The sequence below is a fragment of the Kitasatospora sp. NPDC001175 genome (assembly GCF_053598215.1).
This window is the reverse complement of sequence record NZ_JBSFJU010000008.1, coordinates 1-55,349: the sequence shown is the minus strand read 5'-3', so window position 1 is coordinate 55,349 and position 55,349 is coordinate 1. Positions and strand designations below refer to the sequence as shown.

Below are 55,349 nucleotides of genomic sequence, written 5' to 3'. Positions count from 1 at the left end.
GTGGTGCTGCTCCGCGACGCCCACCGCGACGCGACACCGGACCACCAGCGGCTGCCCGCGAGCGTGCGCCTGACCGCGCTCAAGGGAGCCGCCGACCCGAACGCCGCACGCGGTCAGGACCTGCGGACCAGGATCGGCCGGGTGAACGGCCTGTTCAACTTCGTGCACACCGCCGACGACCCCGCCGATCTGGTGCGCGAACTGCGGCTCTTCTGCTATCGCACCGGCTCCCAGTGGCTCGCCGAGGGACTGGGGCGGCCGCTGCCCGACGCCGCGGCCCCCGACAACCCCGCCAAGGAGCTGCTGCCGCAGCTGGAGGAGCAGATCCCCGCGCACGACCTCGACCTGGCCGCCGCACTGCGCCGGCTGGCCGAACGCGCCGACGGGTGGGGACGGCTGGCCACCGGGCACGCCGACCGCGCACAGGTCGCCGCCTGGCTCGACGCGCTGCGCGAGCTGGAGCTTCCGGACGGGACCGCCCGCTGGGACGTCCTCACCGTGGTCACCGGCTGGATCGACTGCAACGCCCCCGACGTCACCCCGATTCTCGCCACCGCCCGCCCGGCGGACTGGCTGCCCGCAACCGCCCCGGAAGTGGCTCTCGCATGACCGACTCCAGCACCACCACCGTTGACGGCGTCCCCTCCTTCGCCGGGGCGGGGAACCTGATCTACCGCGAGCCCTCGGTACCGCGCTTCGTGGCCGGCTCCGGCTGCTACCTGACCGCGGACGACGGCCGCCGCTACCTGGACGCCGAGGCGGCCAACGGCACCGTGGCCTGGGGCTACGACCGCGACCTGCTGCACGAGGCGCTGGTGCGGTGCATGGAGCTGCCCGCCCTGCCCTCGTTCTGCGAGTCCACGGTGCGGCTGCGCGTGCTGGAGCGGCTGGAACGCCTGGTCTCCGAGGTGGTGGGGACACCTGGGCGGGTGGAGCTCGACCTGGGCGGTGCCCAGGCGATGGAGACCGCCCTGCGGATCGCCTTCAGCAACAACGGCCCCGGCACCGTCGTGGTCTTCGAGGGCGCCTTCCACGGGCGTTCCGGCGTCACCAGCATGCTCAGCTCCAGCCCGCGCTACCGCGAACTGCTCGCCGCCTGGGGGCTGGAGGTGGTCCGGCTGCCCAGTCCGGACAGCCTGCGCTGCCCGCACGCCGACGAGAACGGCACCTGCCCGCCCGGCTGCGTCGAGGCGGTCTCCCGCTGGGGCTCGGAGCTGACCGGTGTGGGTGGCCGTGACTTCGGCCGCAAGGTCTCGGCCTTCATCTTCGAACCGGTGCAGAACGTCGGCGGCATGGTTGAGCCCGACCACGCCCTGCTGCGGGCCGCCGTCGACCACGCGCGCCGCCAGGGCGCCCTGGTGATCGCCGACGAGATCTTCACCGGAATGCATCGGGTCGGCCCCCGGTGGGGCTTCCAGCGCTCCGGTGTCGTCCCGGACATCGTGGTCACCAGCAAGGGGCTGACCAACGGCGGCGCCGCGCTCAGCATGGTGTGGGCCCGCGAACCGCTGGCCCACCCGTCGCGCTACCGGCCGGGCAGCCACTCCTCAACGTACATCGGCATCCCGCACGCCCTGGCCGTCGTCGACACCGTGCTGGACCGCTGGCAGGCCTGGACCGAGGTGGACGCCGACATCGACCGGCTGGAGCGGGAAATGGACGTCCGGCTACGGGAACTGGCGGCCCGTCACCCGGCCCTCGTCCGGCGGGTGGACGCGATGGGCGGCACCGCCCGGATCGTCCTGACCGGCCCGCACGCCGCGCGGCTACGCCACCACTGCCGCAGCGTCCACCCGGACGTGGGCGTCCTGGTGGCCACCACCGGCATGGCGCCGGACGTCATCAACCTGCATCCGCCCCTGGTGATCGGCCCGTCGGACCTCGATGTCCTCGCCGAGGTGCTGGATCTGGCACTACAAGCAACGGCCGCTCCCGAAAAGGACAACTCATGACCGGGCACGCTCACCGTGCATCCAGCGCCGCACCGATCCCGACCGGGATCCAGGCCGTCGTCTTCGACTGCGACGGGCTGCTGGTCGACACCGAGGGCTGCTGGACCCTTGCCGAGACGGCGCTGTTCGCGGAGCACGGCCATGAGTTCGGCCCGGAGCAGAAGGCCCTGGTGATCGGCAAGTCGCTGCCGGACGTCGGCACCGTGATGGCCGAGTACTTCGGCCGTCCCGGTGACGGCGACCGGCTCGCCGCCCAGCTGCTCGAGGGTGTCCGCCGGGAGCTGGCCGGCGGCGCGAAGGCGCTGCCGGGCGCCCTTGAGCTGGTCAGGGCGTGCGCCGCACGGGTGCCCGTCGCCGTGGCGAGCAACAGCCCCCGAGTGCTGCTCGACACCGCCCTGTCCACCTCCGGCCTGGCCGAGCTGTTCCCGGTCTCCTTCGCCGCCGACGAGGTGTCCACCCCCAAGCCGGCCCCCGACCTCTACCTCACGGCCTGCGCGGCCCTGGGCGCCGATCCCACCGCGTCGGTGGCCTTCGAGGACTCCGGCACCGGCGTCGCCGCGGCCCGGGCCGCCGGACTGCACCTGGTCGTCGTCCCGTCGCTGCCCGGCCAGGGCCTGGACCACGACTGGCTCCTCGACTCACTCGCCGACCCGGCTCTGCAGGCCTGGTCCCAGGCCGTCACCGCGAGGAGCACCGGTGTTCTGGACTGACGATCCGGTGGTCTGCCTGTGCGGCGGCATCACCGAGCGCGCCATCCTGGCGGCCCTGAACGAGGGCATCACCGATCTGCCCTCGGTGCGCGAGGCCACCGGCGCCAACCAGGGCTGCGGCGACTGCCTGCGGGACATCGAGGAACTGCTGGGAGAGCAGGGCTGATGGGCGTGGAAACGGAACGCAAGTTCCTGGTCGGACCGGGCTGGCGGGCCGCGACGGTGCGCACCCAGGAGATCCGGCAGGGCTACCTCTCGGGGGACCCGGCGCGGGTGGTGCGGGTCAGGGTGGAGGACCGCCGCTCGGCGACCCTGACCGTGAAGGGCCGCCGCACCGGCGCCCACCGGCCGGAGTTCGAGTACCCGCTGCCGCTGGCCGACGCACAGGAGCTGCTGGACTCGCTCTGCATGCGGCCGCTGGTGGAGAAGCGGCGGCACACCCTGGACACACCTGACGGCCCGTGGATCGTGGACGAGTTCTTCGGCGAGAACGCCGGGCTCGTCCTCGCGGAGCTGGAGACGGACCGGGCCGAGGAGATCACCGAGCTGCCCACCTGGGTGCTCCAGGAGGTCACCACCGACCCGCGCTTCGACAACGCCTACCTCCAGGAGCACCCCTACCCGCTCTGGGCGGACCAGGACGGCCGGCGCGCCCCGGCGGCCGTCACGCCGGCGACCGCCGAGCTGGTGATCTTCGACTGCGACGGGGTCCTGGTGGACTCCGAACCGATCGCCAACGCGGAGCTGGCCACGCTGCTCACCGAGGCGGGGATACCGACCGGCTACCAGGAGTGCGTCGACCGCTACATGGGCGGCAGCCTGGAACGGGTCCGGGAGATCGTCCGGGCCCGGAGCGGCCGGGAGCTGCCGGAGGACTTCGCCGAGCAACTGCGGGCTCGGCTGCTCGCCGCGTTCCGCGACCAACTGAGGCCGGTTGCCGGGATGGTGGACGTCCTTGCGGCACTGGCCGAACGGGGCACCGCATTCTGTGTCGCCTCCAGTTCTCCCCGGGATCGGCTCGCGCTCAGCCTGGAGGTCACCGGGCTCGCACCGCTCTTCGAGGACCGGGTGTACAGCGCCGCCGACGTCGCCCGTGGCAAGCCCGCCCCGGACGTCTTCCTGCACGCCGCCGCCCGGATGGGCGTGGACCCCGCCAACGCCGTGGTGGTCGAGGACAGCGGCCCCGGCGTCGCGGCGGCCCTGGCCGCCGGCATGGCCTGCGTCGGCTACGCCGCGCTGACCCCCACCGAGCGGCTGACCGGCGCCGATCCCGTGGTACGCACCGCCGCCCAGCTCGGCGCCGCGCTGGGCCTGCTCGGCGTCACCGACATTCCGTTCAAGGAGTAGCGATGATCACCGATGTGACCGCCGGTCATGCACAGCAGATCCACCAGCGGGGATACACCCACGGCCGACTGAGCGCCGTGCTCGACCCGGAGCTGCTGCAGGGCGCCGACTGGAAGCAGTTCGCCGACAGTTGGAACAACCTGCGGCAGGACGCCTACATGGCGGACGGCGGCACCTACCGCCGGCGCCGGTACTCCGAGTTCCGCTACGACACCGCGGCGGACGCCCTGACGCTGCTGCCGCACGTGCCGTACCGCCAGTCACGCGACGTCAACTACCTGAACGGCGGCATCGACCGGCACTTCGAGGCCTTCGAGAGCCAGGTGTCGGCCAGCCCGGTACTGCGCGCGATCTTCCAGTGGTGTGCCACCGTCCTGCTCGACCCTGCGGGGACCGCCGGCACCGACGTGTGGAAGATCCAGACCTTCCAGAACCGGATCCTGGCGCGCAGCACGGAGCACGGGCAGCCGACGCCGGAGGGTATCCACCGCGACGGCGTCGACTACGTACTGACGCTGCTGATCGAGCGCAACTCCATCGACGGCGGGCTCAGCCGGATCTACGACGCCCCCACCCGGGAGTGCCTGGACGAGGTCACGCTCAGCGAACCGGGCGAGTTCCTCTATGCCGACGACGAGCGGATGCTGCACAGCGTCACCCCTCTCACGCCCGCCGCCAAGGGCGTCCAGGGCCACCGCGACGTACTCATCGCCATGTTCAGCCGCACTCCGAAAGAGACCCGATGACGCAAGGTCAGCTCATCCGCTCGTTCCGACAGCTCACCACCGAGGCGCTGGACCCCGACGAGCCCGTCGTCACGCTCTTCAGTGGTGGCCTCGACAGCACCTACCTGCTGCTGCGGCTGCGCGACGCGGGCTTGCGAAACATCCATGCGGTGAGCGTTGACCTCGGCGAGGACGAGACCAGCGAGCACAAACAGCGAATAGCCGACGAACTGGGCGTCCGCCTGCACGTCCTCGACGGGCGCGCGGCCTTCGTCGAAGGGTTCGTCCGCCCGGCGATCCAGGCCCAGGCGGTCTACCTCGACACCCATCCCGTCAGCTCGACGCTGAGCCGGCCGCTGATCGCCAAGCTGGCGGTGGAACTGGCCGGTGAGCTCGGCGCCACCGCGGTGCTGCACACCGCGAACCGCTCCCAGAACACCCTGCGCAGGCTCAACGGAGCCCTGGCCCTGCTCGGCTACCCGGGCCGGTACGGCAGTCCCTACGACCTCGACCCGGTCGACCGGGACCAGAAGATCCAGGAGCTCAAGGCGGTCGGCCTGGACCAGATGAGCACACGGGTGGTCAGCGGCGACTCCAACCTGTGGTGCCGCGAGTTCGAGTCCGGGATCCTCGACGACCCCGAGGACCACGCCGTGCCGGAACACATGTACCAGTGGAGCGCCCTGCGCCCCGAGGCCCGGGGCGAGTTCATCGAGATCCGCTTCGAGCGGGGCATCCCCACCGCGGTGGACGGCGTGGAGCTGGCGCTGACCGACATCATCGCCGCGCTGAACACCCGGGTCGGGGCGTACGGGCTGGGCCGCTACAGCGGCCTCGAGCACCTCGACAACGGCGAGAAGGTGCTGGAGATCCGCGAGATGCCGGCGGCCTGGCTGCTGCTGCGCACCTATCGGCACCTGGAGACCGCCACCCTGGATGCGGAGCTGCTCCGGGAGAAGATGCACGTCGAGCAGCTCTGGGTGCGCGAGTCGCTGGAGGGGCGCTGGTACGGCCGACTGCACCTGGCACTGGAGTCGTTCGTCGAGGTCTGCGCGGCACAGGTGACCGGATCGGTGCGCTGGAAGCTCGCTCCCGGCGGCGCCGAGACCCGCGCCATCCTGGCCGACGACCCGCGCTATCTGCGGGACCGGGAGGCCTGGGAGAAGTACTCGATCCACCGGGAGAACGCTCCCTACGCCACCGTCTGACCCCGACCGCCGGCCCGAACCAGAGAGGGTGATCGTGCCCGGATTCGCCTCCCGCACGGCGCTGATCGACATACTGCTCCTGCTCGTGGCCGCGGTCTGGGGCTCCACCTACCTGGCGGCCAAGGAGCTGGTCAGTCCGTCAACCGTGGTGGCGGTCCTGGCACTCAGATTCCTGGTCACCACGGCGGCCATGCTGCCGGCCGGCATCGCCAGGCTGCGCCGGGCCGGTCGCCAGGAGTGGTTGACCGGAGTGCTGCTCGGCACCATCCTGGCCGTGATCTTCACGTTCGAGACCTACGGCATCGCCCACACCAGCGCGACCAACGCGGGGCTCATCATCAGTCTCACCATCGTGATGACGCCCGTGCTGGACAGCGTGGTGGGGCGATCCTGGCTGCCCCGGCGGTTCTTCCTCGCCGCGGTGCTCGCGGTGGTCGGGGTGGGCCTGCTCGCCTCCGGCTCAGGGCTGCGCGCCCCGTCGCAGGGAGACCTGCTGATTCTGGCGGCGGCCGCGGTGCGCGCGGTGCACGTCACCGTGATGCACCGCAGGGCGGCTCGCCGGCAGTACGACTCCTACAACCTCACCCTGCTGCAGATGGCCACGGCATCGGTGCTCTTCTGTGCGCTGAGCCCGCTGGTCGGGACCTCCTTCCTGGCTCTGGTCCCCCGGCTGCACCCCGGCCAGTGGTCGGACCTGCTCTACCTCGCGCTGATCGGCACGGTGTTCGCGTTCTTCGTGCAGATGCGAGCCGTACGCACCACCTCGCCGACCCGGGTCAGCCTGCTGCTGGGAACCGAACCGGTCTGGGCGCTGCTCATCGGCATCGCGGTCGGCGGTGACCGCCTGGGCCTGATCGGCGTGCTCGGCGCCGTCCTGATCCTGCTGGGCGCGGGCTGGGGACAACGCATCGAACGGGTGCACCGGGAACGGAAGACAGCCGCGGTCCGGACCGCCCGTCCCGAGCTCGAATCCGTCCCGAGCATGTAGCGGCGTGGTCAGGCGACGGATGGTGGCGAAGCCCCCGGCGAGCAGGACGGCAACCGCGGCGGCGAGGACGCCGGTGACTCCGGTGGCCGCGAGGGGGTGGGGAAGCGGCCGATGCGACTCCAGTCGTGCACCACCTCGGGCGGCCTCCGCCGCGACTCCTGGAGTACGGCCGGGTCTGAGGCGTTACGACAAACGCCAGTCCACAGGCTGGCTGCCCTGCTTGACCAGCAGCTCGTTCGCCCGGCTGAACGGCCGCGACCCGAAGAACCCCCGGTCCGCCGACATCGGGCTCGGGTGCGCCGACTCGATCGCCGGGACCTGCCCCAGCAGCGGGCGCAGGTTCCGGGCGTCACGCCCCCACAGGATCGCCACCAGCGGGCCACCCCGGGCCACCAGGGCGCGGATCGCCTGCTCGGTGACCTCCTCCCAGCCCTTGCCCCGGTGCGCCGCCGGCTTACCGGGCGCCGTGGTCAGCGCCCGGTTCAGCAGCAGTACACCCTGCTCGGTCCACGGGGTCAGGTCGCCGTTGCTGGGCGGCGGGCAACCCAGGTCCTGGCCCATCTCCCGGTAGATGTTGACCAGGCTGCCGGGAAGGTTGCGCACCTGCGGGTCGACCGCGAAGCTCAAACCGATGGCCATCCCCGGGGTGGGGTACGGATCCTGACCAACCAGCAGGACCCGCACCTCGTCGAAGGGCTGCTGGAAGGCCCGCAGAATGTTCGCGCCAGCCGGAAGGTACGTCCGCCCCGCGGCAACCTCCGCACGCAGGAAGTCACCCATCGCGGCGACCCGCCCGGCCACCGGCTCCAGGGCGGTGGCCCAGCCGGGTTCGACGATCTCGTTAAGTGGACGCGGTGCCATGCCGCCACCCTATCGGCCCAACGGGCCCCGCCGAGCGCGCCCCTAGCCGACCGGACGCCCGCGGAGGACGACCAGTTGGGGATCGGCCAGCACCCGGACGTCCGCCCGCGGGTCGTCCGTGTACACCACCAGGTCGGCCGGCGCGCCCTCGGTGAGCCCCTCCCGCCCCAGCCACTCGCGTGCTCCCCAGCTCGCCGCCGACAGCGCGGCCCCGGCCGGCAGCCCGGCCTTGACCAGTTCGGCGACCTCGTCCGCGACCAGCCCGTGCGCCAGCGACCCGCCCGCGTCCGTCCCGACGAAGATCGGGATCCCGGCGTCGTACGCCGCGCCGACCGTGTCGTAGCGGCGCTCGTGCAGCCGCCGCATGTGCGCGGACCAGGCCGGGAACTTGGCCTCGCCGCCGTCCGCGAGCTTGGGGAAGGTCGCGATGTTCACCAGTGTCGGGACGATCGCCACCTGCCGCTCGGCGAAGACCGGGATGAGCTCCTCGGTCAGACCGGTGGCGTGCTCGATGCAGTCGATCCCCGCGGCGACCAGGTCGGGCAGCGACTCGGCGGCGAAGCAGTGCGCGGTGACCCTGGCGCCCTCGGCGTGCGCGGCGGCGATCGCCTCGCGCAGGGCGTCCCCGGGCCAGCAGGCGGCCAGGTCGCCGCGCTCACGGTCGATCCAGTCGCCGACCAGCTTCACCCAGCCGTCGCCGCGCCGGGCCTCGGCCCTGACGTAGGCGGCCAGGTCGCCCGGCTCGATCTCGTGCGCGTAGTTGCGGATGTAGCGGCGGGTACGGGCGATGTGGCGGCCGGCCCGGATGATCCGGGGCAGGTCCTCGCGGTCGTCGATCCAGCGGGTGTCGGCGGCGGAACCGGCGTCGCGGATCAGCAGGGTGCCCGCGTCGCGGTCGGTGAGGGCCTGCTTCTCGCTGGTGGCCTCGTCCACCGCGCCGTGCGCGTCCAGGCCGACGTGGCAGTGCGCGTCCACCAGGCCCGGCATGGCCCAGCCGGCCACCGTACGGACGTCGGTCGCCCCCGCCGGACGCGTGAAGCTCACCCGGCCGTCCACGACCCACAGCTCGTCCCGGACGTCCTCCGGCCCGACCAGTACCCGTCCCCTGATGTGCAGCACCGCGCCATCGCTCATGCGCGCACTCTACCTACGGGCCCACCGCCGGCGGGAGGGCCGCCCGGGAGGTCCCGGGCGGCCCCCGTCCGCACCGGTCAGCCGGTGAGGTTGGCCCAGCAGTCGGCCTCCCCCACGTGCGCGGGGTCGAGGGCGTGCCGGACCTCGTGCAGGACCACCGGGTCGACGGCCATCAGCACATGGCCCGGGATGTTGGTCGGACACAGGTCCTGGACCGTGACGTCGTGCACGTCGGGGCCGCTCAGGAACTGCGTCCGGTACGGCGTGACCACCTCGTCGTACCGGGTCGCGATCGCCCAGTACGTCACCCCGGGCAGGGTGTCGCCGCCGGCGTTGAGCCGGCTCAGCAGGTCCGAACCGACGACCTGGTCGGTGCAGGCCGGGCAGGCCGCGCCGACCAGGTCGAGCGCGCCGGGGAAGGACTTCGCCAGGGTGACCAGGCCGTCCAGGGTGGTGCCGTGGTTGCTCGGGGCCAGCCCGACCAGGGTGTGCACCTTGGCCGCGCCGCCGTCGAACTTCAGGTAGTAGCGCGGCATCAGGCCGCCGCCCTGGCTGTGGCCGACGATGTCGACCTGCCCGGCGCCGGTCGCCGCGAGCACGCCGTCGACGAAGACCGACAGCTGCTGCGCCGAGTCCGCCACCGGTGCGATCGCGCGCAGCACCGGGGCACCGGGCATCGCGCCGTAGGTGAGCACGAAGACGCAAGTGCCGTCCCCGGCCAGCGCGGGCGCGACGGTGTCCCAGTTCACCGAACCGTTGGCGAAGGTGCCGTGGACCAGCACCACCGGCCTCGGATGGGCCGGGCTCGGCTTGCACGACCAGTCGTTGGCACCCGGTACGCCCGGCGCGGCCAGCGCCTGGGCGGCGGTCACCGGGTCGGTGCGCGGCACCGGGGTGTTCGCGGACGTGGCCGCCCCGGCCGGGCCGGCGCCTGCCAGTGCGGCGGCCAGCAGGGCGCAGCCGGCCGCCAGCGAGGCGAGCCGGCGGTGTCCGGGCAGGGTGGAGTGCGTGGGGGTTGCGGGCATGGCTTCCTCCGGGTGGGGGGTGGAGGCACTGGGCCCGGTCCGGCCGGTCTCGACGGAGGACCGGGGCCGACTCCGGTGCGAGTTGGGGGCTCACACCGTGAACTAGCCTGACTGGCCGGTAAGTTACTGGGCGTCAAGGCCTTGCCCAGACACCTCGCACGAAGTGGCACCTGGCCGGACCGGCGATGTCACCCGGCATCCGCACCTCCCGGCGCGCTCCACGGTCGTCGCATTTGTCGATATGGCGCCCTGTCATTTCGAGTGGCATGGCTTCGTCGAAACGAACCAGAAGGCCCCGTTCTCGGAGATGGTGATTGAAAATCACCCCGTAAGAGGGATTAGTCCGATTAGGCACTTCGGGAGGCATTCGACCCAATGCCGCGGCCTCCCGATTTCCTCGATCCCGCAGCACAACCACCCCCCCTAGTTGATTGTCATACGAGTCATCTGTGGAAGGATCACGGATGGCGGAGAAGCTCATTCCGAGCACCCGCACCTCTTTGCGCAATAGGGGAGAGTTACTTGTCCGTATTCACCGGACGTATGAGCAAGCGTGTCCTGACCGGACTCGCGACCGCAGTGCTCGCCACCGCCATGGCCGGCACTGCCAGTGGCTCGGCCTCGGCTGCCACCACCTCGCCCTTCCTGAGTGCGAGCCAGAAAGTGGCTCAGGCCAGGGCTCAGGCCTACCAGAAGAAGGCCGCCTCCGGCCCGGCGCAGCTCGCCGCACCACGGAGCGTGGCGGCCGGCCAGGCCTCGCCGATCTTCAACCTGATCGGCATCGACTTCCAGAACAGCGTCTACAGCTACTGGCCCGACGGCAAGGGCAACTTCAACGACCGCTACCTGGAATTCAACGGCGCCCAGAACGACGTCTACAAGCACCTGAAGACGGTCGCGGACGTCGACAACAACAAGGACCGCTTCTGGGACGGGACTTACTTCCTGTGGGACGACGGCAGCCTGGTCTTCGCCGGCAAGGACAAGCCCTCGGTCCGGATCGGCGGCGGCTGGGACATCTACGACACCGTCCTGTCCCCCGGTGACCTCGGCGGCGAGGGCCAGGCCGACATCATCGCCCGTGACCGCAACGGTTACCTGTGGGAGTACTTCGCCTACGCCGACGGGACGCTGACCGACCGCCACAAGATCGGCGGCGGCTGGGGCATCTACGACCAGATCACCGGTGTGGGCGACCTCACCGGCGACGGCAAGCCGGACATCGTCGCGCGCGACAAGTCGGGCGTGCTATGGCTCTACAAGGGCAACGGCAACACGACCGACCCGTTCGACTCGCGGGTGCGGATCGGCGGCGGCTGGGACAAGTACGACACTCTGGTCTCCACCGGTGACATGGACGGCGACGGCCTCGCCGACCTGCTCGCCCGCGACAGGAGCGGCAACCTGTACTTCTACAAGGGCAACGGCGGCCAGACCGACCCGTTCAACGACGCGGCCAGGGTCGGCGGCGGCTGGAACACCTACCGCATGCTGGCCGACTAGTCGTGTCCCGTGACCGGTCGGTTTCCACGACCGGTCACATCCCGCAGTGATGCCATGGGCCGACCCCACCGGTCGGCCCCATGACGGGACGAGGCCCGGTCACCCGGTCCCCTGCCAAGCCAGAAGCGGCAGGGGACCGGCCCGGGCCTCGTCCCGTTGCGCTGCGGGCCTCCACAGCGGGGCCGTTCTCCGGACTGGCCGGCCGGGACCGGCGGGGCAGGCGGCACGGGCGATGCGGCAGACTGGGCCGGACCCCCGCCCCGTGTACCCGTCCGAAAGGCCAGCCCCGTGAGCCCCTTCCTCGACCTCCCGCCGCTGAGTGCCGCGCAGTTCGCAGCGATCGAGGACAAGGTCGCCGCGCTGCTGCACACCACGGCCGACGTGATCATCACCCAGGGCGAGGCGCTGCTCCCGCTGGAGGCGGCGATCCGTGGTGCCGCGCACCCGGGCAGCACCGCGCTCAACATCGTCACCGGCCCGTACGGCCAGACCTTCGGCAACTGGCTGCGCGGCTGCGGCGCCGAGGTCGTGGACCTGGTGGTGCCGTTCGACGGCGCGGCCGGCGCCGAGCAGGTCGCCCGGGTGCTCGCCGTCGAACCGGGGATCGACTTCGTCTCACTGGTCCACGCCGAGGCCGCCACCGGCAACACCAACCCGGTCGCCGAGATCGCCGCCGTGGTGCGGGAGCACGGCGCGCTGCTGATGCTGGACGCCGTCGCCTCGGTCGCCGCCGAGCCGCTGCTCACCGACGAGTGGGGCGTGGACCTGTGTGTGATCGGCGGCCAGAAGGCGATGGGCGGCCCGGCCGGGGTCTCCGCCGTCTCGGTCAGCGACCGCGCCTGGGAGCGGATCGCCGCCAACCCGGCCGCGCCGCGCCGCTCCTACCTCTCGCTGCTGGACTGGAAGGAGCGCTGGACGGACGCCGGGCGCACCGCACTCCCGCACGCCCCGGCCCAGTTGGAGATGCTCGCGCTGGATGCCTGCCTGGACCGGATCGCGGCCGACACCCTGGACGCGACCATCGCCCGGCACCGCGCCGCAGCGGCCGCGACCCGCGCGGGCGTCCGCGCGCTGGGCACCCTCACCCCGTACGTCCACCGGGACGAGCACGCCGCGCCGGTCGCCACCACCCTGCGCACCCCGTCCGGTCTGCACGCCGCCGAGCTCGCCGGGCGGCTGGACCCGGCCCTGCCGGTCCAGGCCGGCGGCGGTCCGCTCGCCGCCGAGATGCTCCGGGTCAACCACTACGGCACCGCCGCCGCGCTGGACACCGTCCAGTCCGTCCTCACCGCGCTCGCCGCCGCCCTTCCCGGCACCGACGCCGACCGGGCCGCCGAGGCCGCGGCCGCGGCGTGGAGCGCGGCCGTCGCCACCTCCTGAGCCGGGCGGGGCCCCGGCGGCACGGCCGAGAGTGCGGCTGGCGGTGCGTTACGCTCCGCCGCCGGCTGCGCCGCTGACCATCGGTTCCACCACCCACTCGACCATCCGTTCACCGGACCGGTGCGGCCGCTCGGGACGGTGCCGATCGCCGTACCGGCTCGGGTTCACCCGTCAGACGGAGCGGTACCCCGACTCCCCCGGCGCCAGTCGAACCAGCACCGACCTGCATCGCACCCCGCCACCGACCGGGACGCCACCGACCGCCGCCCCGTCCGGCCGCCCTTCGACGAGCAGGGTGAACCGGCGGACGGTAGCGTGACCGAGGGTGCCGCAGTGGGCATGCCGGACCAACTGACCTGGCAGGGCCGGGCGTTGCGGCAGGCCCGCCCGACCCAGCCCTACGGAGACCGAGCGGGGAAGCGCCATGACCACCAGTGCCACCCCGCGCACCCGCCTCGCCCCCCCGGCGGCCGGCGCCGCCGGGCTGCGGGCCACCGCCCTGGTCGTCGTGCTGGGCTCGTTCATGAGCGTGCTGGACACCACGGCCGTCAACACGGCGATGCGCACGCTCGGCCGGAGCTTCGGCGCGCCGCTCACCACCATCCAGTGGGTGGCCACCGGCTACACCCTGGCCCTGGCCACCGTCATCCCGGTCACCGCCTGGGCCGTCGGCCGGATAGGCGCCAAACGGCTGTACCTGACCGCCCTCGTGCTGTTCGGCGCCGGCTCGGCCCTGGCCGGGCTGGCCTGGAACACCGAGAGCCTGGTCGCCTTCCGGGTGCTCCAGGGCCTGGGCGGCGGAATGCTGACACCCGTGGGGATGACCCTGGTCCTCCGGGCCTCCGGGCCCGAGCGGACCGGACGGGCGATGGCCGTGCTCGGCCTGCCCGTGCTCCTCGGGCCACTGGCGGGCCCGATCCTGGGCGGTGCGCTGCTGGACGCCGCCTCCTGGCGGTGGATCTTCTTCATCAACCCGCCCGTGGCCGCCGTCGCGATCCTGCTCGCCGCCCGGATCCTGCCGCACGAGGTCCCGAGACCGGGCCGCCGGCTGGACCTGTTCGGCCTGCTGCTGCTCTCCCCCGGCCTGTCCATGCTGATCTACGGGCTCACCCACGGCAGGGATCCGGCCTTCATGCTGACCGGTGGCGCCATGGTGCTCGGCTTCATCGCCCGCGCCCTGACCTGCGACCACCCGCTGCTCGACCTCCGGCTACTGGCCCGGCGGCCGTTCGCCGCCGCGGCCGGGTCCGAGGTGCTCTTCGTCTGCGCCTACTTCGGCTCGCTGATCCTGCTCCCGCTGTACTACCAGGGGCTGCGTGGCCAGAGCGCCGCCCACTCCGGGCTGCTGGGCATCCCGCAGGCCCTGGCCACCGGGGTGACCATGCAGTTCGCCGGACGGCTGATCGACCGCCACCCGCCGGGCCGGATCGTGCTCACCGGCGTCCTGGTCGCCACCACGGGCTTCCTCGCCTTCACCGTGCAGGTCACCGATGACGTCCCCTTCTGGCACCTGCAGACCGCCCTCGCGGTGCTGGGCGTCGGCGTGGGACTGACCATGATGCCCACCATCGCGGCCGCCACCCGCAGCGTCGCCGCCGAACAGGTGCCGCTGGCCACCACGGCGGTCACCATCCTGCAGCAGGTCGCCGCCTCCACCGGCACCGCGCTGATGTCCGTGCTGCTCACCCACGCCCAGCGGACCGCCCCGCACCCGGCCGACGCCTTCCGCCACACCTACGGCTGGGCGGTCGCACTGATGGGGCTGGCCCTGCTCCCGGCCCTGCTGCTGCCCCGCCGGCAGCCCGAGTAGACGCCTGCGGCAAAGACCGCGCCGGCGCCTGCGTACGCCCGCCCCGGATCAGGGTGCGGCCGTGTCCGGGGAGCGGAGCCAGCCGCCTGCGCGGGCCGTGTCGGAGGCGACCCGGAGCAGCCGGGTGACGGCCGGACGGGTGGGGCGGCCCCGGGTGAGCAGGTGGATCTCGATGGTGGCGACGGGTGCGAGCGGGCGCCACAGCAGGCCGGCCGGGAGGGTCCGCGCGGCGGAGCGCCCGACGATCGCGAGGGCCTCGCCGCGCGCCACGGGGGTGTGCGCCGCGTCGAAGGAGAGCCGGCGGAGCAGCAGGCCTGGCACCCGTCCCGGCTCCCCGAAGAGGGCGAGGATCGCGTCGTAGTGGCCGGGGTTGGCCTCCCGGGGGTGGACCAGCAGGGTCTCACCGGACAGTGCGGCGATGTCGACCCGCTCGGCGGACGCGAGCGGGTGCCCCTCCGCCATCAGGACGCCCTGCTGCTCCAGCCGGAGCAGGGTGCGGACCAGTTCGGGTGTGGGCGGCGGGCAGCGCACCAGGCCCGCGTCGAGCGTGCCGTCGGCGACACCCGCCACGATCTCGGCCGTCGGCAGCAGCCTGGTGGTCAGGACGATGCCGGGGTGCCGCTCGGCCAGCGCACCGAGCAGCGCGGGCGCGGTCTCGTACCCGGTGCTGGTGCTGTAGCCGACGGACAGCGTGCCCTGCTCGCCTCCGGCGAAGCCCTTGAGGTCGCGCCACAGCCGGTCGGACTCCTCGCAGAGGGCTGCACCACGGTCCATCAGCAGCACTCCGGCCTCGGTGGGTTCGACGGAGTGGGTGCTCCGCTCCAGCAGGCGTACCCCCAACTCCTCCTCCAACTGGCGGACCTGACGGCTCAGTGCGGGCTGGGCGATGTGCAGCCGCTCGGCCGCCCTGGTGAAGTTCCGCTCCTCGGCGACGGCCAGGAAGTAGCGCAGGCGGCGGAGTTCGAGCATGTCCGGCAGTCTACGACCCGGCCTGAACTGCCGCGATGCCGTTTCGTTCTGATCCGATCGGAAACCGGTCTTTCCTTCGGGTACCGCGTTCTTCCTAGGGTTCGACTACCGGAAAGCGAACGCCAGAAGGGCTGGAACCACCATGACCACCGCAGACCTCACCGCCGCCAGCAAGGCCGTCGTCCTCGACTACATGGACACCCTGCTCACCGGGGACTTCGACGCGCTGCGCCGCTTCTTCGCACCGGACGCGACCTGGAAGCTCGCGGGCGACCTGCCGCTGTCGCGGACCTGGACCGGACCGGACGAGATCCTCGGCGAGTTCATCCCCGCGATGGTCTCCCGGCTGGTGCCGGACTCGCTGTCGATGGAGTTCGAGGGCGTGATCGCCGAGGGCGACCGGGTGCTGGCCGAGTGGACCAGCCGGGGCCTGGCCAAGGCGGGCGGCCGGTACGAGCAGCACTGCCTGGCCGTCTTCACCATCCGCGACGGGCGGATCGCCTCGGTCCGCGAGTACTTCGGGGACACCCTGCACGCCAAGACCGTCGTCTTCGCCGGGGAGTGACGGCCATGAGGGCGATCCTGCCGGGGCCCGGGACCGGTGCGCCGGTGGTGCTCGGTGAGGCTCCCGAACCGGAGCCCGCGGCCGACGAGTTGGTGCTCGCCGTGGAGGCGTACTCGGTCAACCGGGGCGAGACCCTCCAGCTGGCGGGGGTGCTGCCGCGGCCCCGGCCCGACTGGCGGCCGGGCAAGGACGTGGCCGGCCTGGTGCTGCGGGCCGCCGCCGACGGCACCGGCCCGGCGGCCGGCACCCGGGTGGTGGCCCATCCGCCCGGATACGGATGGGCCGAGCGGGTCGCCGTCCCGACCCGGAACGCGGCCGAACTGCCGGACAGCGTCGACTCGGTGACCGCCGCCGCGCTGCCGCTCGCCGGGATCACCGCGCTGCGGCTGCTCCGCGCCGCCGGTCCGGTGGCCGGCCGGCGGGTGCTGCTCACCGGGGCGAGCGGCGGTGTCGGGCACTACGTCACCGAGCTGGCGGCCGCCTCCGGAGCGGCGGTCACGGCGGTCTGCGCGAGCCGGGAGCGCGGCACCCGGCTGCCGGAGCTCGGCGCGGTCGAGGTGGTGACCTCGGTGGAGGACGCCGAGGGGCCGTTCGACGTGGCGCTGGAGTCGGTCGGCGGACCGTCGCTGTCGGCGGCGCTGGCCCGGACCGCACCCGGTGGCCTGCTGGTCTGGTTCGGCCAGGCCGGCGGCGCGCCGGCGACCCTGGACTTCTTCGAGTTCTTCAAGGGCCCGGCCCAGGCCAGGATCGCGCACTTCGACTACACCGCCTCCGGTCCGGCCTACGGCGACGATCTCGCCACCCTGGTCCGGCTGGTGGCCGGCGGCCGGCTGCACCCGGAGATCGGCACCGTCCGCGACTGGTCCAGGACCGCCGACGTCATCGCCGATCTGCGCGGCCGCCGCATCCGCGGCAACGCGGTGCTGACCGTGGGCTGACGCCCACGGGTCCGCCGCTGTTCGCGTCGCGGCCACCAGTCCGTCGACTGCCTCTCATCCGGGCTCGGCAGGGTCGTACGCGAGACAAGTTGGCTATACAACTTGGCGTGATCCGAGAAGGAGATCCCGATGCCGCTCTCCGCGTACTGGCTGCGCGACAACTGCCCCTGCACCGAGTGCCGCGACCCCCGCAACGGCCAGAAGCTGTTCCAGATCACCGATCTGCCCGGCGACTTGGCGATCGCGGAGCAGGCGGAGGAGGACGGCGTGCTGGCGGTGCGCTGGTCGGACGGGCACCGGTCGCGGTACCCGGTGGAGTGGCTGACCGGGACCGGTGCCGGCGACGGCCGGACCGAGCAGGGCAAGCGGCTGTGGGAGGCGGCGGACTTCCCGGCCGGCCGGCCCGGGGCCGACTGGGACGCCTACCTGGCGGACCCGGCGCAGCGGACGGCCGTGCTGGCGGCGGTGCGCGACGTCGGGTTCGCGGTGCTGCGCGGGGTGCCGGCCCTGGAGCGCCAGGTGCTGGAGGTGGCGCGCGACTTCGGCTACGTCCGGGAGACCAACTACGGCGAGCTGTTCGACGTCCGGGTCGAGCCCGACCCCAACAACCTGGCGTTCACCAGCGCGGCCATCGCACCGCACACCGACAACCCGTACCGCGACCCGGTGCCCACCCTCCAGCTGCTGCACTGCCTGCGCAATGACGCCACCGGGGGCGACTCCGGCCTGGTGGACGGCTTCCGCGCGGCGGCGCTGCTGCGCGAGGAGGCTCCGGAGGACTTCGCCGTACTGACCGGGACGCCGGTGCCCTTCGCCTTCCGCGACCGCCGCAGCGAACTGCGGGCCGAGCGGCCGCTGATCGAGGTGGACGCGCTGGGTCGGATCCGCGAGGTGCGGTTCAACAACCGCTCGATCGGGACGCTGCGCCTGCCGGCCGCCGAGCTGGACGCCTTCTACGCCGCGTACCGGCGCTTCGCACGGATCACGCTGCGCCCCGAGCTGCAGCTGACGTTCCGGCTGGTGCCCGGGGACTGCCTGGTCTTCGACAACACCCGGCTGCTGCACGCCCGCACCGCTTTCGCGCAGGACGGGCACCGCCATCTGCAGGGCTGCTACGCGGACCTGGACTCGCTGGCCTCCACGCTCGCGGTGCTGGAGCGGCGGGCCGCCGCCCTGGACGCGCTGGAGCGGATGTTCGCGGGCGAGGGACTCGGCGAGTACCTGGGCGAGGAGGTGACGATGGCCGAACACATGCTGCAGGCGGGTGCGTCGGCCGAGGCGGCGGGGGCGCCCGCGCACCTGGTCGCGGCGGCACTGCTGCACGACGTGGGCCATTTCGGAGGATCGGGCCTGCGGCTGATGCAGGGGCAGGACAACCGGCACAGCCACACCGGTGCCGACTGGCTGGCGCGGTGGTTCGGGCCCGAGGTGACCGAGCCGGTACGGCTGCACGTGGCGGCGAAGCGGTACCTGTGCGCGGTGGAGCCGGACTACCGGGCGCGGCTGTCGGAGGCCTCCGAGTACACGCTGCGGGTGCAGGGCGGTCCGATGGACGCCGCGGAGGCGGCCGCCTTCGCCGCGCTCGCGGGCGCCGAGGAAGCGGTGGCCGTCCGGCGCTGGGACGACCAGGCCAAGGTGGCGGGCGCCCCGACCCCGTCGTTCGCCCACTTCAGGCCGCTGCTGGAGCGCCTGATGGCCTGACGGGAGACCTGACGGGGGCGTGCGCCCGGTAGCGCTCAGTCGCCCTCGCGGGCGTGGCGCGAGAGCGCAGAGGCGGCGAGGGAGTTGTGCACGCTGAAGGCCACCGTGCCCGGGAGGTAGCGGTCCTGGGACCACTCGACGGGGGTGCCGGTGGGGTCGGTGGTGCGGCGGCGCTCCCTGAGCAGCGGGCTGCCCCGGCGGCAGCCGAGCAGCCGGGCGTCGTCCGCGTTGGCGGCGACCACGTCGATGGTGTGGTCGGCGTCGGTGAACAGGATGCCGTGCTCGCGCAGGAACTCGGTGTGCGAGACCACGTCGGGCGGCAGCTGGGCGACCAGCTCGCCCACCCGGGGCGGGTACACGATGCGTTCCACCATCACGGGGTTGCCGGAGAGGGTGCGCAGCCGGAGCGCCACGTACACGTCGCTGCCGGGCGCGAGCCGCAGCTGTTCGCGCTCGGCCGCGTCGGCCGGCCGCCGGACGAGCGACTCCAGCCGCCCGCCGGGTTCCTCGCCCATCGAGCGGGCCCAGTGGGTGAAGCTGAGCAGCTCGGAGAAGCTCTGGACCCGGGCACCGCCGAGCACCACCCGGCGGGTGCCGCGCCGCGAGGTGACCAGTCCGTCGGCCCGCAGCAGGGCGAGCGCCTGCCGGATGGTGCCGCGGGAGACGCCGTACTGCTCGGCGAGCGCGCCCTCGGCGGGCAGGCGCCCGGACTCGCCGAAGGAGCCCGAGGTGATGGCCTCGCGCAGGTCGGAGGCCACCTGGCGATAGAGCGCGCCGGACGTCCGGTCGACGGTCGTGGTGTGCTCGGAGTCCTGTGCCACGTGTGTCTCCTGTGCCACGTCTGCTTCCCGGGCCGCATGTGCCCGTGCCGCGTGTGTCAATGTCCCTCCTGGGGCAGGGCCCGCGCACGGGTGCAGCGCGGACGCCACCGACTGTAGCCGCTGTTGATCTCTGCGCGGCGGCACTGATTCCACCGTTCCCGCAGCCGCCCCCTGAGCTGGGCCGTCCGTTCACCTTCCCGTCACCGGACTCCGGCGTACTTACCGACGTCGGCGATGAGTTGCCTAGCCAACTTGACCAGAAGTTGTCCGATGCCTCCCCCAATGAGCGATACCCCCAGCTTGCCGCTCCCTCCCTGTCAGGAGAACTTTCCCGTGACGTTGCACCGTGCCCGTGCCGCCGCCTTCGCGGCTGTGCTGACCGCCGCCGCGCTCTCCCTCACCGCCTGTGGGTCGGCCGGCTCGACCTCCTCCGCCGACGCCCCCGCCAAGGCCGGTGGCAAGGCCGCCAAGGACGCCACCTCGGCCGCCGACTTCGGCGGGATGGACGCGCTGGTCGCCGCCGCCAAGAAGGAGGGCAAGCTGCACGTCATCACGCTGCCCAAGGACTGGGCGAACTACGGCAAGCTGATGGACGGCTTCAAGGCCAAGTACGGGATCGACATCGAGGACGAGAACCCGGACGGTTCCAGCCAGGACGAGATCAACGCGATCACCTCCCGCAAGGGCCAGGACCGCGCCCCCGACGTGGTGGACCTCGGCACCGCCTTCGCGCAGAGCGCCGGCGCCCAGGGCCTGCTCGCCCCCTACAAGGTCGCCGACTTCGACAAGATCCCGGCGACCATGAAGGACGCGAACGGCCTGTCGTACAACGACTACGGCGGCTACGTCTCGATCGGCTGCGACGCCAAGAAGGTCTCGGTCTGCCCGCAGACCTTCGCCGACCTGCTGAAGCCCGACTACAAGGGCATGGTCGCGCTGAACGGCAACCCGACCAAGGCCGCCGCCGCGCTCAGCGCCGTCTGGGCCGCCGCGCTGGCCAACGGCGGTTCGCTGGACAACATCCAGCCGGGCATCGACTTCTTCGGCAAGCTGAAGCAGGCCGGCAACTTCAACCCGGTCGAGGTGACCCCGGCGACGATCGAGAAGGGCGAGACCCCGATCAGCGTCGACTGGTCCTACCTGAACACCGGCTACACCGACAAGTTCAAGGACAAGGACATCGACTGGAAGGTCGCCATCCCCGCGGACGGCTCCTACGCCCAGTACTACAACCAGGCCATCAACAAGTGGGCTCCGCACCCGGCCGCCGCCCGCCTGTGGGAGGAGTACCTCTACAGCGCCGAGGGCCAGAACGGCTTCCTGGGCGGCTACGCCACCCCGGCCCTGTTCGACGCCATGAAGAGCGCCGGCACCCTGGACGCCGCGGCCGCCGCCAAGCTGCCGCCGGTCGCCAAGCCCTTCACCACCTTCCCGACCCAGGCCCAGACGGACGCGGCGAAGAAGACCGTGACCGAGAACTGGGCGAACGCGATCGCGGGCTGATCCTCAACCATGACTACGGCTCCCACCCCGGTGCCGACCCCCGCCGCCGCCGATCTCGGCGGCGGCGCGGGGACGTCCGGCACCGCCACCCCCGAGGCACGGACCTCCCGTGCCACCCCGCGGCGCAAGCGCGGCGGCAGCCGCGCCTGGCTGGCCGCGCTCCCGCTGATGCTGTTCTTCCTGATCGGCTTCGGCCTGCCGACGGTCGCGATCGCGATCGGCGCGTTCACCACCTCGACAGACTCGCCCGGCGGCGGCGGCACCTTCACCACCGCGAACCTCACCGACTCGCTCCAGGGCGCGTACTGGACGGCGCTGTTCGGCAGCGTCAAGCTCTCGCTGCTGACCGCGCTGATCGGTACCGTGGTCGGTCTGCCGCTGGCCCAGGCGGTGGTCACCTCCCGGTTCCGGCTGTTCCGCGAGGCGGTGCTCTCCGGCTCCGGCGTGCTGGCCAACTTCGGCGGTGTGCCGCTGGCCTTCATGTTCGTCGCCACCCTCGGCAACTCCGGTGAGGTGACCAAGAAGCTCGGCCTCACCAAGCACGGCTGGAACCTCTACACCTTCTCCGGCCTCTCGGTGGTCTACCTGTACTTCCTGGTGCCGCTGATGATCCTCACCATCACCCCGGCCCTGGAGGGACTGCGGGTGCAGTGGCGCGAGGCCGCGTACAACAACGGCGCCACCGTGCGCCAGTACTGGCGCCACGTCGCGCTGCCGGTGCTGCTGCCCTCGCTGCTCGGCGGGTTCGTGCTGCTGTTCGGCGCCTCCTTCGCCGCGTACGCCACCGCCGAGGCCATGGTCGGCAGTTCGGTACCGCTGATCTCGATGCAGATCGGCGACGCGCTCTCCGGCAACGTGCTGGTCGGCCAGGGCAACCTGGCGCTCGCACTCGGCCTCGACATGATCGTGGTCGCCTGCCTGGTGATGGCGATCTACCTGCCCCTTCAGCGCCGGAGTGCCAAGTGGCTAGCCTGATTTCGAGAATCCGCTTCGGTCGCGGACTGGTCCTGCTGATCTGCGGTGTCTACTTCGCCGTGCCGATGGCCGCCTCGGTCTACTTCAGCCTCGACGACACCAAGGGCGGCATCTCCTTCCGCGCCTACACCGAGTTGCTGAACGCCCCCGGCTTCACGGACAGCCTCACCCTGAGCCTGGAGCTCGCCGCCGTCACCGTCGTGGTCCTGCTGCTCCTGCTGGTGCCCGCGCTGCTCGCGGCCAGGCTCGGCGCGCCCAGGCTGCGCACGGTGATCGAGGTGATCTGCTCGCTCCCGCTGGTGGTCCCGGTGGTGGCGCTCACCACCGGCATCGTCGGCGTGCTGCGCTGGGGTCCGGACTACCTGTCCGACACCCCGTTCTTCCAGACCGTCGTGGCCATCCAGGACCCGAAGTTCCCGATCGTCCTGGTGATCGCGTACGTGCTGATGGCCCTGCCCTTCGCGTACCGGGCGCTGGACGCCGGACTGCGCGGCGTGGACGTGGTCACCCTGGTCGAGGCCGCCCGCAACTGCGGTGCGGGCTGGATGCGCGCGGTGTTCACCGTGGTCCTGCCGAACCTGCGCAGCGCGCTGCTGAACGCCGCCGTGCTCGCCGTCGCCCTGGTGCTCGGCGAGTTCACCACCGCCTCGATCCTCGGCTTCGCCCCCTTCTCGGTGTGGATCAACTCCAACGGCAAGAGCGACGGCCAGATGTCGGTCGCGGTCTCGATGCTGAGCCTGCTGATCGTCTGGGTCGTGCTGCTGCTGATGTCCGCCGTCGGCCGCGGCCGCAAGACCGCGCGTTCCTGATCCACCCCCCGCAACTCCAGGAGTCCCCCGCATGACCACGGCTACCGCCCTCTCCTCCGGCGCGCCGCTCGCGACCGGTGGCGCGACCGTCGAATTCCGCTCCCTGCGCCGGGAGTTCGGCGCCACGACCGCGCTGGACGGCCTCGACCTGACCGTCGAGCCCGGCGAACTGCTCGCCCTGCTCGGCCCGTCCGGCTGCGGCAAGACCACCGCGCTGCGGATCCTGGCCGGCTTCGAGACCCACGACGCCGGCGAGGTCCTGGTCGACGGCGAGGACATCACCAGGATCCCCGCGCACAAGCGCGACGCGGGCATGGTGTTCCAGTCCTACAGCCTCTTCCCGCACCTGACCGCGCTCGACAACGTCGCCTTCGGGATGCGGATGCGCGGCATCGCCAAGTCCGAACGCCGGGGGCGCGCCCAGGAGTTGCTGGAGCTGGTCGGCCTGCCGCAGCGCGCCGGGCACTACCCGCACCAGATGTCCGGCGGCCAGCAGCAGCGCGTCGCGCTCGCCCGCGCGCTCGCCCTCAAGCCGCGCGTGCTGCTCCTCGACGAGCCGCTGTCCGCGCTGGACGCCAAGGTGCGGCTCAGCCTGCGCGAGGAGATCCGCCGCCTGCAGCAGGAGCTGGGGATCACCACCCTGTTCGTCACCCACGACCAGGAGGAGGCGCTGTCGATGGCCGACCGCGTCGCCGTGCTGCGCGCGGGCCGCCTGGAGCAGTGCTCCACCCCGTCCGAGCTCTACGCCCGTCCGGCCACCGCCTTCGTCGCCGAGTTCGTCGGCACCATGAGCCGAATCCCGTGCGAGCGCTCCGGCGACGGCGTCGAGGTGCTCGGCCGCCGGCACGAGGTGGACGGCACCGTCCCCGCCGACGGCGCGCTGGACGTGCTGGTCCGACCGGAGAACGTCGGCCTCCGCTCTTGTCAGCAATCGGGGGCGGCTGCGGACGGCCGGGCCCTGGTGGTGTCCGCATCCTTCCTCGGCGGCGTCACCCGGCTCACCGTCCGGCTCTCGGACGGCACCGAGGTCAAGGCCGACCTGCCGACCGAGGAGGCCGCCGGCCTGCCGATCGGCGGCGCCGCGGAGATCACGCTGCCGCAGCGCCCGGTCCTGGTCGACCGACGCCTTGCCACCGCCTGAGATCTCATCGAACGTTGCTTCTCATGAACACCGAAGGTACCGCCATGCCTGACTCCCTTTCCCGCTCCGGCCCGGCCGCCGTCCTGTTCGACATGGACGGCACCCTGGTCGACACCGAGCACCTCTGGTGGCAGGCCGCCGCCGAAATCGCCGCCGAGCTGGAGCTCACCCTCACCGACGAGGACGTGCCCGAGGTACTCGGCCGCCCGGTCGAGCACACCGCCGCACACCTGCACCGCACCAGCGGGACCGACCGCGCCGAGGCCGAACTCGCCACGCAGCTCGACGAGCTGTTCACCAGCAAGGTCGCCGCCGAGATAGTCCCGCGGCCGGGCGCGCTGGCCCTGCTGACCGAGCTGCGGGACGCGGCCGTGCCCACCGCACTGGTCTCCGCCTCGCCGCGCCGGGTGGTCGACCTGGTGCTCTCCTCGCTCGGCCGCGAGTGGTTCACCATCACCCTGGCCGCCGAGGACACCGAGCGCACCAAGCCCGACCCGGCCCCCTACCTCGCCGCCGCCGACCTGCTCGGCCTGGACCCGGCCGCCTGCGTGGCCGTCGAGGACACCCCGACCGGTGTCGCCTCCGCCCACGCGGCGGGCTGCAACGTGCTGGCCGTACCGTCCACCGTGCCGATCGCGGCCGCCGAGCGGATCACCCTGCTGGAGAGCCTGGAGCAGGCAGACCTGGCGCTGCTGGGCCGGCTCGCCGCCCGGCCCGCGTGATGCCGTCCTACCTGCTGCTGGCCCTCGCCATCACCAGCGAGGTCTGCGCCACCAGTTGCCTCAAGCTCACCGAGGGCTTCACCAGGCTCTGGCCCAGCATCGGCGTGGGCATCGGCTACGCGCTCTCCTTCCTGCTGCTGGGCCGGGCGCTGAAGCACATCCCGGTCTCGGTCGCGTACGCGGTCTGGTCCGGTGCGGGCACCGCGGCCGTCGCCGCCATCGGTGTCGTCGCCTTCGGTGAACAGCTCGGCCGCGCCCAGTGGTTGGGCATCGCGCTGATCATCATCGGCGTGGTGGTGCTCAACCTGCGCGGCAGCCACTGAGCAGCACCTGACGGTCACGGCCCGAGGGGCTGACGGGACAACGGGTTCCCCTCAGCCCCTCGGTGCTCTCCGGCCTCATCGCGCGCACGGATTGCGTCAAAAAGCTCCGTACAGGGAGCATTCGCGGGGTAGCGTTGGGTCGCCGCCCGGACACCACGAGTGCGCATTCCCGACGAACGGAGTTCACATGCACCACCGCGCCGCCCGCCTTGCTGTCGTGACCATGTCAGCAATTGGCCTCGCCCTCACCACCGCTCCGGCCGGCCACGCCGACACCGCGGACGGCGCCGCGCAGTGCCGCAAGGGCTACTTCTGCCTGTTCGAAGGGCCGCACCAGACCGGCCGGGTGCTCCTCGCCGAGGACGCGCACGTGACCAGGAACGGCTTCGACCTCCGCGAGCTGGACGACATAGCGCCGGCCGTCCACCCGCGCTCGGTCCGCAACCCCGTTCCCGACGGCTTCGGCTGCATCGTCCGGCTCAACGACAAGCCGGACTTCGCGGGCGAGGAGCAGGAGGTCTCCGGCTACGGCGACCACGAGCTCGACGGCCGCCGGGTGGGCTCGCTCACCCCGGACTGCGGCTGAGCCGCCGGGCCGGGCCCACCCCGCGACGGTGATCCGTCAGCAGTCCTTGAAGGCCGAACAGAGTGGCGCCTCAAGCGACTTGAGCACCGCCGTGTCCGCCGGCGCCGACCACGGGTGGGTGGGGTGGTCCGACCAGAGCGCCAGCTCGGTCACCGTCCGGCCGGTCAGCGACAGGTACTGGTGCAGGGTGTAGCTGCCGCCGCCCGACTCCGGGACGGTGACGGTCGCGGCCAGGTCGCTGTTGCCGGCGTCGCCGCCGGTGCTGGTCACCTTCACGGTCGCGCCCTTGGCGCTCTTGCCGCAGGCGTTCAGCTCGTCCGCGAGCCCGCGGAAGAGCGCGTGCGCCATCTGCGCCCCGCCGCTGCTGGTCCCGGGGAAGTGGACGATCGTCTGCTGGACCTGCCAGTCGGCGACGTTCCGGCCGGAGTTGACGGTCGCCTGCGCGGCCGGGCCCTTCCAGTCCGCGAGGTCGTTCGACGGGTCGCGGGGCGTCAGGCAGAGCTGCTCGAACTCGAACTTCGGGTTGCTGACGGCCTTCGCGGCGGCGGCGAGCGAACCCCAGTGGTACTGCGCGGCCATCGGGACGCCGTTCGAGGCCGTCCAGGCCGAGGCCGGTACGCCGTCCGTCGCGCCGGCTCCGGTGTTCTGCGAGGGCGCCGGCACGGCCTTGCCGGAGGGCGCGGCCGCAGGCGAATCGGCGGCGCTCCCGGCCGGTGCCGGGGCCGCGCTGCTCGCGGAGGCGGCCGGGTCGGCGGAGGGGTCGCAGGCGGTGAGCGTACCGAGTACGACGAGCAGCGCGGCACTCGCCGCGACAAGGGTGGTGCGGGACACGGGAATGGCTCTTCCTCGGGTGTGCGGGGTTGGTCGGAGGGGTTCGACGGGGCGCGGCGGGGCGCGGCGGCCGGTTCGGCACCGACCGCCGCGCGGGTGGCGCTCAGTACCCCTTGGGCGAGCGGCTCGGGTCGGCCTGCTGGACGCTGTGGGACAGGTTCGAGCCGTCACGGGAGACGTGGTAGGTGTCCATGACGTAGTTCATGGACGCGCAGCAGTTGGCGACCGGGTCGTAGATGTCGGTCGACGTCCCGGGCTGGTGGTACGCGGCGAAGGTGCCCGGTACGCACTGCCAGCCGCCGCGGGAGGAGCCAGCGGGTGCGCCGTCGGGCATCCGCGAGCCGTGGGCGTTGCTGTCGCCCGTGTTCACCTGGGAGGTCGGCAGGTTGTAGGTGGACTCGCGCTCGGCGATGGTGAGCATGCCGCGCATCCAGTTGGCCCGGGCCTGCGGGTCGGTGATGCCCATCTTGTCCAGCGCCTGGTTGATGTAGTCCTCGGTGGCCGCCTTGCCGCTCTTCCACGATCCGGCGCCGCCGTAGGTGACGTCCGTGACCGGGATCCTGCTGGCGGTGCTGACGTGCCCGTCCGGAGCACCGTGGCTGCCGCCACCGCCGCCGCCCTCGTGACCACCCGAGCCGCCATCGTGACCACCTGAGCCGCCACCGTGACCACCTGAGGCGCCACCGTGCTGGCCGCCGGAGCCACCATCGTGACCGCCGGATCCACCGCCGTGGCCGCCCGAGCCACCGGCGGGCTGCTTCGGGGCAGGAGGCGGAGGAGTCTCGTGCTGGTGCTTCCTCAGCTCGTCCGCGATCTTCTGTTCGATCGCCTGGTACTCGGCCTTTACCGCCTTGAGCTTCTCGGCGCCCTCACCGATCTCCTTGGTCAGCCGTTCCTTGTCGGCCTGAAGACGCTTGGTCGCCTCCTCGATCTGCTTCACGTCCTCGAGGACCTCGAAGGCTATGCCGAACCCCGGGATCCCGGCGAGCGTGCTCGACGCGAGGTCGACGGCCGTCGCCCTCTCCAGCGTGGACCGGATCTGCCCGATCTGCTGGTTCAGCTGCGTCATCCGCTCACTGACCGAGCGCCAGTCCTGCTCGATCTTGGCGAGTTCCTGTATCTGATAGCCGAACTGGTCTGCCATCTGATCCTGATGCCCCCGTAAGTAGTCCTTGTCGTGCCGGAAGGAGTCCGCGTCTCAGTACGCGTTGGCCAGGCGGTCGACCGACGCGCCCAGCTGAGCCAGGTCGTCGCCGACCGCGTTCATCTCGCCCACCCGCGCCCGCGCGTAGCCGACGAAGGCGTCGGAGGCCGGTCCGTGCCAGGCCAGCTGCCCGAGGGCGCCGTTGATCTCCTTGGCCAGCCCGTCCATCTGCTTGCTCAGCTCGTTCAGCTCGTTCGCTATCCGGTGCAGGTCGGCCTCGCCGCCACCGAACATCTGGGTGAGGGCCCAGTGCGCGATCTCCGCCGGCGCCATGACGATGTCCTCGCCGACCTTGACGACATCGCCGGCCAGGTGCTTGGCGTCATCCCAGGCGTCCCCGAGAAAACTCATCCCAACTCCCCCATTACTTTCTCCGCTGATAGCGCGTCAAGAGGCTATCGGACGGAAAACCGGCTGGGGAGCCCCCTCGCATGGCGGAATACGCACCGCCGGTCGGGCAAGTTACGCATTCTCCCGACGGCACGTCATGCGCCGTTCACACGAAGTCCGCCGCGTCTGGAGTGAATTGGGCCAGTTGTACAGCCAACTCGACCCAGTCGCGCCAACGCCGGCGCGGCGGACAGGATCTCCGTGGCGACAGGATCCGCCCTCGTCCTCGGCACCCCGGCCAACCCGACCGAAGGCGACCGGCTCACCTTCCACTGGACCACCGACGCGCCCGACCCCAAGAACTGGGTCGGGATCTACGACGGCACCCGGCAGCCGGGCACCGGCTCCTCGCTGGTGTGGAAATACACTCCGGCGGCCTCGGGTGACGTCCAGCTGGACACCTCCGCGCTGACCGGCGGACCGTACACCGCGTACCTGCTGGCCAAGGACGGCTACGGCGTCCTGGCCCAGACCGCGCCGTTCGGCTTCCGGCCGAAGCCCGCGCCGATCCGCGGGCACCTGGCCGTGGACGCCCTGACGGCCACCCCGGTCGCGCCCGGCGCGGCGGTGGGCGTCAAGCTGGGCGGCCTGTGGATGCACGGCACAGGAGCGGTCGAGTACCGCCGTACCGGCGGGGACGCCTGGCTGAAGGTCGCGGCGGACGGCACCGTCACCGGCACCGCGCCGCACTCCGCGCCCGCGCACCCCGGCACCGTCACCGTCCAGGCCAAGGACGCCTCCGGCGCGGTGGACACCGTCACCGTCCAGGCGCCGGTCCGGGCCGCCGGCCACCCGGTGCGGCTGAAGGTCGCCAGCTGGAACCTGTGGGATGCGGGCACCCACAGCACCGACGCCCTGGAGAAGCAGCTGCGGGTGATCCTCACCCAGGGCCTGGACGTGCTCTCGCTCCAGGAGACGGCGGGCACTTCGGCCAAGGCGCTGGCCGACGCTCTCGGCTGGTACTCCTACCAGAGCGCGGGCAGTGTCGGCATCCTCAGCCGCTACCCGCTGACCGCCGTCACCGGCACCACCGCCGCGCTGCCGGCCGCCGCCGTCACCGTCCAGCCTCCCGGCAGGCGCGGCGTCAGGCTGTGGGCCGCGCACCTGGACGAGGACGACTACGGCCCGTACGCGGTCCAGGACGGCAGGAGCGCCGCCCAGGTGGAGGCGGCCGAGGCAGCCTCGGCCCGCGGCCTGCAAGCCAAGGCGCTGGCGGCCGCGGTGCACGCGGACGTCAAGGCCGGCCACCCGGTGGTCCTGGCCGCCGACCTCTCCTCCCCCTCCCACCTGGACTGGACGGCCACCACCGCGGCGGCCCACTCCGGTGTCGGCCCGCTCAAGTGGCCGGTCACCGTGGCGCTTCAGGAGGCCGGGCTGATCGACGCCTACCGCAGGGCCCACCGCGACCCGGCCGCCTCGCCCGGCAACACCTGGTCGCCGACCCGCCGCACCCGGGGCAGCAGGCCGGAGCCGCAGGACCGGATCGACCAGGTCCAGTACGCGGGCCCGCTCACCCTCGTCGAGGCGCACACCCTGGCCGTCGGCTGGCCGCAGGCCGAGCCGAACGCCACCGCCAACGAGTGGCCGTCCGACACCGCCGCCGCCGTCGCCACCTTCACCGTCTGAGAGGCCCGTCCATGTCCCAGTTCAGCCGCCGTACCTTCGTCGGCGCCACCGCGGCCACCGCCGCGGCTGCGGTGACCGGCCTCCCGTCCACCGCCGCCCGGGCCGCGACCCCGGCCGCCGGACGCCACTCGGGCACCGCCAAGGACGTCAAGCACGTCGTGATCCTGATGCAGGAGAACCGCAGCTTCGACCACTACTTCGGCACCCTGAACGGCGTCCGCGGCTTCGGCGACCGGCAGGCGCTCCAGTTCCCGGACGGCGGCAACGTGTTCCGCCAGCCCGACGCCGGCCGCAGCGACGGCGGCGTGATGCTGCCGTACCGGATGGACACCACCAAGTACAACGCGCAGAACGCCGGCGGTCTCGCCCACGACTGGGCCACCGGCCACCAGGCGATCAACAACGGCGCGATGAACAAGTGGGTCGCCGCCAAGGGCGAGCGCACCATGGGCTACTTCACCCGCGCCGACATCCCCTACCAGTACGCCTTGGCGGACGCGTTCACGCTCTGCGACGCGTACTTCTGCTCGCTCGCCGGGCCGACCGACCCCAACCGGCTCTACCTGTGGACGGGCACCTCGGGCCCCGGCCGCGACGGCACCACCGGTCCGTGGATCGACAACACCCCGGTCACCAACAACCCCGTCGCGGACTGGACGACCTACGCCGAGCGGCTGGAGTCGGCCAAGGTGAGCTGGCGCGTCTACCACAACCCGAGCGAGGACGAGCGGACCGGCGACTACGACGACAACGCGCTCTCCTACTTCAAGCAGTTCCACAACTTCCCCGAGGACGACCCGCGTTACGTCAACGCGATGACCAAGTGGGACCTCACCGCCTTCGACCGGCACTGCAAGGACGGCACCCTGCCCACCGTCTCCTGGCTGGTGGCGCCGTACCTGTTCTGCGAGCACCCCAACGCCAGCCCGGACTACGGCGCGCACTGGGTCGACACCGCGCTGCAGTCGCTGATGTCCAACCCGGACGTGTGGCAGCACACCGTCTTCCTGGTGATGTACGACGAGAACGACGGCTACTTCGACCACATGGTCCCGCCCGCCCCCGAGCCGGGCACGCCCGAGGAGTACGCCCAGGGCCGGGCGATCGGGCTGGGCAACCGGGTGCCGCTGTGGGTGGCCTCGCCGTGGTCGCGCGGCGGGTGGGTCAACTCGCAGGTGTTCGACCACACTTCGGTGCTGCGCTTCCTGGAGGTGGTAACCGGGGTGCAGGAGCCCAACATCTCCGCCTGGCGCCGGGCCGTCTGCGGCGACCTGACCAGCTGCTTCGACTTCACCAGGCCGGACTTCTCGATACCCCGGCTGCCGGACACCGTCGCGCTGATGGCCAAGGCGGACGCGGGGGCGAAGCTCCCGGGCGTCGTCCTGCCCGCGACCGGCACCCAGTCGATGCCCGTCCAGGAGCCGGGCGGCCGCCCGCACCGCAGGCTGCCGTACCGGCCGTCCGCCGACGTGGTGGTCGACCGCGCCTCGGGCAAGGTGACCTGCACCCTCGCCAACTCCGGTACGGTGGCGTTCCCCTACACCGCCTACCCCAACATCGTGTACGCCTTCACGGGCACCCCGTACACCGTCGCCCCCGGCGCCACCGGCACCCACACCTGGGACGCCTCGGCCACCGACGGACGGTACGACTTCACCGTGCACGGGCCGGACGGCTTCGTCCGCCGCTTCGCGGGCAGCGTGGTCCGGGACGGGCAGAGCGACATCGCCGTGCCCTCGGTGCACGCCACCCTGACCACCTCCGGCCTCGCCCTGAAGCTGGTCAACGACGGCGGCACGGAGGTCTCCTTCACCGCCGCCCCGAACGACTTCGCGGGCACCGCCCGCACCGTCTGGGTGGCTCCGCACTCCTCCACCACCGTCAACTGGCCGCTTGACCAAGGCCGTTACGACGTCACCGTGACCGCGGCCACTGGCACCCGCTTCACCCGCCGCTACGCGGGCACCCTGCACTGACCGTCCCGCACCCCAGGGGAGGGGCCGGTCCGCACCCGGCTCCTCCCCCGCCGAGCCTGGGTGATGCTGCCCCGGCGAACAGCCCCGGCCGTGATCGCCGCCGCGTACTCCGGCGTCTGCAACAGGCCGTGGACGATGCCCAGCTCGAACACCCGGAGCTCAACTGCGCGCGCCTCCTGAGCGACGTACTCCGGAAGCCTTGGAGAAGCGACGTGCTCCTGACGTTTCGACACATGTCGACGAACGTGGCTCCGGCATCGACCGCGAGCCCGGCCGACCCCGTGGCTCCGGTCGCGCCGGTCGCGCCGGTCGCTCCGGTGGCCCCCTTGGCGCCGGTCGCTCCGGTCGCTCCGGCCGGACCAGTGGGCCCGGTGGCTCCCGTCGCCCCGTCCGGGCCGGTGGGACCAGTGGGACCAGTGGGGCCGGTACAGCCCCTCAGCCTGTCGGCGTCGTGGCCTCCGGCGAGTGCGGCGGCAGCGGCCACACCGACGGGCCCGGCCAGGGCGGCAGGCCCGGCCGGACCGGCGACACCGGCGTCGTACCGGATCTCCCGGCATTTCTTCGATCCCCCGCCCGTCACATGGCCCACCGGGCCACTCGCCTGCACCTCGCCCGCGGCGGCCAGAATGGCCAGCCCGGTCGCCGCGACGAGAACGGGGATTCGCCGACGCACCGAACGCCGCGTCAGATTTCTGCTGTGGCCGGTCACGTGGCACACGTCCTTTCGGTGGGGGTCCGCCTGGGAGGCGCTGTGACGCCGATTCGGCACCGCCGCCCGACAGGTGCGCCAGGGCCATTGGAACCGAGAGCCACCGGTACGCCCCGCCCGTACGTCGGCCATCCGGAGGTACGACGACCGGCCCCGGGCAGACCGGTCCGTTCGACCCGCCCCGAGGGGCCCTTCGGCCCTGCGGCCGGTGGGAAAGCCCGGCCTACCGTGGAGTTACCGGTGAGTCCGGCGGTCGTCAGCGGCCGCCGCTAGTCGGGCAAGGAGAGACGGACCATGACCGAGCCGACCCTGACGACCGAGGAACTGCGCCTGCTGGCCTCGGCCGGCGGCGCGGCGCCTTCGCTGCACAACAGCCAGCCCTGGCGCCTTCGCTGGTCGGCCGCCACCACCTCGCTGCGGGTGTACGCCGACCGGGAGCGCTCGATGCCGCTCACCGACCCGGACGGCCGGGCGCTGCACATCTCGGTGGGTGCCGCCCTGTTCAACCTCCGGGTCGCCGCCCAGCACCTCGGTCTGCAGCCGGTGGTACGGCTGCTCCCCGAGGAGGGCGAACCGGACCTGCTCGCCGTGCTGGACCTCTCCCGCGCCGCCACCGCCCCGAGCACGCTCGATCTCGCCCTCGGCCGCGGCGCGGACCCGGGCCACCCCACCGCACGGTCGCGCAACCCCGCCGCGACCCCCTCCGGCCGCGACCTGTACCCGGCCGTCGCCTTCCGGCACTCCAGCCGCAGTCCGTTCGCCAACCGCGACGTACCGGAGGCGGTGCTCGGCGAGCTCATCGCGGCGGCCCGCGCCGAGGGCGCCCTACTGTCCCCGCTGGAGGAGGACGGTGTCCGCCGGGTCAGCGCGCTGACCGCCGAGGCCGAACAGCGCACGGCCGACGACCCGGCGCGGCTGGCCGAGATCGGCCGCTGGCTGCGCCCGGCGGAGCCCGCGGACGGACCGGACTCCGCGCCCGACGGCATCCCGCAGTACGCCCTGGGCCCGCAGGACCACGACGCCCGCGTCCCGATGCGCGGCTTCACCGGCCACCCGCCCCGGCCGGCTGTGCCCTCCGAGCGCTTCGAGGCACTGCCGCAGCTGTGCACCCTCACCACCCTGGGCGACCGGCCGGCGCACTGGCTGCGGGCGGGCCAGGCGCTGGAACACGTCTGGCTGCTGGCGACCGTCCACGGCGTACGGCTCTCGGTCCTGAACCAGGCACTGGAGTGGCCCGACACCCGCTGGGCGCTGCGCGACCCGGCCACCGGCCCCGGTCACGTCCAGCTGGTCGTCCGTCTCGGCTACGGCCCGCCCGGGCCGACCACCCCGCGCCGGGCGGTGCCGGAGATCCTGACTGCGGACTGAAGCGCCACGACCGCGCCCGTACGGAACCCGGCCGCCCACGGGGGCTCCTCCTGGCTGGCCATGCGCCGCTCACCCAACCCTGCCCCCCGGCAAGCCGCTTGACGGCCTCGCTAGTTTCGGATCATGAGCGAACGCAGAGCGGACGGCAGCGCGGGAGACGCGGACTACGGCACCATCGGCACCGGCTACGCCGACCACCGGCGGCCCGACCCGCGCATCGCGGAGGTGATCTCCCGGGCTCTGGGCGACGCCCGCACGGTGGTCAACGTCGGCGCCGGCGCCGGGTCGTACGAGTCGGAGGCACTGCGGGTGACGGCGGTCGAACCGTCGGCGTCCATGCGCGCCCAGCGGCCGGCCCACCTGCCGCCCGCCGTGGACGCCGTGGCCGAGCGGCTGCCCTTCGCCGACGGCGAGTTCGACGCCGCGATGACCACGTTCAGCGTGCACCAGTGGAGCGACCTCGGGGCGGGGCTGCGGGAGATGCGCCGGGTGGCGCGCGGTCCGGTCGTCGTCCTCACCTGCGACCCGGCGCTCGTCCGCGACTTCTGGCTGTACAAGTACGCCCCGCTGGTGCTGGACACCGAGGCCCGGCGCTACCCGGCGGTCCGGGACGTCACCGAGGCCCTCGGCGGCACCGTGACCGTGCAGCCGGTCCCGATCCCGGCCGACTGCACCGACGGCTTCAACGAGGCGTACTACGCCCGCCCCGAGCGCCTGCTCGACCCCGGCGCCCGCCAGGCGTGCTCGGCCTGGAGCTTCGTGGACGCCGCTCTGGCCGAGCAGTACACCGACCGGCTGCACCGCGACCTCGTCAGCGGTGCCTGGGACGAGCACCACGGCGCGCTGCGCGGTCAGCCCCGTTTCAACGGTTCGCTCGTCCTCATCCGGGCCCTCCCTGCCTGACCGGCACCCCGGCCGGCCGGGTCCGTCTCCGGATCCGGCCGGCCCGGCTGCCGCTACTCCGCGCCCCAGGCCGCCCACCGGCCGAGCGCGAACTCGCCGCCCTCGCGACGGACTTCCACCGCACCCGCCCCGCTGAAGTGCGCGGGGACGACCAACTCCCGCTCCTCCGCCGCTCGTTCGAGGATCCGGCGGCGGCTGGCCGCGGCCTGCTCCGCGTCCAGGCAGAAGCAGCTGTTGCAGGACGGTTCGAGGATCTGCACCGGGCTGTGCAGCAGATCGCCGACGAAGACCGCCCTCTCGCCCCCGGAAGCGAGCCGCAGCACGGACGAGCCGGGCGTGTGGCCGGGCGCGGACTCCAGGGTGAGGTTCTCGTCGATGCGGTGGGTGCCGTCCCACAGCACGGTCTGCCCGGCCCGGTGGACGGGCGCGATGCTGTCCTGGTAGATCAGCCGGTCGTCCACCCGACGGCCGCCTCCGTACCCGTTGTCCGGGCCGTAGTGGAAGTCGTCGGCGACCGGCACCAGGTACCGGGCGTTGGGGAAGGTCGGCACCCACTCCCCCGCGACGCCGTTGGTGTTCCAGCCGACGTGGTCGCCGTGGATGTGGGTGTTGACCACGATGTCCACGTCCTCCGGGTGGACGCCGGCCCGCGCCAGGGCGCCGAGGAAGTCGCCCTGCCGGTGGTGGAAGCGGGGTGATCCCGGCCGCTCGCGCCCGTTGCCCACCCCGGTGTCGACCAGGACGGTCTTTCCGCCGCTGCGCAGCACCCAGGTCTGCAACGCGAGCACCGCCCGGTCGCCGTCCGGCTCCCAGTGGTCCGGCACCAGCCGGTCCTTGTTGTCCTGCCACACCCCGGCCCCGGCCGCCGGAACGAGGTCGCGGGCGGGCAACGTCATCCCGCTCAGCTCGACGACCCGGATGACCTCGACGTCCCCCAGCACCGTGCGCGGTGCGTTCTCGCTGTCCATGCCCCCGACTCTAGGGAGACCGGGTGATGCTCTCAATGCTCATCCGACTCCCCCGCCGACGCCGCCACCGTGGCGCGGGCGGTTCCGTTCGAGCGGCGGCTCGAGAGCTCCTCGCACCCGCCCCGGGACGGCTCCGGCGAGGCGGAACTGTTGCGGCGCGAACGGTACCGCCAGCCGGCCCGTAGTCAATACCGGCCCCACGAATGGCCTTCACTCGTCGCCGGCGGCGGACGGATTCGTGTGCCCGGACCGATACGCAGGAATACTTGCCCCATGAGCGAAGGCCACCAGCGAACCAGATCCGTGACGTTCAAGGTGACATGCCCGTACTGCGCCGACGGGGTGCGGTACCGGGTGCGGATGGGCATGCGCGGCGCCACCACCGGGAGCGGCACGGTGCCGGAGACCTGCCAGTGGTGCGTGGGGCGCGGTTGGCTGGCGATGAACGGCCGGGCCTGGCGGTACGGGCCGCAGCGCGGCTGACCGCCAGGCCGTGCCGGTGAGGGCGATCGCAGAGCGACGCGTCCGGCCCGCCGGGGTGCGGCGGGCCGGACGCGGGTACCGCTCTCAGCCCGCCAGCAGCGCGGGCAGCTCGGCGATCGAGCCGAGCACATGGGTGGCGCCGTCGGCACGCAGACGCTCCTCGCGGTGGGCGCCGGTCAGCACTCCGGCCACCACGCCGGCGCCGGACCGGGTGCCGGTGAGCATGTCGTAGCCGGTGTCACCGACCACCGCGAGCTGGCGGACCGAGTCGGTGCGGGTGCGCAGCAGCGCGGTGAGCGGCATGTCCGGGTACGGGCGGCCGCGTCCGGCGTCGGCGGGGCAGAGCGTCAGGTCGGCGATGTCCTGCCAGCCGAGGGCGGTGAGGATGCGGTCCTGGGTGGCCCGGGAGAAGCCGGTGGTGAGCGCCACCGCGCGGCCGTCGGCCCGCAGTTGCCCGATGGCCTCGGCGGCGCCGGGGAGCGCGGCACAGTGCCCGGCGTCGATCAGGTCGTGGTAGGCGGTCTCGAAGGCGACGTTGGCGAGCTGGGCCCGCTCCTCGTCCTCGAACAGGTGGCGGAACACCGAGATCTTGGACTCGCCCATGGTGGCGCGGACGTAGTCCAGCATCTGCTGGTGGCGCTCGGTGCCGGCCTCGACGCCGAGCCGGTCGGCGGCGGCCAGGAACGCCTGTTCGACCAGGCCGTCGTCGGCCACGGTGGTGCCGGCCATGTCCAGGACGACGAGCCGGATGTCAGTGTTGGTCATGTGAACAACTGCCTTTACAGGTTGCAGATCTGTGCGGTGGTCTCGGCGATGGCCGGGGAGCAGGTCATGCCGCGGCCACCTGGTCCGGTGACCAGCCAGACGCCGTCCCTGACCTGCTCGCGGTGGACGACCCTGGTGGTGTCGACGGTCTGCGCGTAGACCCCGGCCCAGCGGCGGCGGATGCGCGGCAGCGGGCGGCCGAGCAGCTCCTCGGCCACCTCGGACAGGTGCTCGTAGGGCTCCTCGACCACGTCGAAGCCGAACGGCTGGTCGTACTCGTGGGTGTCGCCGATGGTCAGGGAGCCGTCCTGGCGCTGGACCATCAGCAGCTGCATCTTGTGCTCGGCGGCGACCGGCGGCTGCGGCTGGGCGGCCCGCAGCTCGTCGAGCGCGGCGCCGGCGAAGGCGGGGTAGTAGCGGAAGCTGTCGCCGTCGGCCACCGAGGTGGTGAGCGGCTCGTCCAGCGGGTCGGTCTGCATCATCTGCAGCCGCACCCGGCGGACCGGCAGTTCGGGCGCCAGCTCCCTGACCAGCCCGCCGAGCCAGGCACCGGTGCAGAGGATGACCAGGTCGCCCTGGTGCACCTGGCCGTGGTCGTCGCGGACCGCGTTCTCGCCGATCACCTCGCGGACCTCGCGGCCGGGCACGAAGGTGTAGCGGCCGCTGGCCTCCAGGGCCGCGCGCAGCGCGGGCTGGGCGAGCCGGGGTTCGACGGCGCCGTCCCGGGAGCACCACAGCGCGCCGAGGTACTTGCCGCGCAGCGCGGGGTTCTTGGCCCGCGCCTCGGCCGCGTCGAGCAGGCGGTAGCCGCGCTCCTCGGCGTCGGGCAGGGTCAACGCCTGCTCGGCGACGGCCAGTTCGGCCTCGGCGCGGATCACCGTGAGCGAGCCGTTGGGGCGGAAGTACAGCCCGGGCACCTTCTCCCCGATTCCGGCCCACAGGTCGCGGGCGCGCTGGGCGACGGCGAGTTCCTCACCGGCGGCCCGGCCGCTCACCCAGACCAGCCCGAAGTTGCGCACCGAGGCGCCGCGGGCCTCGCTCTCGCGCTCCAGGTGGACGACCTCATGACCGCGCTCGACGGCCTGCCAGGCGTGCATGGTGCCGAGCACGCCTGCTCCTACGACGACGATTCTCATGTCTTCAGGCTGCGGCGGCGAGATGTCCGACCGGCGTCCTCCCGACTGCGCGGAGATGAACCGATCGCAAGAGTTGTACATACAACTACATGCAACATGGCCAAAGATGTACAGCCAACACCGACGCAGGGCGGAACCCCGCACGCCGCCCCGGTCAGCCGCGCAGCACCTGGGCCCGCAGGTAGTTGCGCCGCCCGAAGTGCGGCTCGTCCACCACCGTCAGCCGCTCCACCTGGAACCTGTACAGCGCCGCCGCCCCGCCGCCGGTGAGGAACTGGTGCCGCACCTCGGGGTCCTGGGCGAACGCCGGGTACCGCCGCCGGTAGGCCGCCAGCGCCGCCTCCGCCTGCCGGCCCCACGCCTCGCCCGCCCCACCGGTCAGCTGGACACCGCGCAGCTGTTCGCCGAAGGCCGGCGGGGGCAGGAACACCGTCGCGGCGGCGCGGGCGTCCTCCGCCAGGTGCCGGCTGTGCCGGGTGGAGCGCTCGCTGACGAAGTAGAGCACAAGGTCCTCGTCATGGGCGAAGAAGGCGAGGTTGGCGTGCGGCCCGTGCTCGGGGGACGCGGTGGCGAGGGAGAGCACCATGCTCTCGGCCAGCAGCCCCTCGACCCCCTTGGCCAACTCCTCGGCGGGCCAGTCGCCCTGGGTGACTTCGAGCCGGTATGCCATCGGACATCCCCCTCCTGGCCGCTCGCCGCCCACCACGGGGGCAGCAACGACCGAGCCGGGCGAGGCTCCTCCCCCACCCGGCTCCCCATGCTGTCCCTGCCCGGCCCAACCCTCAAGGGGTCGCGGGGAACTGCTCGGACCGGCCCGCACCTTGCGCCACACCCGCACCCTGCGCCCCGGGGGACACCGGGAAACACCAAGGGGCGCGGGGAACTCCGCGAGCGACCCAGCACCCCCGTCGAGGGCTGGTCGCGCAGTTCCCCGCGCCCCTTCACCGCAATGGTTCATCCACCACAGTGGTCCAAGGTCAGTAGCGGCCCTGCCACTGCATCGCGGGCACCGCCGGCCCGCTGCCCAGCACCGGCGCCAACGCCCCGCCGCGCAGCCGGTCGACCAGCGGAGCCAGCCGTCCGGCCAGCAGCGCGAGCGGAATGCCGATCACCACACCCACCAGCGCGCCGACCGCGACGTCGTGCGGGTAGTGCACACCGACCCAGACCCGCGAAGCGGCCATCAGCGCGGCGAACACCATGGCCACCCAGCCCAGCCGTCGGTACGCGAAGACCAGCGCGGTGGCGGCGGCGAACGCGATCACCGAGTGGTTGCTCGGGAAGGACCAGTCACCGGGGAGGGGGCAGGTCTCCAGGGTGACGCTGGTGGGCATCTGCTGGCACGGCCGGTTCTCCTGGACCAGGCTCTTGAGACCGGAGTTGACCGCATAGGCCGCGATCACGACCAGCGGCGAGGCCAGCACCCTGGCCATGACCACCGAGTCGTCCGAGCGGGCCTTCCACCAGCCGTAGATCATGAAGATCGCGAACAGGCCGAGGCCGACGGCCGACCAGACCTTCACCAACTGGTCGAACCAGTGCGGGGACGAGTGCGCCCAGCCGATCACCTTGGTGTACAGGTCACCGTCGATGCCGCTGCCGTCGTAGGCGAGGAAGTACGGACTCACTGGGCAGCACCACCGGAACGTCGAGCGCGAAGGACTTCTAGGACAACTGGGATCACGGAGACAACTACTACCAGACCGATGATCGGCAGCAGATACCCGTCGATACCGCTCACGGTGGACCCGAGTCCGTACCCGGCCAGCACCACACCGACCGACCAGATCGCGCCGCCGGCCACCTGCCAGCGGGCGAAGACCCCGGCGGGCACGTCGAGCACCCCGCAGAGCGGGTTGAGCACGGTGCGGACCACGGGGATGAACCGCGCGAGCACGATCGCCTTGCCGTGGCCGTACTTGGCCAGCAGTTCCTCGGCCCGCTCGGTGCCCTGCCGCAGGCTCCTGCGGTTGCTGCGGGCGAGCAGGGCCCGTCCGCCCCGGCGCCCGATGAAGTAGCCGACCTGGGCACCGATCAGCGCCCCGGCCAGTGCGGCCGGGATCACCTGGGCGAGGTGCAGCTGCGGACCCTTGGTGGCACCGGGCACGCAGAGCAGCCCGGCGGTGAAGAGCAGCGAGTCGCCGGGCAGGAAGAAGCCGACCAGCAGACCGGTCTCGGCGAACAGGATGACGGCGACACCCAGGGCGCCGAAGGCGGAGAGCAGCGACGAGGCGTCGAGCACATTCACCGCGAGTTGGGCGGACGACTGGACCAAGACTGGCGGACCTCCCGTACGTTGGGACGCGGCCCCGCGAGGGGCACCCGAATGTCTACAATGACGTAGACAGTCGACAGGACTGTAGACGATAACTCGGAGGGTGTGCGACATGACCGACGGACCGCAGTCGCGTCGCAGTGCCGGAGAGCTGGAAGCCCAGGTGCTGGCCGCACTCTGGGCCGCCCGGCGGCCGCTGACCCCGCAGGACGTTCAGAGCGCCCTCGGCGACGGGCTGGCCAGAACCACCATCGCCACCATCCTCGGCAGGCTCCACGACAAGGGGACGGTCGAACGCACCAAGGCCGGGCGGGCCTTCGCCTACACCCCCACCGTCGAGGACCAGGCCGGACTCGCCGCCCGCCGGATGCGCAGCGAACTCGACCGGGGCGACCGCAGCACCGTGCTCGCCCGGTTCGTCTCCGACCTCTCAGCCGAGGACGAGCGCCTGCTCCGCCAGCTCCTCGGGGAGAACGAGTGATCGTCGCCGTCTGGGCTCCCCTGCTGCTGCCCTTCCTCGCCGTCCCGCTCGCCCGCCGCCTCGCCGAGGCGCTCAGCCCGCGCCTCGCCGCCTGGGTGCTGGCCGGCACCGCCGCCACCGCCGCCGGGGCGACCGCCGTCTCGCTCGGCCTGCTCGCCGCCGCCGGAATGCTGCGCCTGCCGATCGTCGCCGCGCTCGGCCACCTGGCGCCGCACCGGCTGCCCGGCGGCCCCGTCTACCCGGCGGTCGCGGCCGCCGCACTGCTGGTGGCCGCCGCCGCACTGCTGCTGCGCACCGGCCGCCGTCAGGTCACCGATCTGCGCCGGGCCCGCAGCGCCGCCGACGCGGGACGCCCCGGCTCCGCCGACCGCCAGGACTGCACCGAGCCGGTTCACCTCGGGCCGCTCACCGTCCTGGACGACGACCGCGCCGACGCCTTCGCACTGCCCGGGCCGCTCGCCCGTCCCACCGAGCCCGGCCGGGTCGTGGTCACCACCGGCATGCTCCGTGCCCTCACCGGCCCCGAGCGCGCCGTCCTGGTCGCCCACGAACAGGCCCATCTCAACGCCCGCCACCACCTCTTCCTGGCGGCGACCGAGTACGCCACCGTGCTGCACCCCGCCCTGCGACCGCTGCGCGCACCGCTCGGCTACCAGCTGGAACGGTGGGCCGACGAAGCCGCCGCCCAGGCCACCGGCGACCGCACCCTCACCGCCCGCGCGGTCGGACGCGCCGCACTCGCCGCCGCCGGGGCGCCCCGGCCGCACCGGCCCCGGCTCGCCCCCGCCGCCCACTCCGGGCCGGTCCCCCGCCGGGTCGCAGCCCTGCTCACCCCGCCCCGCCCCGGCCGCCGCACCGCGGGCCGCACCGCCGCCGCCCTGGCCCTCACCGCCTGCCTGGCCCTCACCGCCTTCGCCGCCGCCGAGGCCACCGCCGACCTCCACGACAACGTCGAAGCCGCCCAGGCCCATCGCTGACCGGGGGCGCACCATCGCGGGCGCCCGGGGAACCGCGCGCCCGCCCGCCGTCGTTGCGGCACACGGGCACCCGACCGCCCTGATCGGAGCCAGAGGAGTGAGGGAGACCGCGAGCATGCCCGTCCAGCCGATCACCGTCCTCGGCGAGTGCGTCGCCGACGCCTTCGTCCAGCCCCCCGCGCCCGGCGCGCCGGCCGCACCCGACGAGCTGACCCTCCGGGTGCACGCGGGCGGCGGCCCCGCCAACACGGCCGTCGGCCTGTCCCGGCTCGGCAGCCCCACCCGCTTCGTCGCCCGCCTCTCCGAGGACACCTTCGGCCGGCTCTTCCGCTCCCGCCTCACCGCCTCCGGCGTGGACCTCTCGCTCAGCGTCCGCGCCGCCGAGCCCAGCACCCTCGCCGTCGCCGAACTCGACCCCGACGGCCGGGCGTCGTACTCGTTCCACGCCGAACGCACCGCGGACTGGCAGTGGCGGCCCGAGGAGCTCGCGGCCGTACCGCTCACCGGCACCGCCTGCGTGCACACCGGCTCACTGGCGCTGATCCGCGAACCCGGCGGCCGCGCCGTCGAGGACCTCCTCGACCGCATCCACCGCGCCCCGGACCGCCCGACCGTCTCGATCGACCCCAACGTCCGCCCGCTGCTGGTGGATCCGGCCCGCTACCGCGAGCGCCTGGACCGCTGGTGCGCGGCCGCCGACCTGCTCCGGCTCTCCGCCGACGACCTCGGACTGCTGCTCCCCGGCGTCCCGCCCGAGGAGGCCTGCGACCGGTGGCACGCGGCCGGGGTCCGGCTGGTGGTGATCACGCTCGGCGCGGACGGAGCGCTGGCCTCGCTGGACGGCACCCGGATCACCGTCCCGGCCGTCCCCGTCCGGCTGGTGGACACCGTCGGCGCGGGCGACGCCTTCACCGCCGGGCTGCTGCACCGCCTGAGCAGCCGGGGCCTGCTCGGCGGCGCACTCGACGAGCTCACCGAAGGGGACACCGCCGACGCCTGCGCGTACGCGGCCGGGGTCGCCGCCCTCACCTGCGCCGTCCCCGGCGCCAACCCGCCCTGGGCGGACCAGCTCGACCAGGCGCGGGCCGATGTCCCGGCTCACCCGCCGACCCCTTGATCAACCGATGATCCGACCGGATGTCAGTCCCCAGCGCGACCGCCGAACGGGTGAACCCCAGCCGGCAGAGTGAATCCGGTGCGCCGAACCGCTCCCCCTCCGGTCCACCCCTCGGACCGCCGCCACCGTCGAAGCGCGGGCCCGGGCCGTCAGGGCGCGACACGAAATATCCGGCAACCCCGCCACCCGGCGAGCTCCCCGCCGTACCCTGTGTGCGGGCATCCGGGGGACATGACACACGGGCGGCCTGGAGGGCGACTCGACGGGGGGAGAGTGCGGTGCTGGACAGCCAGGGCTCGGCCCACGCAGGCCCGGTCTCACCTGGTGAGATGGCCAGGGCACACGAACTCACCCTGGCCGGCGACACCTCCCCGGTACTGCCCCGGCCCGAGATCGGCGACTCCTGGGAGCGGCTGCGCCGGCTCGGCCTCGACCCCGAGCTCGGCCGCAACGTCGACCGGCTCAGCGCCGCCGAGGTCGAGCACCGCCGCCGCGAGACCCACCTCGCCGAGGTGCTCCCGGTACTGCGCTCCACCCTGCTGCTGCCCTCCACCGGCGCCCCGCTGCTGTTCGCCGTCGCCGACGCGGAGGGCCATGTGCTCTGGCAGGAGGGCGCCCGCCACCTGCGCCGCAACGCCGACGGGATCGGCTTCGACGCCGGCGCCCGCTGGACCGAGGACGCGGTCGGCACCAACGGCATCGGCATGACCCTGCGGGTCCGCCGCCCGATGCAGGTCCACTCGACCGAGCACTACCTGCGCAGCCACCACGCCTGGACCTGTGTCGCCGCACCGGTCCACGACCCGCGCACCGGCCGGCTCACCGGAGTGGTCGACCTCAGCGGACCGGCCCGCACCATGGCCCCGTACCTGCTCCAACTCGCCGCCACCGCCGCCCGGCTGGCCGAGGCCGAGCTGCGGGCCCGTCAGCTGGAGGCACTGCACCAGCTGCGCACCGTCGCCGCCCCGCTGCTCGCCCGGATCACCGAGCCCGCCATGGTGGTGGACGACGACGGCTGGACCGCCGCCACCCTCGGCCTGCCGCCCCTCGCCCGGCTGAGACTGCCCGCCGACGGCTGGGGCTCCTCCGACATCCACTGGCTGCCCACCCTCGGCGAGTGCGCCGTCGAACCCATGGCGGGCGGCTGGCTGATCCGCCCGCTCACCGGCTCCGCCGGCGCCGTCGCCGAGCAGGCCGAACGGGCCGCCTTCCGCCTGGACCTGAGCCATCCCGGCCATCCGAAGCTGCTGGTCACTGGCGCGGCCGGCAGCTGGTCCCACGCCCTCAGCCCACGGCACGCCGAGCTCCTGCTGCTGCTCGCCGTCCACCGCGAGGGGCGCAGCGCTGCCCAGCTCGCCGAAGCCCTCTTCGCCGACCCGGCGCGCACCGTCACCGTGCGCGCGGAGATCTCCCGCCTACGCCGCTACTTGGGCGGCCTCCTGGAGCACCGCCCGTACCGGATCGCCCACTCCGCCACCGTCTCCGTGACCGGCCCCGCCGACCCCTACGACCTGCTCCCGACCTCCTCGGCCCCTGCCGTACGCGCCCTCCGCGCCGGCCTCCTCGCGGGCACGTACCGCCTGCCGGGTCAGGAGCGCGAGGAAGCGCCCGCAGCGGACGGTACGATCTCGCGCTGACTCCCGTGCCTCGTGGCACCCCTGGCCGGGAGACCCGCCGACCGGCCCACCGTGCGCGGCCCCGCGCCCCGAGGCGTGCCCCGCCGAAGACGCCTGCCCCGCCGCCTCCACGGGGTACGTCCCGGGCCCCGCCGGGCAGCCCTAGAAGCCCACCAGCTGGGCGAGTTGCTCGTCCGTGGGCCCCGTCGCCGCCTCCGCCGCCTCCGAGACGCAGGCGTACGTCCGCCTCAGCCACGACTTCACCGCGGCCTTGGACATCTCCAACAGGGCGCTGCCGTGCGGGGATTCCAGCGCGAGGTGGAGTGTCGAGCCGTGGCAGGGACAGTACGCGGGCCAGAGCTTCACGTCGCCCTGGCCGCTCAGGCCTTCGAGGCCGTCGCGCAGCAGTTGCCGGGAGAAGACCCAGTCCGCCTCGTCCGCCCGGCCCAGGTGGAAGGTGAGCTGCACCTCGTACGGCCGCTGCGGGTCGTACCGGAAGCGCGTGCGCACCTCGCCGACCAGGTCCTCCTCCAACGCGATCCGCAGGGTCAGGACCTCCTCCACCGGTGCCGGAGCACCGGTGGTTCTACCCGCCTCGTCGCCCGTGGGGGTGGCGGCGAGCGGCGGGTTGGCGGAGGCGGACAGCGGGTCGCGCGGCATGACGATCTCTCCGAGGCGGCTGGGGTTCAGGCCAGCGTGCTGCACGGTGCCGCGTCCGGCAAGAGTTGCAGAGGGTTGCAACCGGCCGTTGACCGACCGGGCCGCCGATCCACTCCCGGCCTACACGAACACACACCAGACGCTTCGTCAATTATCGGACAGGTCATACCGGTAAGTGTCATCGGTCCGTTCCGTTCCAGGGCTGGCGGAGCAGCGGTATGCCGCTGATACCCTCGTCATCCAGCCCGGATGAGGCGTGGAGAGGACACGGCGGGGGACCTGGAAGGGCGTCCGACCATGAATGCGAAGCTTCGCGACAGGCCGCGCGAGCAGCGGCAGCGCGCCGACGCGGCAGCGTGCGGCGCGCCGGTGCGCGGGCCCGTCGGCCTGGAGCGCGCGGGCCAACGCTCCGGACGGCACGGTCGGCCCAGGCCGTTCGGCGGCTTCCGGCTGCCCGGTCTGCGCTTCTCCGGCGCGGCCATGGCGATGTCCACGGTGCTGGGGATCAGCATCGCCACCACCTGGCTGCTCAACGAACAGCAGAACATCGGCCGGCGTCCCGGGGTGTCCAACGTCGGGGCGAGCCCGCCGCTGCCGAGCCCGGACGCGGCCGACGCGACCGCCGGGCCGGCCACCCGCTCCGCCGGTTCGACGCCGACCGTGACGGCGTCGGCGGAGGCCAGGGCGCTCGGCACCCCCAAGGCGGCGCCCCGGACCACCCTGGCCCCATCCGCCGGCGCCCCGGTGTCCGGTACGCCCTCGGCGTCCCCGAGCGCCCCCGCCGGCGGCCGGACCTCCGCCGCCGCACCGTCGCCCGGCGCCTCCCGGCCCGCCGGCGGCACCGCGAGCACCGGCAGCCCGAGCGGCACCGCGAGCGGCGGCCCGGCGCCCAGGTTCAGCCCGCAGCCGGACGGCGGGTTGTCCGGAAGCGGCAGTTCCGACGCGGTCGGCACCACCGGTGTCCGGCACGCCCTGACACTGACCGTCGGCGAGAACGTGACCGCGCTCCAGGTCGAACTCCGGCTGGCCCGCCCCAAGGCGCTCCCCGGCACCACCCCCTGGAGCAGCCTCCCCGGCGCGGTGGTGACGGTCGCCCAGGAGCGCGGTGCCCTGGTCTACCGCTTCACCGCACCGGTCGGCCTCGACCTCGCCCCCGGCCGCTACGCCTTCGGCGTCCGCGGCGCCCGGCCCGCCGACCCCTCGGAGCGGCCGCCGCAGGAGACCTGGGCCGCCTCCGCCTTCGCCCTGGACGCGCCCCGTGCCCTCGCCATCCGCGGCACCTTCGGCTGAGCCCCGCGCCGGCTCAGCGCGCCCGGAGGCGAGCCGAGCCTGAAAGGCGCACCCGCACCGCCCGCAGCAGGTCGTCCACCTGGTCGCCGAGCACCCGCCGCAGCGAGGGCGTCAGGTCCTCCCGGCCCAGGCACTCCTCCGCCAGCCGCACCGTCTCCGGCTCCGTGTGCCCGGCGGGGAACAGCACGCGGCCGAGCACCCTGGCCACGGTCGCCCCGCGCTGTGCCGCTTCCGGCAGCTCGGCGAAGTACCGCCGGACGTACTCCTGACGGAGCTCGTCCGCGCCCGACTGCCAGAACCCCTGCGCGACGGCGGTCATCAGGTGGTTCGACAGCGCGCCCTCGGTGAACAACTGCCGCCACGCCGCCGCCTTCGCCTCCGGCTCCGGCCTGGCGGCCCCGGCCCGGGCGGCACCCTGGCGGGCGCTGCTGCTCGGATCGGCGGCCAGCTCGGCGGCGATCCGGGCCTCGTCGGCCCGGCCCTCGGCCGCCAGCCTGGCCAGGGCGGCCCAGCGCAGCTCGCAGCTCAGCTCCCCGACCGGTGTGCCGTCGGCCAACCAGGCTTCCAGTTCGTCCAGTTGCTCCTCACCGACGGCATTCTCGATCGCGCCGCGCAGCGCGGCGACCCGCAGCCCGTCCTCGATCCCGGGGCGGGCCAGCAGCCGGCGCGACACGGCGGCGAGGCGCGCGGCGGCGGCTGGGCGCTCCTCCGGCGCCAGGTACTCGGTGACCAGCACCGCCCGGGCGAAGGTGAGGACGGCATCGACCACCGTGTCCCGGTCCTCGCCGGGCAGCTGGGTCTCGACCAGGTCCAGGTACTCGGCGGGCGCCGACTCGCCGTCGCGGACGAGGTCGCGCGCGTTCTCCCAGAGCACGGCGCGGACCAGCGGGTCCTCGATCCGGGAGAGCGAGCCGGTGACGGTGCGCCAGGAGCGCTCGTCCAGGCGGATCTTGGCCCAGGTGAGGTCGCCGTGGTTGGGCAGCAGCAGGTCGGCCCGCGCGGAACCGGTCAACTTGGGCAGCGCCGCCGGCCGGCCCGGCTCGACCTCCGCCTCGAAGCCGTCCCGCAGCACCAGGGCACCGTCCGCCCGCACGTCGTACGCCGCGATGCCGACCCGGTGCGGCCGGGTGCCGTCCGAGGCCAGCTCGGCGGTGGCGACCCGGCCGGTCCCGTCGTGGCGGACGTCGAGGCGCAGGGTGTCCACGCCGCTGGTGCGCAGCCAGCGTTCGGCCCAGCCGTGCACGTCCCGGCCGCTCTTCTCCGCCAACGCGTCGAGGAACTCGGCGAGTTCGGCGTTGCCGAAGCGGTGCCGGGCGAAGTGCTCGTTGATGCCGGCGAAGAACGCCTCGTCGCCGAGCCAGGCGACCAGCTGCCGCAGTGCGGAGGCGCCCTTGGCGTAGGCGATGCCGTCGAAGTTGACCATCGCCTCCGCCAGGCTCTCAACCCCGGTGGCGGCGATGGGGTGGGTGGTGCTCCGCTGGTCGGCGTCGTAGCCCCAGCCCTTGCGCTTGACGCCGAAGCTGGTCCAGGCCCCGGTGAAGCGGGTGGACTCGGCGGCGATCCGGTAGCCGAGGTACTCGGCGAAGGACTCGTTCAGCCACAGGTCGTCCCACCAGCGCATGGTGACCAGGTCGCCGAACCACATGTGGGCCATCTCGTGGGCGATCACCACGGCGCGCAGCTCGCGTTCGGCCTCGGTCGGGGCCGAGTGGAAGAGCATCTCCTCGCGGAAGACCACGCAGCCGGGGTTCTCCATCGCCCCCCAGTTGAACTCGGGCACGAAGGCCTGGTCGTAGCGGCCGAACGGGTAGCGCTCGTCGAAGAGTTCGTGCAGCCGGTCGAACGAGGCCCGGGTGACCTCGAAGATCTCCTCGGCCTCGCGGTCCAGGTCGGCGGCGAGCGAACGGCGGGCGTGCAGGCCGAGCGGGATCCCGTCGTGCTCGGAGTGAACGGAGTGCAGCGGGCCGGCGACCACGGTGAACAGGTACGTGCTGATCGGCTGGGTCGGCGCGAACACCCAGCGGGCCGTGCCCTCCCCGGGGTCCGCGTCCGCGCGCTCCGCCGGATCCGTGCGCTCCCCCGCGCCGTTGGCGACCAGCGTCCAGTTGGCCGGGGCGGTGGCGGCCAGGTGGATCGGGGCCTTGAGGTCGGGCTGGTCGAAGCAGGGGAAGACCAGCGGCGCGTTGTCGGGGCCGCAGGTCGCGTAGAGGTAGACCGCCCCGTCGGCCGGGTCGGTGAACCGGTGCAGGCCCTCACCGACCCGCGAGTAGCGCATCTCGGCCTCGACCAGCAGCTCGTTCTCGGCCGCCAGAGAGGTCAGTTCGAGGCGGTTCCCGTCGAGGCCGGCGGGGTCGAGCTCACGGCCGTTGAGCACCACCCGGTGCAGCGCGGCGGGCTGCAGGTCGAGGAAGGTGGCGGCGCCGGGCTCGGCGCAGCCGAAGCGGATCACCGTACTGCTGCCGAACACCTCCTCGCCCCGGGTGAGATCCAGATCGATCCGGTATTCGCGAACCTGGACGAGTCGGGCACGGATCCGCGCCTCGGTACGTTGAAGAGCTGGCATCCCTGCATGCTCGCCCGGGCGGGTGCGGGCGGGCAAGGCTTTTCGCGGTCGGCTAAGACGCCGCGGGCCCCGGCCGAGCCGTGCCGGGGCGCCGTCCGACCGCCGGGCCACAGGCCGTCAGCCAAGACCGCTGCCGGTCGGTCCAAGGCGATATGACTACGCTGGCACTGCTCGAACTGCCGCAACCACCCAGCTCAGGAGGAGAACCGTGCCGACGGACCTGACCCCAGGCGGCAACGCGCCGCTCACCGCCGGCCGCGTGACGGTCGAGGTGACGGCCCCGAAGGCACTGGACGTCTCGGGGCTGCTGCTGACCGAGGCCGGAAAGGTCCGCTCGGACGCCGACCTCGTGTTCTACAACGCCCCCAAGGGCCCCGGCGTGACCCACCGCCCGGCCACCCGCAACACCCCGGGCGCGATCACCGTGGACACCGCCGCGCTGCCGCCCGAGATCAGCAAGGTCGTGGTCACCGCCAGCCTGGACGACTCCTCGGGGACCTTCGCCGGCACCGAGCCGACCGCGACGCTGCGGGACACCATCACCGGGGCGGTCCTGGTCACCTTCACCCCGCGCCGGCTCACCCGGGAGACCGCCCTGGTGGTGGTCGAGATCTACCGGCGCGGCGACGACTGGAAGGTCCGCGCGGTCGGCCAGGGCTACGCCAACGGCCTGGCGGGCATCGCCACCGACTTCGGCGTCTCGGTGTCCGCCCCGAAGCCCGCCGCCTCCGCCCCGGCGCCGGGCGCCCTGCCCAAGGTCACCCTGGACAAGGGCCGGGTCAGCCTGGTCAAGGGCGGCTCGGTCTCGCTGGAGAAGAACGGCAAGCCGATGCTCTCCTCGGTCAAGATGGCCCTCGGCTGGGAGCCCGCCAAGCAGGGTCGCAACATCGACCTGGACGCCTCCTGCATCGCCTACGACGCCCAGCGGAACAAGATCGAGACCGCCTGGTTCATGAAGCTCAACGTCTTCGACGGCGCCATCGCCCACTCCGGCGACAGCCTCACCGGCGAGGGCACCGGCGACGACGAGTCGATCACCGTCCACCTGGAGGGCCTGCCCTCGGAGGTCTGCGGCCTGGTCTTCGTGGTCAACTCCTTCTCCGGCCAGAAGTTCACCGACATCAAGAACGCCTACTGCCGCCTGCTGGACGGCGGTTCGGGCCAGGAACTGGTCCGCTTCGACCTCACCCACGCCGAAGCCAAGACCGGCGTGGTGATGTGCAAGCTGATCCGCCAGTACTCCGGCGAGTGGGTGATGACCGCCGTCGGCGAGTACGTCGACGCCAAGACCGCCCGGGGCATGGTCCAGCCGGCCGCCGCGATGCTCTGACCGCCCCGAGCGCGGACCGTCCTGACAGCAGCCCGGACGGTCCGCGACGGCCGGCGATGCGGTGACGACCCATGAGACGGCCCGCAAGAGCGCCCGGCAGCAACTGTCGAACAGCCCCCGCGCACCGGCGGCGGTACGCCGTTTCGCAACGGCTGTGCGGGCCCTGCCATCCGACTCGGACTTCCCTACTGGGTCATCGCCGGCGCGGCAGCTGCCGTGGGCCGCGTGGCGCTCCTTCTGACGCCGTGGCGGATGGCCCGATGGCGTGCCGGCGTTCCTTCCTCCGACCCGCCGCCGAGAGGTGAGCCTCGATGGCGGGCCGCACGGGCTTCACCAGCCCTGGAAGCGCTCAGTGGTTCTGCTCCGCGAGGACCGGCTGGAGCATGGATTCAATGACGTCGGCGCTCTGGGCTCCGAACGCCCGGGCAGCCAGTTTGCCGCCGCGGTCTATCACGATGGTGGTTGGGATGAACTGCGGATTGAGGCTTCCCTTGGGGAACTTGAGGATCTGGGTGCCATCCGGATCGTAGATGCTGGGGAACGTGACGCCTTTGTTCGTCTCGAACGCGACGGCGTTGGCCCGGTCGACGTCTCTGGTGTTGATACCGAGGAACTGGACGCCCTGACTCTGGTACTTCTCCCACACCGACTCCAGGCCCTTTGCCTCGCCGCGGCAGGGGTCGCACCAGGAGCCCCAGATGTTCAGGACAACCACTTTGCCTCGGTAGTCGGACAGTTTGGCTGAGTGACCATCCAGGGTGGTACCCGAGATGTCCGGCGCGTCCTGGCGATGGCCGAGGGCAGCGGTCGAGATTCTGCTGCCCTTGGAGGAGACGAAGCCGGTCTGGTTGCCACTGCTGGCAGACGAGCCGGACGACGAGCAGCCGGCGAGGACGAACGCGGCGACGGTGGTCGCTGCGGCGAGATAGGTACGAGAGTGCTTCGTGCCAGACATGTTAAGAGCTTCGCATGGAGGTACAGGCAGACTTCGACGGTGGCTGGGCCCGGCAGGTGGCGTCGGCGACCCCGGCAGATCTCCCGGCTGGGGCCGCCGATCGTTCACCGGTCAGCGAGTGCTGAGTCCGCTGGCAGGGCGAACACAACGGCTACTTACCGTTCCGTCATGCGGTGTGACTCATGCGCAAGCCTCGACGGGCCCGATCGCGGCCTGCATCGCCATTCCGTCGACGTAGGAGTGCTTTTCCTTCACGGCCCCGTTCTCGACCAGAACAAAGTCCGCGAGGTCGACGTCGACCGCGGAGCCAGACGCAGACTTCCCGGTCAGCTTGAACTGGACAACCCAGAAGTCCTCCCCGACACGCAGCGAAACAAGTTCGAACGTCAAATCGGGGACGAGCTCGAACGTGCCGGCCACCGCCTCACGGATGGCTGCTCGCCCGCGCGCCGGGGTCTGGTCCGAGTGCAGATGGAACACCGAGTCGACCGTGTGGAGTTCGGCGATCCGGTCAGGGTCGCGGGCCTCCCAACAGGCGTGGTAGCGCTCGAACAGGTCGCGGGTGGTAGCGGTCATCCTGGCCTCCAGTCCGTAGGCATACAGCCAGATTGCATGCAACGTCCCGATCAATCCTGGGTCAAGACCTTCCGTGACGTGGAGCCGCCCGGCGATGACCCGGAAAAGTCCTGGCCGAACACACGGAAGTCGTCACCTAACCGCCGACTGTCACCAGCGGGCCGCGTCCGTGCCAGGTGATTTCGGACGTGTCGTCGCCCCCTCAGCAAACCAGCAACACATCGCCATGCCGAACAACCGTCCCCCAATGGCTACTTGACGCTCAGTTCATGTCGGGCTCACCCTCCTCCAGCGCCCAAGCCGCCTGTCAGGCCATCGCGGACCGTCTGCGCGAGCTCATGCTGGACGCCGGGCCCCAGGGCGATGAGCTGGCTGTCCGGTGCGGGTGGCATGGCTCGAAGACCTCACGGATCATCAACGCCAGGACCGCGCCCTCCGACGACGACATCCGGGCGTGGTGTCATGCCTGCGGCGCCGACGACCAAGCGGACGACCTGATCGCCAAGAGCCGCCAAGCAGATTCGATGTACATGGAATGGCGTAGGCTGACCCGCACCGCCTACGCAGGCTCCAAGAGTCCCGGATACCGCTGTACCAGCACACCCGAGCGTTCCGGGCCTACTCCTCACGGGTCGTACCGGGCCTCCTGCAAACCGAGGCGTATGCCACTGCCCTTCTCTCCAGCTCGGTGGCCTGCCGATCGAGAAGTTCCACCAGGCACTGGCCGCCGAGGGCGCCACCGAGTTCAATCGGCCCGGCTCCACCTGCCCGATGAACCAGCTGCCGCTGTACCAGCACCCGACGATGCTGTTCCCAGGTCACCCGCACTCCCACCGCCGGTACGAGCGGGGAGATTTCCCGGTCGCCGAGCATGCCCACGCCCACACGATCAAGCTCCCGGTCTGGCATCGTGAGCAGGATCTGGAAGTGGCCGAGCAGTACGTCCGCGCGGCCATCAAGATCAGCGATCATCACAAGGAGCTGCAGTGACCGTCACCTCCCTCGAGTTCGTGGCCGGCCTGGCGGCCGATGCCGAAGCCGCTGGCATCACCGGCTTCGTCGCTGCCGCCGTGATCAACTACGACGGCCGGGTCCTGCTCGTGCGTCGCAACCCCGACGACTACATGGGTGGGATGTGGGAGATCCCCTCGGGAACGGTCGAGGCCGGGGAGACCATCCTGGACGCCCTGTACCGGGAGACCGCCGAGGAAACCGGCCTGACCATCGACCAGGTCACTGGCTACGTCGGACACTTCGACTACAAGAACAGCCGCGGCGGCATGACCCGTCAGTTCAACTTCGCCGTCACCGTGGACAAGACCGAACCGGTCATCCTCACCGAGCACGACGCCCACCAGTGGGCCCTCCCCAGCGAGCTGCCCGCGGTGAGCGACGCGGTTCGCGAGCTGATCACGCGCTGAGGTGGTGCAAGTATGGCGGGGCCCGGATTCCCGGAGGGCCTCGCCACACTACGGTCGGGATGCCCTGCTGCGGCTCGTAGGCAAGGGAGTGACCGCCGATGCACTGCCGAGCTCCTGCCTGGCCTGGTCCAACTCCAGCGACAGTTCTACGGCGAGGGCGGTGCTCCAGGCCGCCGCGCTCCGCCGCGTTGATCCTGCAAGGGTCAGGTTGACTTGAGCGGGGTGCCGTCGTAGGTCCAGCGGAAGGGCCGGGCCTTGTCGTCGTAGGCGAGGGTGAATTCGCGGATCCCGGTCTGCGGCTCTGGCAAGATCGGCTCCACTCGGCCCGCCGCCCCGAGACGCCACGGCGGAAGGCGAGGCTCCTTCGTCGGCGATCGACTGCGGCGAGTCGCTTCGGCAGGCCGTTGACAGAACGTTAGTCGTCTGTGAGCGGGCCCCGGGAAGATCACTGCATCGAACGGCCACAGCCTGCTTCCGGCGACGGACCCGGCCGGTAGGAATCGAACGGGACACAGCGATGTGTCCGGCCCCAAGAGGAGTGACTGACATCTGTTCGTACGTCGAAGTCGCCGCTCTGCTCGCCGGATCCCGCACCACGGCCTTCGCTGCGTCCGGGCCACTGAGCGGCACCATCGCCGCCCGGATCGGGTCCAGTCGGCGCCGCGACACCTCTGACGAAACCGCATCCGCCTTGAAACCGGTGATTATGCACACGCCTCTGCCCATATCCGTGCCCACAGCCGCCGCGCCCCGTCGCCGGTACCCGCGATCTCTGCTCCTCGGTGGTCTGGCAGCCGCCGTCTGCGCCATGCCCGCGAGCCCCGCCCACGCGGCCACGGACACGGCGAGCCGAATCAAGCAACTCTCCTACCATGGCCACGTGTTCAGCATCCCGACTTCCTGGTCGGTGTTCGATCTGACCGCCAACCCGTCCACCTGCGTGCGCTTCGACCAGCATGCGCTGTACCTCGGAACGCCGGGCAAGGATCAACAGTGTCCGCCTCGGCTGATCGGCCGCACAGAGGCCCTCCTCGTCGAGCCGGCAACCACCCCGGCAGCTGCACAGGGGACGACGGACAACTCGGTGGCACACGAACTCGACGCCGCCGCAGGTGACATCAAGGTCACCGCCACCTACGGCGAAGACAAGTCCCTCGTCAGTGGAATCCTGGCCAAGGCCGCCCTGCCCACCGGCAGCCCGAAACAGCCCCGGACCGTGACGGCGGCGAACGCCAACCCAGCCGGTGCCGCGGCAGTCGCTTCCGTCTCCGCCAGCGTGACGAACTACGTCGGCAAGGGCTTCGAGGCCTGCACCGCGCCAGGCTCCGATGCAATGGACGCCTGGCTGTCCAACTCCCCCTACCGCGCGGTCGGCATCTACATCGGCGGCCCCAGCCGCTCGTGCGGCCAGCTCAACCTCACCGCTTCGTGGGTCCAGCAGCAGGCCGCCGCTGGCTGGCACTTCATGCCTCTGTACGCGGGCGCCATGGCCGAGAAGATCAGCTCGCCGGACAGCGAGGGAACCGCTGCCGCCGACGATGCGGTGAACCAGGCCCAGTCCCTCGGCTTGGGCGTCGGAAGCGTCCTGTACGAGGACATGGAGAGCTACACCTCGGCCTACAGCGCCAACGTGCTTGGGTACCTGTCCGCCTGGACCAAGGAGCTCCACGCCCGCGGCTATGTCTCGGCGGTCTACAGCAGCTCCTCCTCCGGTATCTCCGACCTTGTGCGGAACCTGGGCGGTTCCTACGCCATGCCGGACGTCGTCTTCGACGCGAACTGGAACGGGGTCGCCGACACCAACGACCCGATCCTGCCCGGCGGAGCGTGGGCGAGCCACCAGCGCGTCCACCAGTACAGCGGAGACGTCAAGGAGACGTGGGGCGGGGTCGAGATCTGGATCGACCGCGACTACCTCGACGTCGCCGTCGCCGCTCCGACTTCCGAGCAGTATCCGCTGTTCACCGGTTCCGCGGTCACCGACAAGGCCGGCACCGTCCACGTCTTCCGTATCAACCAGAGCGACGGCCACC

At 72.4% G+C, this 55,349-nt stretch carries 54 protein-coding genes and 1 pseudogene (1 of these 55 running past the window's edge); 36 read left to right on the top strand and 19 right to left on the bottom strand.

Translation table 11 applies throughout. The features are described from left to right. The 8 genes in view from ACWDAK_RS08530 to ACWDAK_RS08495 are tightly spaced (at most 34 nt apart) and all read left to right on the top strand, a layout consistent with a single transcriptional unit that may run on beyond the window. Positions 1-609, top strand: the 3' portion of a protein-coding gene (locus tag ACWDAK_RS08530; RefSeq protein ID WP_344635300.1) for a nucleoside-diphosphate kinase. The gene continues 387 nt to the left of window position 1, outside the view; the window shows 609 of its 996 coding nt (coding positions 388-996); the start codon falls outside the window, past its left edge; the stop codon is at positions 607-609. Beyond that, a complete protein-coding gene (locus tag ACWDAK_RS08525; protein ID WP_344635299.1) occupies positions 606-1,952 on the top strand; it encodes an aminotransferase class III-fold pyridoxal phosphate-dependent enzyme in 1,347 nt (448 codons plus the stop codon). The genes ACWDAK_RS08530 and ACWDAK_RS08525 overlap by 4 nt, the downstream gene beginning before the upstream one ends. Further along, complete coding sequence (locus tag ACWDAK_RS08520) at positions 1,949-2,662, top strand: HAD family hydrolase (protein WP_344635298.1); 714 nt, start codon at positions 1,949-1,951, stop codon at positions 2,660-2,662. The genes ACWDAK_RS08525 and ACWDAK_RS08520 overlap by 4 nt, the downstream gene beginning before the upstream one ends. Beyond that, on the top strand, positions 2,649-2,828 hold the full coding sequence (locus ACWDAK_RS08515) for a (2Fe-2S)-binding protein (RefSeq protein ID WP_344635297.1): 180 nt from the start codon (positions 2,649-2,651) through the stop codon (positions 2,826-2,828). Before ACWDAK_RS08520 ends, ACWDAK_RS08515 begins: the two co-directional genes overlap by 14 nt. After that, positions 2,828-4,009, top strand: coding sequence for an HAD-IA family hydrolase (locus tag ACWDAK_RS08510; protein ID WP_344635296.1), 1,182 nt, complete (start codon positions 2,828-2,830; stop codon positions 4,007-4,009). The genes ACWDAK_RS08515 and ACWDAK_RS08510 overlap by 1 nt, the downstream gene beginning before the upstream one ends. A gap of 2 nt (positions 4,010-4,011) precedes the next feature. After that, complete coding sequence (locus ACWDAK_RS08505; RefSeq protein ID WP_427394057.1) at positions 4,012-4,755, top strand: 2OG-Fe dioxygenase family protein; 744 nt, start codon at positions 4,012-4,014, stop codon at positions 4,753-4,755. Further along, entirely contained in the window at positions 4,752-5,942 is a 1,191-nt protein-coding gene (locus tag ACWDAK_RS08500; RefSeq protein ID WP_427394056.1) for an argininosuccinate synthase-related protein, read from the top strand. Before ACWDAK_RS08505 ends, ACWDAK_RS08500 begins: the two co-directional genes overlap by 4 nt. Positions 5,943-5,976: 34 nt before the next feature. After that, positions 5,977-6,930 (top strand): DMT family transporter, encoded by a 954-nt coding sequence (locus ACWDAK_RS08495; RefSeq protein WP_427394055.1) that lies wholly within the window; start codon positions 5,977-5,979, stop codon positions 6,928-6,930. A 183-nt stretch (positions 6,931-7,113) separates the two neighbouring features. Here the strand turns inward: ACWDAK_RS08495 and ACWDAK_RS08490 are convergent, their stop codons facing one another. The 3 genes from ACWDAK_RS08490 to ACWDAK_RS08480 all read right to left on the bottom strand — a co-directional run bounded on the left by ACWDAK_RS08490 (position 7,114) and on the right by ACWDAK_RS08480 (position 9,950). Next, entirely contained in the window at positions 7,114-7,791 is a 678-nt protein-coding gene (locus ACWDAK_RS08490; protein ID WP_344635292.1) for a uracil-DNA glycosylase, read from the bottom strand. A gap of 42 nt (positions 7,792-7,833) precedes the next feature. Next, positions 7,834-8,925 carry an amidohydrolase family protein gene (locus tag ACWDAK_RS08485; protein ID WP_344635291.1) on the bottom strand — a complete coding sequence of 364 codons (1,092 nt, stop codon included), beginning with the start codon at positions 8,923-8,925 and terminating at the stop codon, positions 7,834-7,836. 77 nt (positions 8,926-9,002) lie between these two features. Continuing rightward, positions 9,003-9,950 (bottom strand): esterase/lipase family protein, encoded by a 948-nt coding sequence (locus tag ACWDAK_RS08480; protein WP_427394054.1) that lies wholly within the window; start codon positions 9,948-9,950, stop codon positions 9,003-9,005. Between the two features lie 543 nt (positions 9,951-10,493). On the opposite strand from ACWDAK_RS08480, the gene ACWDAK_RS08475 reads away from it, so the two are divergent. From ACWDAK_RS08475 to ACWDAK_RS08465, 3 genes are all read left to right on the top strand, one after another. Continuing rightward, positions 10,494-11,453, top strand: a complete 960-nt coding sequence (locus ACWDAK_RS08475) for an FG-GAP repeat domain-containing protein (RefSeq protein ID WP_344635289.1) — start codon at positions 10,494-10,496, stop codon at positions 11,451-11,453. Between the two features lie 288 nt (positions 11,454-11,741). Beyond that, complete coding sequence (locus tag ACWDAK_RS08470) at positions 11,742-12,833, top strand: pyridoxal-phosphate-dependent aminotransferase family protein (protein ID WP_344635288.1); 1,092 nt, start codon at positions 11,742-11,744, stop codon at positions 12,831-12,833. Between the two features lie 424 nt (positions 12,834-13,257). Further along, on the top strand, positions 13,258-14,643 hold the full coding sequence (locus tag ACWDAK_RS08465) for a DHA2 family efflux MFS transporter permease subunit (RefSeq protein ID WP_427394053.1): 1,386 nt from the start codon (positions 13,258-13,260) through the stop codon (positions 14,641-14,643). 48 nt (positions 14,644-14,691) lie between these two features. Here the strand turns inward: ACWDAK_RS08465 and ACWDAK_RS08460 are convergent, their stop codons facing one another. Next, on the bottom strand, positions 14,692-15,612 hold the full coding sequence (locus ACWDAK_RS08460; RefSeq protein WP_427394052.1) for a LysR family transcriptional regulator: 921 nt from the start codon (positions 15,610-15,612) through the stop codon (positions 14,692-14,694). A gap of 142 nt (positions 15,613-15,754) precedes the next feature. Between ACWDAK_RS08460 and ACWDAK_RS08455 the strand changes: the two genes are divergently transcribed. The 3 genes from ACWDAK_RS08455 to tmpA all read left to right on the top strand — a co-directional run bounded on the left by ACWDAK_RS08455 (position 15,755) and on the right by tmpA (position 18,816). Next, complete coding sequence (locus tag ACWDAK_RS08455) at positions 15,755-16,177, top strand: nuclear transport factor 2 family protein (protein ID WP_344635285.1); 423 nt, start codon at positions 15,755-15,757, stop codon at positions 16,175-16,177. 5 nt (positions 16,178-16,182) lie between these two features. After that, positions 16,183-17,115: a zinc-binding dehydrogenase gene (locus ACWDAK_RS08450; RefSeq protein ID WP_344635284.1), complete on the top strand. Its 933-nt coding sequence runs from the start codon at positions 16,183-16,185 to the stop codon at positions 17,113-17,115. A gap of 129 nt (positions 17,116-17,244) precedes the next feature. Beyond that, complete coding sequence (gene tmpA, locus ACWDAK_RS08445) at positions 17,245-18,816, top strand: 2-trimethylaminoethylphosphonate dioxygenase (RefSeq protein ID WP_427394051.1); 1,572 nt, start codon at positions 17,245-17,247, stop codon at positions 18,814-18,816. 35 nt (positions 18,817-18,851) lie between these two features. Here tmpA and ACWDAK_RS08440 read toward each other — a convergent pair whose 3' ends face one another. Continuing rightward, positions 18,852-19,637, bottom strand: coding sequence for a GntR family transcriptional regulator (locus ACWDAK_RS08440; protein WP_344635282.1), 786 nt, complete (start codon positions 19,635-19,637; stop codon positions 18,852-18,854). A gap of 333 nt (positions 19,638-19,970) precedes the next feature. Between ACWDAK_RS08440 and ACWDAK_RS08435 the strand changes: the two genes are divergently transcribed. From ACWDAK_RS08435 to ACWDAK_RS08405, 7 genes are all read left to right on the top strand, one after another. Further along, a complete protein-coding gene (locus ACWDAK_RS08435; RefSeq protein WP_344635281.1) occupies positions 19,971-21,140 on the top strand; it encodes an ABC transporter substrate-binding protein in 1,170 nt (389 codons plus the stop codon). 9 nt (positions 21,141-21,149) lie between these two features. Next, on the top strand, positions 21,150-22,115 hold the full coding sequence (locus tag ACWDAK_RS08430; RefSeq protein WP_344635280.1) for an ABC transporter permease: 966 nt from the start codon (positions 21,150-21,152) through the stop codon (positions 22,113-22,115). Beyond that, on the top strand, positions 22,115-22,924 hold the full coding sequence (locus tag ACWDAK_RS08425; RefSeq protein ID WP_344635425.1) for an ABC transporter permease: 810 nt from the start codon (positions 22,115-22,117) through the stop codon (positions 22,922-22,924). The genes ACWDAK_RS08430 and ACWDAK_RS08425 overlap by 1 nt, the downstream gene beginning before the upstream one ends. 31 nt (positions 22,925-22,955) lie before the next feature. Further along, positions 22,956-24,065, top strand: coding sequence for an ABC transporter ATP-binding protein (locus ACWDAK_RS08420; protein WP_427394050.1), 1,110 nt, complete (start codon positions 22,956-22,958; stop codon positions 24,063-24,065). A gap of 44 nt (positions 24,066-24,109) precedes the next feature. Then, positions 24,110-24,787 carry an HAD family hydrolase gene (locus ACWDAK_RS08415; protein ID WP_344635278.1) on the top strand — a complete coding sequence of 226 codons (678 nt, stop codon included), beginning with the start codon at positions 24,110-24,112 and terminating at the stop codon, positions 24,785-24,787. Then, positions 24,787-25,110, top strand: a complete 324-nt coding sequence (locus tag ACWDAK_RS08410; protein ID WP_344635277.1) for a DMT family transporter — start codon at positions 24,787-24,789, stop codon at positions 25,108-25,110. The genes ACWDAK_RS08415 and ACWDAK_RS08410 overlap by 1 nt, the downstream gene beginning before the upstream one ends. A 223-nt stretch (positions 25,111-25,333) precedes the next feature. Then, a complete protein-coding gene (locus ACWDAK_RS08405; RefSeq protein ID WP_427394049.1) occupies positions 25,334-25,696 on the top strand; it encodes a peptidase inhibitor family I36 protein in 363 nt (120 codons plus the stop codon). Positions 25,697-25,732: 36 nt separating this feature from the next. On the opposite strand, the gene ACWDAK_RS08400 is transcribed toward ACWDAK_RS08405, so the two are convergent. The 3 genes from ACWDAK_RS08400 to ACWDAK_RS08390 all read right to left on the bottom strand — a co-directional run bounded on the left by ACWDAK_RS08400 (position 25,733) and on the right by ACWDAK_RS08390 (position 28,082). Next, positions 25,733-26,527: a hypothetical protein gene (locus tag ACWDAK_RS08400; protein WP_427394048.1), complete on the bottom strand. Its 795-nt coding sequence runs from the start codon at positions 26,525-26,527 to the stop codon at positions 25,733-25,735. Between the two features lie 103 nt (positions 26,528-26,630). Continuing rightward, the gene (locus ACWDAK_RS08395) at positions 26,631-27,671 is read right to left on the bottom strand and encodes a hypothetical protein (protein ID WP_427394047.1); all 1,041 of its coding nucleotides are present in this window, start codon (positions 27,669-27,671) and stop codon (positions 26,631-26,633) included. 54 nt (positions 27,672-27,725) lie between these two features. After that, positions 27,726-28,082: a WXG100 family type VII secretion target gene (locus ACWDAK_RS08390; RefSeq protein WP_427394046.1), complete on the bottom strand. Its 357-nt coding sequence runs from the start codon at positions 28,080-28,082 to the stop codon at positions 27,726-27,728. 240 nt (positions 28,083-28,322) lie between these two features. On the opposite strand from ACWDAK_RS08390, the gene ACWDAK_RS08385 reads away from it, so the two are divergent. Continuing rightward, positions 28,323-29,747 carry an endonuclease/exonuclease/phosphatase family protein gene (locus ACWDAK_RS08385; RefSeq protein WP_427394045.1) on the top strand — a complete coding sequence of 475 codons (1,425 nt, stop codon included), beginning with the start codon at positions 28,323-28,325 and terminating at the stop codon, positions 29,745-29,747. Positions 29,748-29,758: 11 nt separating this feature from the next. Further along, positions 29,759-31,723 carry a phosphocholine-specific phospholipase C gene (locus ACWDAK_RS08380; RefSeq protein ID WP_427394044.1) on the top strand — a complete coding sequence of 655 codons (1,965 nt, stop codon included), beginning with the start codon at positions 29,759-29,761 and terminating at the stop codon, positions 31,721-31,723. Here the strand turns inward: ACWDAK_RS08380 and ACWDAK_RS08375 are convergent. Then, complete coding sequence (locus tag ACWDAK_RS08375; RefSeq protein ID WP_425557549.1) at positions 31,702-32,280, bottom strand: Scr1 family TA system antitoxin-like transcriptional regulator; 579 nt, start codon at positions 32,278-32,280, stop codon at positions 31,702-31,704. The two genes, ACWDAK_RS08380 and ACWDAK_RS08375, sit on opposite strands and share 22 nt — an antisense overlap. 446 nt (positions 32,281-32,726) lie before the next feature. On the opposite strand from ACWDAK_RS08375, the gene ACWDAK_RS08370 reads away from it, so the two are divergent. Further along, entirely contained in the window at positions 32,727-33,800 is a 1,074-nt protein-coding gene (locus tag ACWDAK_RS08370; protein ID WP_427394043.1) for a nitroreductase family protein, read from the top strand. Positions 33,801-33,923: 123 nt separating this feature from the next. Then, positions 33,924-34,703, top strand: a complete 780-nt coding sequence (locus ACWDAK_RS08365; protein WP_427394042.1) for a class I SAM-dependent methyltransferase — start codon at positions 33,924-33,926, stop codon at positions 34,701-34,703. A gap of 53 nt (positions 34,704-34,756) precedes the next feature. Here the strand turns inward: ACWDAK_RS08365 and ACWDAK_RS08360 are convergent, their stop codons facing one another. Beyond that, positions 34,757-35,671 (bottom strand): MBL fold metallo-hydrolase, encoded by a 915-nt coding sequence (locus ACWDAK_RS08360; protein WP_427394041.1) that lies wholly within the window; start codon positions 35,669-35,671, stop codon positions 34,757-34,759. A gap of 273 nt (positions 35,672-35,944) precedes the next feature. On the opposite strand from ACWDAK_RS08360, the gene ACWDAK_RS08355 reads away from it, so the two are divergent. After that, positions 35,945-36,154: a hypothetical protein gene (locus tag ACWDAK_RS08355; RefSeq protein ID WP_344635267.1), complete on the top strand. Its 210-nt coding sequence runs from the start codon at positions 35,945-35,947 to the stop codon at positions 36,152-36,154. 84 nt (positions 36,155-36,238) lie between these two features. On the opposite strand, the gene ACWDAK_RS08350 is transcribed toward ACWDAK_RS08355, so the two are convergent. The 5 genes from ACWDAK_RS08350 to ACWDAK_RS08330 form a co-directional block, all read right to left on the bottom strand. Further along, positions 36,239-36,919 carry a phosphonatase-like hydrolase gene (locus ACWDAK_RS08350; protein WP_344635266.1) on the bottom strand — a complete coding sequence of 227 codons (681 nt, stop codon included), beginning with the start codon at positions 36,917-36,919 and terminating at the stop codon, positions 36,239-36,241. 14 nt (positions 36,920-36,933) lie between these two features. Further along, positions 36,934-38,055 (bottom strand): TIGR03364 family FAD-dependent oxidoreductase, encoded by a 1,122-nt coding sequence (locus ACWDAK_RS08345; RefSeq protein ID WP_427394040.1) that lies wholly within the window; start codon positions 38,053-38,055, stop codon positions 36,934-36,936. A gap of 154 nt (positions 38,056-38,209) precedes the next feature. After that, complete coding sequence (locus tag ACWDAK_RS08340; protein WP_427394039.1) at positions 38,210-38,725, bottom strand: pyridoxamine 5'-phosphate oxidase family protein; 516 nt, start codon at positions 38,723-38,725, stop codon at positions 38,210-38,212. Between the two features lie 307 nt (positions 38,726-39,032). Then, positions 39,033-39,683 carry a phosphatase PAP2 family protein gene (locus tag ACWDAK_RS08335; RefSeq protein ID WP_344635263.1) on the bottom strand — a complete coding sequence of 217 codons (651 nt, stop codon included), beginning with the start codon at positions 39,681-39,683 and terminating at the stop codon, positions 39,033-39,035. Then, positions 39,680-40,330: a DedA family protein gene (locus ACWDAK_RS08330; protein WP_344635262.1), complete on the bottom strand. Its 651-nt coding sequence runs from the start codon at positions 40,328-40,330 to the stop codon at positions 39,680-39,682. The genes ACWDAK_RS08335 and ACWDAK_RS08330 overlap by 4 nt, the downstream gene beginning before the upstream one ends. A 112-nt stretch (positions 40,331-40,442) precedes the next feature. Here ACWDAK_RS08330 and ACWDAK_RS08325 point away from each other — a divergent pair, with 112 nt between their 5' ends. The 4 genes from ACWDAK_RS08325 (at position 40,443) to ACWDAK_RS08310 (ending at position 44,542) form a co-directional block, all read left to right on the top strand. Then, on the top strand, positions 40,443-40,811 hold the full coding sequence (locus ACWDAK_RS08325) for a BlaI/MecI/CopY family transcriptional regulator (protein WP_427394038.1): 369 nt from the start codon (positions 40,443-40,445) through the stop codon (positions 40,809-40,811). After that, entirely contained in the window at positions 40,808-41,788 is a 981-nt protein-coding gene (locus ACWDAK_RS08320; RefSeq protein ID WP_344635260.1) for a M48 family metalloprotease, read from the top strand. Before ACWDAK_RS08325 ends, ACWDAK_RS08320 begins: the two co-directional genes overlap by 4 nt. A gap of 115 nt (positions 41,789-41,903) precedes the next feature. Beyond that, positions 41,904-42,905, top strand: a complete 1,002-nt coding sequence (locus ACWDAK_RS08315; protein WP_344635259.1) for a carbohydrate kinase family protein — start codon at positions 41,904-41,906, stop codon at positions 42,903-42,905. A 278-nt stretch (positions 42,906-43,183) separates the two neighbouring features. Continuing rightward, entirely contained in the window at positions 43,184-44,542 is a 1,359-nt protein-coding gene (locus tag ACWDAK_RS08310; RefSeq protein ID WP_427394037.1) for a helix-turn-helix domain-containing protein, read from the top strand. A gap of 141 nt (positions 44,543-44,683) precedes the next feature. On the opposite strand, the gene ACWDAK_RS08305 is transcribed toward ACWDAK_RS08310, so the two are convergent. Then, positions 44,684-45,226 (bottom strand): SsgA family sporulation/cell division regulator, encoded by a 543-nt coding sequence (locus tag ACWDAK_RS08305; protein WP_344635257.1) that lies wholly within the window; start codon positions 45,224-45,226, stop codon positions 44,684-44,686. Positions 45,227-45,478: 252 nt separating this feature from the next. Between ACWDAK_RS08305 and ACWDAK_RS08300 the strand changes: the two genes are divergently transcribed. Next, complete coding sequence (locus ACWDAK_RS08300; protein WP_427394036.1) at positions 45,479-46,471, top strand: hypothetical protein; 993 nt, start codon at positions 45,479-45,481, stop codon at positions 46,469-46,471. A 13-nt stretch (positions 46,472-46,484) separates the two neighbouring features. On the opposite strand, the gene pepN is transcribed toward ACWDAK_RS08300, so the two are convergent. After that, complete coding sequence (pepN, locus tag ACWDAK_RS08295) at positions 46,485-49,034, bottom strand: aminopeptidase N (protein ID WP_427394035.1); 2,550 nt, start codon at positions 49,032-49,034, stop codon at positions 46,485-46,487. Positions 49,035-49,254: 220 nt separating this feature from the next. On the opposite strand from pepN, the gene ACWDAK_RS08290 reads away from it, so the two are divergent. Next, positions 49,255-50,364 carry a TerD family protein gene (locus ACWDAK_RS08290; protein ID WP_344635424.1) on the top strand — a complete coding sequence of 370 codons (1,110 nt, stop codon included), beginning with the start codon at positions 49,255-49,257 and terminating at the stop codon, positions 50,362-50,364. Positions 50,365-50,713: 349 nt separating this feature from the next. Here ACWDAK_RS08290 and ACWDAK_RS08285 read toward each other — a convergent pair whose 3' ends face one another. Both ACWDAK_RS08285 and ACWDAK_RS08280 read right to left on the bottom strand, forming a co-directional pair. Next, positions 50,714-51,319 (bottom strand): TlpA family protein disulfide reductase, encoded by a 606-nt coding sequence (locus ACWDAK_RS08285; RefSeq protein ID WP_427394034.1) that lies wholly within the window; start codon positions 51,317-51,319, stop codon positions 50,714-50,716. A gap of 180 nt (positions 51,320-51,499) precedes the next feature. Beyond that, positions 51,500-51,895 carry a nuclear transport factor 2 family protein gene (locus ACWDAK_RS08280; protein WP_427394033.1) on the bottom strand — a complete coding sequence of 132 codons (396 nt, stop codon included), beginning with the start codon at positions 51,893-51,895 and terminating at the stop codon, positions 51,500-51,502. A gap of 269 nt (positions 51,896-52,164) precedes the next feature. Between ACWDAK_RS08280 and ACWDAK_RS08275 the strand changes: the two are divergent. The 4 genes and pseudogenes from ACWDAK_RS08275 to ACWDAK_RS08260 all read left to right on the top strand — a co-directional run. Next, a pseudogene (locus tag ACWDAK_RS08275) lies at positions 52,165-52,595 on the top strand (Scr1 family TA system antitoxin-like transcriptional regulator); the annotation flags it as partial. Positions 52,596-52,666: 71 nt separating this feature from the next. Next, complete coding sequence (locus ACWDAK_RS08270; protein ID WP_427394032.1) at positions 52,667-52,885, top strand: hypothetical protein; 219 nt, start codon at positions 52,667-52,669, stop codon at positions 52,883-52,885. Then, positions 52,882-53,316, top strand: a complete 435-nt coding sequence (locus tag ACWDAK_RS08265) for an NUDIX hydrolase (protein ID WP_427394031.1) — start codon at positions 52,882-52,884, stop codon at positions 53,314-53,316. The genes ACWDAK_RS08270 and ACWDAK_RS08265 overlap by 4 nt, the downstream gene beginning before the upstream one ends. 880 nt (positions 53,317-54,196) lie before the next feature. Then, positions 54,197-55,349, top strand: a 1,153-nt coding sequence (locus ACWDAK_RS08260) for a DUF1906 domain-containing protein (RefSeq protein WP_449806450.1), incomplete at its 3' end; no start/stop codon positions are given.

What these genes read in the sequence shown, in the direction of transcription:
- ACWDAK_RS08270 (WP_427394032.1), top strand. Translation starts at nt 52,667, where the DNA reads ATGAACCAGCTGCCGCTGTACCAGCACCCGACGATGCTGTTCCCAGGT.
- ACWDAK_RS08365 (WP_427394042.1), top strand. Translation starts at nt 33,924, where the DNA reads ATGAGCGAACGCAGAGCGGACGGCAGCGCGGGAGACGCGGACTACGGC.
- ACWDAK_RS08355 (WP_344635267.1), top strand. Translation starts at nt 35,945, where the DNA reads ATGAGCGAAGGCCACCAGCGAACCAGATCCGTGACGTTCAAGGTGACA.
- ACWDAK_RS08505 (WP_427394057.1), top strand. Translation starts at nt 4,012, where the DNA reads ATGATCACCGATGTGACCGCCGGTCATGCACAGCAGATCCACCAGCGG.
- ACWDAK_RS08525 (WP_344635299.1), top strand. Translation starts at nt 606, where the DNA reads ATGACCGACTCCAGCACCACCACCGTTGACGGCGTCCCCTCCTTCGCC.
- ACWDAK_RS08455 (WP_344635285.1), top strand. Translation starts at nt 15,755, where the DNA reads ATGACCACCGCAGACCTCACCGCCGCCAGCAAGGCCGTCGTCCTCGAC.
- ACWDAK_RS08490 (WP_344635292.1), bottom strand. Translation starts at nt 7,791, where the DNA reads ATGGCACCGCGTCCACTTAACGAGATCGTCGAACCCGGCTGGGCCACC.
- ACWDAK_RS08405 (WP_427394049.1), top strand. Translation starts at nt 25,334, where the DNA reads ATGTCAGCAATTGGCCTCGCCCTCACCACCGCTCCGGCCGGCCACGCC.
- ACWDAK_RS08475 (WP_344635289.1), top strand. Translation starts at nt 10,494, where the DNA reads ATGAGCAAGCGTGTCCTGACCGGACTCGCGACCGCAGTGCTCGCCACC.
- pepN (WP_427394035.1), bottom strand. Translation starts at nt 49,034, where the DNA reads ATGCCAGCTCTTCAACGTACCGAGGCGCGGATCCGTGCCCGACTCGTC.
- ACWDAK_RS08300 (WP_427394036.1), top strand. Translation starts at nt 45,479, where the DNA reads ATGAATGCGAAGCTTCGCGACAGGCCGCGCGAGCAGCGGCAGCGCGCC.
- tmpA (WP_427394051.1), top strand. Translation starts at nt 17,245, where the DNA reads ATGCCGCTCTCCGCGTACTGGCTGCGCGACAACTGCCCCTGCACCGAG.
- ACWDAK_RS08340 (WP_427394039.1), bottom strand. Translation starts at nt 38,725, where the DNA reads ATGGCATACCGGCTCGAAGTCACCCAGGGCGACTGGCCCGCCGAGGAG.
- ACWDAK_RS08480 (WP_427394054.1), bottom strand. Translation starts at nt 9,950, where the DNA reads ATGCCCGCAACCCCCACGCACTCCACCCTGCCCGGACACCGCCGGCTC.
- ACWDAK_RS08280 (WP_427394033.1), bottom strand. Translation starts at nt 51,895, where the DNA reads ATGACCGCTACCACCCGCGACCTGTTCGAGCGCTACCACGCCTGTTGG.
- ACWDAK_RS08285 (WP_427394034.1), bottom strand. Translation starts at nt 51,319, where the DNA reads ATGTCTGGCACGAAGCACTCTCGTACCTATCTCGCCGCAGCGACCACC.
- ACWDAK_RS08420 (WP_427394050.1), top strand. Translation starts at nt 22,956, where the DNA reads ATGACCACGGCTACCGCCCTCTCCTCCGGCGCGCCGCTCGCGACCGGT.
- ACWDAK_RS08390 (WP_427394046.1), bottom strand. Translation starts at nt 28,082, where the DNA reads ATGAGTTTTCTCGGGGACGCCTGGGATGACGCCAAGCACCTGGCCGGC.
- ACWDAK_RS08415 (WP_344635278.1), top strand. Translation starts at nt 24,110, where the DNA reads ATGCCTGACTCCCTTTCCCGCTCCGGCCCGGCCGCCGTCCTGTTCGAC.
- ACWDAK_RS08315 (WP_344635259.1), top strand. Translation starts at nt 41,904, where the DNA reads ATGCCCGTCCAGCCGATCACCGTCCTCGGCGAGTGCGTCGCCGACGCC.
- ACWDAK_RS08460 (WP_427394052.1), bottom strand. Translation starts at nt 15,612, where the DNA reads ATGCTCGAACTCCGCCGCCTGCGCTACTTCCTGGCCGTCGCCGAGGAG.
- ACWDAK_RS08430 (WP_344635280.1), top strand. Translation starts at nt 21,150, where the DNA reads ATGACTACGGCTCCCACCCCGGTGCCGACCCCCGCCGCCGCCGATCTC.
- ACWDAK_RS08380 (WP_427394044.1), top strand. Translation starts at nt 29,759, where the DNA reads ATGTCCCAGTTCAGCCGCCGTACCTTCGTCGGCGCCACCGCGGCCACC.
- ACWDAK_RS08325 (WP_427394038.1), top strand. Translation starts at nt 40,443, where the DNA reads ATGACCGACGGACCGCAGTCGCGTCGCAGTGCCGGAGAGCTGGAAGCC.
- ACWDAK_RS08510 (WP_344635296.1), top strand. Translation starts at nt 2,828, where the DNA reads ATGGGCGTGGAAACGGAACGCAAGTTCCTGGTCGGACCGGGCTGGCGG.
- ACWDAK_RS08370 (WP_427394043.1), top strand. Translation starts at nt 32,727, where the DNA reads ATGACCGAGCCGACCCTGACGACCGAGGAACTGCGCCTGCTGGCCTCG.
- ACWDAK_RS08395 (WP_427394047.1), bottom strand. Translation starts at nt 27,671, where the DNA reads ATGGCAGACCAGTTCGGCTATCAGATACAGGAACTCGCCAAGATCGAG.
- ACWDAK_RS08485 (WP_344635291.1), bottom strand. Translation starts at nt 8,925, where the DNA reads ATGAGCGATGGCGCGGTGCTGCACATCAGGGGACGGGTACTGGTCGGG.
- ACWDAK_RS08360 (WP_427394041.1), bottom strand. Translation starts at nt 35,671, where the DNA reads ATGGACAGCGAGAACGCACCGCGCACGGTGCTGGGGGACGTCGAGGTC.
- ACWDAK_RS08450 (WP_344635284.1), top strand. Translation starts at nt 16,183, where the DNA reads ATGAGGGCGATCCTGCCGGGGCCCGGGACCGGTGCGCCGGTGGTGCTC.
- ACWDAK_RS08350 (WP_344635266.1), bottom strand. Translation starts at nt 36,919, where the DNA reads ATGACCAACACTGACATCCGGCTCGTCGTCCTGGACATGGCCGGCACC.
- ACWDAK_RS08520 (WP_344635298.1), top strand. Translation starts at nt 1,949, where the DNA reads ATGACCGGGCACGCTCACCGTGCATCCAGCGCCGCACCGATCCCGACC.
- ACWDAK_RS08410 (WP_344635277.1), top strand. Translation starts at nt 24,787, where the DNA reads ATGCCGTCCTACCTGCTGCTGGCCCTCGCCATCACCAGCGAGGTCTGC.
- ACWDAK_RS08345 (WP_427394040.1), bottom strand. Translation starts at nt 38,055, where the DNA reads ATGAGAATCGTCGTCGTAGGAGCAGGCGTGCTCGGCACCATGCACGCC.
- ACWDAK_RS08465 (WP_427394053.1), top strand. Translation starts at nt 13,258, where the DNA reads ATGACCACCAGTGCCACCCCGCGCACCCGCCTCGCCCCCCCGGCGGCC.
- ACWDAK_RS08375 (WP_425557549.1), bottom strand. Translation starts at nt 32,280, where the DNA reads ATGCCGGGAGATCCGGTACGACGCCGGTGTCGCCGGTCCGGCCGGGCC.
- ACWDAK_RS08500 (WP_427394056.1), top strand. Translation starts at nt 4,752, where the DNA reads ATGACGCAAGGTCAGCTCATCCGCTCGTTCCGACAGCTCACCACCGAG.